This window comes from Paenibacillus harenae DSM 16969 (assembly GCF_000422465.1).
GTDB lineage: Bacteria > Bacillota > Bacilli > Paenibacillales > Paenibacillaceae > Pristimantibacillus > Pristimantibacillus harenae.
In genome coordinates, this window is record NZ_AULV01000023.1 from 1 (window position 1) to 45,837 (window position 45,837).

General features: G+C 49.1%; 32 protein-coding genes and 1 pseudogene. 31 read left to right on the plus strand and 2 right to left on the minus strand.

From position 1 onward, the window contains the following. Positions 1-42: 42 nt before the first annotated feature. The 31 genes and pseudogenes from H581_RS0108745 (at position 43) to H581_RS39610 (ending at position 40,971) form a co-directional block, all read left to right on the plus strand. A complete protein-coding gene (locus H581_RS0108745) occupies positions 43-570 on the plus strand; it encodes a hypothetical protein (protein ID WP_028609694.1) in 528 nt (175 codons plus the stop codon). A 435-nt stretch (positions 571-1,005) separates the two neighbouring features. Further along, the gene (locus tag H581_RS36315) at positions 1,006-1,851 is read left to right on the plus strand and encodes an imm11 family protein (RefSeq protein WP_156889531.1); all 846 of its coding nucleotides are present in this window, start codon (positions 1,006-1,008) and stop codon (positions 1,849-1,851) included. A 449-nt stretch (positions 1,852-2,300) separates the two neighbouring features. Continuing rightward, positions 2,301-2,660, plus strand: coding sequence for a DUF2750 domain-containing protein (locus H581_RS0108755; protein WP_028609695.1), 360 nt, complete (start codon positions 2,301-2,303; stop codon positions 2,658-2,660). Between the two features lie 151 nt (positions 2,661-2,811). Continuing rightward, positions 2,812-3,306, plus strand: coding sequence for a hypothetical protein (locus H581_RS0108760; RefSeq protein WP_028609696.1), 495 nt, complete (start codon positions 2,812-2,814; stop codon positions 3,304-3,306). Between the two features lie 594 nt (positions 3,307-3,900). Beyond that, the gene (locus H581_RS0108765; RefSeq protein WP_028609697.1) at positions 3,901-4,422 is read left to right on the plus strand and encodes a hypothetical protein; all 522 of its coding nucleotides are present in this window, start codon (positions 3,901-3,903) and stop codon (positions 4,420-4,422) included. A 438-nt stretch (positions 4,423-4,860) separates the two neighbouring features. Continuing rightward, a complete protein-coding gene (locus H581_RS0108770; protein ID WP_028609698.1) occupies positions 4,861-5,613 on the plus strand; it encodes a hypothetical protein in 753 nt (250 codons plus the stop codon). A 402-nt stretch (positions 5,614-6,015) separates the two neighbouring features. Further along, a complete protein-coding gene (locus tag H581_RS0108775; RefSeq protein ID WP_245599988.1) occupies positions 6,016-6,585 on the plus strand; it encodes a 3-oxoacid CoA-transferase subunit B in 570 nt (189 codons plus the stop codon). 400 nt (positions 6,586-6,985) lie between these two features. Continuing rightward, on the plus strand, positions 6,986-9,013 hold the full coding sequence (locus H581_RS0108780; protein WP_028609700.1) for a PKD domain-containing protein: 2,028 nt from the start codon (positions 6,986-6,988) through the stop codon (positions 9,011-9,013). 175 nt (positions 9,014-9,188) lie between these two features. Continuing rightward, positions 9,189-10,910, plus strand: coding sequence for a sensor histidine kinase (locus H581_RS0108785; RefSeq protein ID WP_028609701.1), 1,722 nt, complete (start codon positions 9,189-9,191; stop codon positions 10,908-10,910). A gap of 5 nt (positions 10,911-10,915) precedes the next feature. Further along, positions 10,916-12,526, plus strand: a complete 1,611-nt coding sequence (locus tag H581_RS0108790; protein ID WP_028609702.1) for a response regulator transcription factor — start codon at positions 10,916-10,918, stop codon at positions 12,524-12,526. A 252-nt stretch (positions 12,527-12,778) separates the two neighbouring features. After that, positions 12,779-14,521 carry an extracellular solute-binding protein gene (locus H581_RS0108795; RefSeq protein WP_245599980.1) on the plus strand — a complete coding sequence of 581 codons (1,743 nt, stop codon included), beginning with the start codon at positions 12,779-12,781 and terminating at the stop codon, positions 14,519-14,521. Between the two features lie 73 nt (positions 14,522-14,594). Then, positions 14,595-15,551, plus strand: coding sequence for an ABC transporter permease (locus H581_RS0108800; RefSeq protein ID WP_084134509.1), 957 nt, complete (start codon positions 14,595-14,597; stop codon positions 15,549-15,551). 22 nt (positions 15,552-15,573) lie between these two features. After that, positions 15,574-16,458 (plus strand): carbohydrate ABC transporter permease, encoded by an 885-nt coding sequence (locus H581_RS0108805; protein ID WP_028609705.1) that lies wholly within the window; start codon positions 15,574-15,576, stop codon positions 16,456-16,458. Between the two features lie 91 nt (positions 16,459-16,549). After that, entirely contained in the window at positions 16,550-17,626 is a 1,077-nt protein-coding gene (locus H581_RS0108810; RefSeq protein ID WP_028609706.1) for a family 43 glycosylhydrolase, read from the plus strand. 35 nt (positions 17,627-17,661) lie between these two features. Continuing rightward, positions 17,662-20,118 carry a glycoside hydrolase family 3 N-terminal domain-containing protein gene (locus H581_RS0108815; RefSeq protein WP_028609707.1) on the plus strand — a complete coding sequence of 819 codons (2,457 nt, stop codon included), beginning with the start codon at positions 17,662-17,664 and terminating at the stop codon, positions 20,116-20,118. Next, positions 20,081-21,031, plus strand: a complete 951-nt coding sequence (locus H581_RS0108820) for a nucleoside hydrolase (RefSeq protein ID WP_245599985.1) — start codon at positions 20,081-20,083, stop codon at positions 21,029-21,031. Before H581_RS0108815 ends, H581_RS0108820 begins: the two co-directional genes overlap by 38 nt. 180 nt (positions 21,032-21,211) lie before the next feature. Next, positions 21,212-23,611, plus strand: coding sequence for a family 78 glycoside hydrolase catalytic domain (locus H581_RS0108825; RefSeq protein WP_028609709.1), 2,400 nt, complete (start codon positions 21,212-21,214; stop codon positions 23,609-23,611). 42 nt (positions 23,612-23,653) lie between these two features. Further along, entirely contained in the window at positions 23,654-25,384 is a 1,731-nt protein-coding gene (locus H581_RS0108830; RefSeq protein WP_028609710.1) for a DUF5605 domain-containing protein, read from the plus strand. 92 nt (positions 25,385-25,476) lie between these two features. Continuing rightward, a pseudogene (locus H581_RS36320) lies at positions 25,477-26,471 on the plus strand (glycoside hydrolase family 43 protein). Between the two features lie 460 nt (positions 26,472-26,931). Next, positions 26,932-27,228, plus strand: coding sequence for a hypothetical protein (locus H581_RS37765; protein WP_156889532.1), 297 nt, complete (start codon positions 26,932-26,934; stop codon positions 27,226-27,228). 261 nt (positions 27,229-27,489) lie between these two features. Beyond that, entirely contained in the window at positions 27,490-30,294 is a 2,805-nt protein-coding gene (gene ppc, locus H581_RS0108840) for a phosphoenolpyruvate carboxylase (RefSeq protein WP_028609711.1), read from the plus strand. A 226-nt stretch (positions 30,295-30,520) separates the two neighbouring features. Continuing rightward, complete coding sequence (locus H581_RS33435) at positions 30,521-31,645, plus strand: S1C family serine protease (RefSeq protein WP_245599986.1); 1,125 nt, start codon at positions 30,521-30,523, stop codon at positions 31,643-31,645. A 194-nt stretch (positions 31,646-31,839) separates the two neighbouring features. After that, complete coding sequence (locus tag H581_RS0108855) at positions 31,840-32,769, plus strand: EamA family transporter (RefSeq protein ID WP_028609712.1); 930 nt, start codon at positions 31,840-31,842, stop codon at positions 32,767-32,769. After that, positions 32,766-33,332, plus strand: a complete 567-nt coding sequence (gene sigW, locus H581_RS0108860) for an RNA polymerase sigma factor SigW (protein ID WP_028609713.1) — start codon at positions 32,766-32,768, stop codon at positions 33,330-33,332. Before H581_RS0108855 ends, sigW begins: the two co-directional genes overlap by 4 nt. 79 nt (positions 33,333-33,411) lie before the next feature. Beyond that, positions 33,412-34,083, plus strand: a complete 672-nt coding sequence (locus H581_RS0108865; protein ID WP_245599987.1) for a zf-HC2 domain-containing protein — start codon at positions 33,412-33,414, stop codon at positions 34,081-34,083. A 142-nt stretch (positions 34,084-34,225) separates the two neighbouring features. Further along, positions 34,226-35,068: a diadenylate cyclase CdaA gene (gene cdaA, locus H581_RS0108870; protein WP_028609715.1), complete on the plus strand. Its 843-nt coding sequence runs from the start codon at positions 34,226-34,228 to the stop codon at positions 35,066-35,068. After that, positions 35,061-36,446: a CdaR family protein gene (locus H581_RS0108875; protein WP_028609716.1), complete on the plus strand. Its 1,386-nt coding sequence runs from the start codon at positions 35,061-35,063 to the stop codon at positions 36,444-36,446. The genes cdaA and H581_RS0108875 overlap by 8 nt, the downstream gene beginning before the upstream one ends. 68 nt (positions 36,447-36,514) lie before the next feature. After that, a complete protein-coding gene (gene glmM, locus H581_RS0108880; RefSeq protein WP_028609717.1) occupies positions 36,515-37,855 on the plus strand; it encodes a phosphoglucosamine mutase in 1,341 nt (446 codons plus the stop codon). Positions 37,856-38,425: 570 nt separating this feature from the next. Continuing rightward, positions 38,426-40,258 (plus strand): glutamine--fructose-6-phosphate transaminase (isomerizing), encoded by a 1,833-nt coding sequence (glmS, locus tag H581_RS0108885; RefSeq protein WP_028609718.1) that lies wholly within the window; start codon positions 38,426-38,428, stop codon positions 40,256-40,258. Positions 40,259-40,461: 203 nt separating this feature from the next. Continuing rightward, positions 40,462-40,674, plus strand: coding sequence for a helix-turn-helix domain-containing protein (locus H581_RS39605; RefSeq protein ID WP_051250584.1), 213 nt, complete (start codon positions 40,462-40,464; stop codon positions 40,672-40,674). A 201-nt stretch (positions 40,675-40,875) separates the two neighbouring features. Beyond that, positions 40,876-40,971 (plus strand): helix-turn-helix domain-containing protein, encoded by a 96-nt coding sequence (locus tag H581_RS39610; RefSeq protein WP_156889533.1) that lies wholly within the window; start codon positions 40,876-40,878, stop codon positions 40,969-40,971. Positions 40,972-42,025: 1,054 nt separating this feature from the next. On the opposite strand, the gene H581_RS0108900 is transcribed toward H581_RS39610, so the two are convergent. Both H581_RS0108900 and H581_RS0108905 read right to left on the minus strand, forming a co-directional pair. Then, the gene (locus H581_RS0108900) at positions 42,026-43,672 is read right to left on the minus strand and encodes an RNA polymerase sigma factor (RefSeq protein ID WP_028609719.1); all 1,647 of its coding nucleotides are present in this window, start codon (positions 43,670-43,672) and stop codon (positions 42,026-42,028) included. Between the two features lie 778 nt (positions 43,673-44,450). Further along, complete coding sequence (locus tag H581_RS0108905) at positions 44,451-45,722, minus strand: IS110 family RNA-guided transposase (protein ID WP_028609720.1); 1,272 nt, start codon at positions 45,720-45,722, stop codon at positions 44,451-44,453. Positions 45,723-45,837: the final 115 nt, after the last annotated feature.

The following is a 45,837-nucleotide window of genomic DNA, read 5'->3' on the forward strand; positions in this document are numbered from 1 at the left end:
GATAATAGATTTACGGTTGCACATGAAAGGAGGATCAGAACGATGATACCAATGGCATTCTTTCTTTGGAATGAGCACCATTTTTCAAGAGCTCAGGATGAGATATCAAGGGAGCAAAGGTGCGCTAATAAATATGCGCGATTTAATTTAGCGCCGGTTTGGTTTGAAGAGAAAATCGGAAACGGTGCAGCTGCAGTAGATATCATGATGAATGGTTTTACAACGATGTTTGCAGCCAATGGGTTTAACCGGTCTGCTAAAGCTTTTATTAAATATGAAATTCCTAAAGCGGGACAAAATTTTACTGTAAAAGCTACAAATGGGTCCAATCCGGAGACTGATTCGTTAACAGTGACAATCAATCCAAAAAGTCTCGATCGAACCGATCTATCCAACACTGCCCTAACAGGAGCGCTTTGGCATGCCTGGATGCACCGTTTGGGATATCGGCACCCTGCAGGTTTGTATACCAGTTATTTTATTGGAGAATTTCCTATGTGTCTCATGCGGGGGTTTCGAGATAAGGTAGCCGGTGAAAAAGACAGTAGGCTTTTCCAGTTTTTAAGTTAATGTGAACAAATCAAATAAGGATAGATCCACCAGTATTGAAGGATTTGTATACGAATTGCAAGCTGCAACTGTGTTCCAGAACGAATTTCTGTATACACGGTAAGTTGGTGTCGAAATTTTTTAGGGGCGGCGTGGAGAAAGCGTGCAGTAAATGGAATTATTTAGGGTAGCTGTGCTCTCCCTCTATTCCCGTGCGCCTTCATGTTGCCGAAGTCTAACACGGAGTTCCCCTTCTTGTCTTTCATCCTTTACCAACCGGGCGAAATCCTGCGAATAAGCGAGCATTCGTGAGAAAAACATATCGTACCGAGGGAGTTGAATAAAACAGCGACAGTTTAGGATATTGTTTCCCCATCCATAGCTGCCGCTGTCTCTATAATTGTTGTCAGTCTATTACTTGTTTTACGAAGTCTGACGGTTTTTCGAAAAAGTCGCGTGGCTTTGGTGATTCCGAAAGGGGGAAGTGTAAGTGAAAATTTGGATACTTTAGCTGGTAACAATAACATGTCAGTGGACCCTATCAATTATGATAGCTTTGATTATGTATTTGGTTTTAATGGTAGGCCAACAACTGATTGGAAGCCGGCACAACTCAAAGTAATAAAAAAAGGTAAATTTCAAGACTTTGCTTACTTACACGGAGGTATCCCTATATTTAATAGAAATAGTTTGGATGTACTAAATGATTTATTGTTTGAATTCGTTGAATTATTGGATGTTGAAGTTACTAATAATATTGTTGAACTAAAAATGGTGAATGTAGTTAACCTTATTGATGCAGTAGATTATTCTCGGTCAGTTCCAGAGAGAACGTTAAGAGGTAAAGTTAATGGATTCAAAAAGATGCACTTTTTAGATGATAAAGTAGCTATGCAAACAATTTTCAAAACACCAGAATTTCCTTATACAAGAGTGTATGTCTCGGACAAATTTAGGGATGTAGTTTTAGCTTCTAAACTTAAGGGCTTCGAATTTATCGAAGCCTGGGATTCCGAACGAACGGATGAAATAGAAAAAGATGAGCAACAACGTTTTGAAGCTATTCTAGCAGAAATAGAGAAGAATAAAGGGACTGAATTTAGTTGGTCGGATGCTGTTGGGATGGTGAAGCAAGGAACAGCCGTTGCTAGTGGTTCGTGGAAGTTACAGAATGATAAGGATGGAAATATGCAAATTTCCAGACTTAGCTTAGATTGTAAGTATAGTTGGATTAATTCGGATATTGTACCGCCAATTCTTATTGGGTTAAAATGGCACGAAGTTGAAAAGTCGGACATGTAACTTTGACGACGGCCGCAGCCCGGGCCAATCCAGAGGCCGACTTCTCCATCTAGGTGATCCCGTATAGCTGCGCGTGACGGTAGAGTTGCTGTAATCCCAGGGCGAACAAGGTCGTCCTCTACGACAGCGGCATGTTCTTAGTGCCCAATAGCATCACGCGACAGGGTCCCCATCTCAGGCTGCAGTCAGGATGAGGGGCAGCCGCTTGACAGCGTAAGCGTGGATGAGGCCGTTGGCGACACCTTCCAGACATATGAGAAAAAGTGTGAGACTGAAAAATAGAGTTGAAGACTGAGAGAAACTAACGATTCGTCATTAAGCTAACGGGTACGATAGTTGAATGCCAAAGGGGCTGCCGTGCGGTAGTCCCTTCGCTCAGCTAACGGGCAGGATACTTTAATAAGAACGCAGAAAAATATAACCCAAAATGGAAATTTAATGAGGTGTACATGAGCCAATCATCAGCACAATCTCATGCATTTGTGGAAGAGATATTAGAGAATAAAAAAGTATGGGCAATAAAGGATGAACAAGGCTTTCCCAGTTCAACCAATATAAACGGTGAAACAGCAATCCCTTTCTGGTCATTGAAATCAAGAGCAGAGAAAGTAATTAAAAATGTTCCCGCATATATTACGTTTCAACCATACGAGATCAAACTAGAAGATTTTCTAACCAAATGGTTACCTGGTCTTGAAAAAGATAGCTTATATGTTGGTGTTAATTGGAGTGGGAACAGAGCAACGGGCTATGACTTAAAACCTAATGAGGTTTTAGAACGAATAAAACATGAGTGGAGGAAGAATTGAAGTCGCTCAACTAACGGGTACGATAGTTCAATGCTGAAGGGCTGCCGTGAGCAGCCCTTCGCTCATGGGACTAATGTTTGGCCAAGTAGATGTATAGAGTACGCAACCTTTAAAAGAATTGGACGTCCAAAATGTAAAGGAGGTTTCAATTATGAAATGGATAGCTGGAATTATGCTTTCATTGCTCATAGTGACTGGGTGTTCAAATGCAGAGGGGGTTGAACAAGGAAACAAACGTAACGAATTATCGAAGATGAAGACTGACTCTCGTAGCTATCTTGAGAATAAAGGGTACCAGATTGTTTCCTATGATGGACGTGCTGAGAGTTACGAACTGACAAAGCAGAAAATCATATCGCTGCCATATATGATGTATTGGGGATTGCAGTTAGTTGACCCTTCCAAATATTTTGGCAAGACAATCAACGTTGAAAAGTTCATTGTTAAAAATCATCCGCTTGCCAAAGGGAAAGTTGATATTTATTTATATGAAGTTGATGGTCAACCCATAGGGGGAACTTCATACCCGCATGGTGATACTTCAGATGGTGGATACTGGTCCATAGACGGCAAAACGATAGAAGAGCTTCAACCTAAGTCTTATCAGGACTGGAGTATGGAATGGGTTAATAAATATTCTGATTAAAAGGAGCTATTCAGCTAACGGGTACGATAGCACAGTTCTTGTTTGTTTTTTCTTCGTAGGAGCAACCCGGTATGCAGTGTGATTTGTCCTGCGTCGCCGGCGTGCTCCGAGACTTTTGCCTGGATCTTTCCGGAAGCAGCTGCGTGATTCCCTAGGCGATAGCGATGCTGGCTGCAGTAACTGCCCTGAGACTACCGCCTGCAGGTTATCATGATACATTTCCTTTAACCTTGTTTTCTTGGTTGGCTTGCCCGTATTGATTATGTAACCTTATTCATATTGACTGATCTTTAGTAAATAATTATGGTTAAAGCAATAATTTTAAAAGGGGCGGTAACGGTATGCGTGGAGGTAAAAAGGAAGTTGCTGGACGTTAGGTAATCGCTCAAATGGCATCGTCTACCTCCGTCAGTCTTAGCTGTTCTTCCAGCTGTTTTAATGTACGTATCTAGGGGGAGATTCTTTCCAGAGCGGTTCGTTTCCTATTGTGGTAATATGGGTTGGGGATTGAAAAAAACGGTTAATATACGAGGGGTTAAATGTCCCAATTAAGAAAGCAGTTATAGAGATTTATTTGCTAAAAGGAGGAATAAGATGATAAAAGGATACATTTTAATAGTAATAATGAGCATTTTACTATTGTGTGGTTGTTCTGAAGAAAGTATAAAGGAGAACACCATCGCACGGGAGAATTTAGATAATACTGCTGTTGACAGTGCAATAAAAACAAATAAGAAAGAAAGTTATAAATTACCTTTTAAAATAAAAACAATTGAGAGTAAAATAATTGACCTTAATGATCCTGCGATTGACCCACCACTTAAAGGAGTAAGGTATGAAGTATCATTATTCTCAAACGAAAAAATATCGCCTGAAAATTATTCATCTTATGAATTAGAAATTGCAGCTAATTCCACTTTAAAAGAATCTTTAGGGCCTATCCAATCTTTAATAAACTTAACCAAAACCTTAAGTGATGGGTATTTGTATAGCATTGCATTTGAAACTATTTACAGGAATTACTCACAAGAAGAACTTGAAAATTTAAAAAATGATCGCGACTTTCGAGTATTCTTGAACTATGAAGAGGTACGATATCCTGTTGAATTTCAATAAATCCCTGTTATACTTTGCGGTCAGTATCAGCTTCGCTGGTACTGGGCCCGGTTATGAAAACCGGATTCCTTTATAAAATAAAGGGTCCGGTTTTTTCATGTAATGAATTGCTTAGCGTACGATTTTTTCCGTTTCGTGAAGTGACCCCTTATTTGGCGCCGGCATCCATGTTGCCCAAGCCTGGCCAATCACAATTGGAGCCCAGTCAACATTATAACGAAAATGTACACTAAAGACTTTCCCGTCTCTTTTGTAAAAAGAAGTATGATTTCCCAATAACTACCGAATTCGTGTTTCGGAGAGGGAAGGCATATTCGAAAAATAGCTCTTTTTTATTTAGGCGAAATATTTTTAGAAAAAAAGAGGATATTTCCAAAAGAGGTGGAATTAGTTACATATATAGATCAATAAACTACTAAAATTGGAATGGAGAGGAAAATGAAGAAAAAGCTTTACACTGTTACTATGGCTGCGATGCTATCCTTTGCAGCGATTACGACTTCCGCATTTGCGGAACAGGCATCATCTGTTAAAGTTCCATCTGCTTTAAGCGCTGCTTTCGGTAATGAGGAGGGAGAAATTTCTAACTATAAGGAGTATGACACTGGCGTTAATCTAAATGCGCAAGTAACTGTTGTAGAACCAGCACTTGTGGCGAAGAGTAATTCTATGAATAATTCTAAGAATAATTCTCTTATACAGCCACTTGCTGAGGAGCGTCGAGTTTACTCACATACAACATATTCAATCGGGACACTACAAATTGCAGGTTATAGTGTGGGTCCAATTAACAATCAAAAATTTATTGTAAGTGTGGCAAAAGGTCATACGAATACTGCATCTTCTAGTCTTACTGTTACCGGAACTTTACAGGTATCGGGAAGTTTTAATAATAATGTTTTAGGACTTGTTAAATCTTCTCTAAATCTTTCTGCAACTGGTACGGTTTCAAAGTTCTATAATACAACTGATGTTTGGACTGGACCATCCGAAACTAGCCCATATAATACACGTGATTATTATGGGGCGATTGACTATGATAAATATAATATTAATGTAGTTCAACGTGATTACTATAACCATTATCTTGGAACAACATATATAGGCCAAGGATACGACACTTTTAACATTAGTGTGAATAATACGCTGAAACCGAAAAACATTGAATACAGTAGAGACCGAAATGTTTAACCCCCCAGATGTTTGCACTTCATGATAGCTACGCTGGTACTAGTGCTTTCCGCTACATAGCTGTAAATCAGCTGATAATGGAAAAGAGCTGCTCCTTCGGGGGTAGCTCTTTTTCCGTCACGCACTCAAAGCCATGCTCTCCATCACTTCCGTCAGTACGGCGACTGCACGTAAGCTGCCTACGCCTCGTCAATGGTCTTGAACGGTATGCAGCGGAATGAACCGCCATTTATAAGGATCGATGCGCACGACAACCCCTATCTCCTCCCTCTTCTTAGCCAAAATGGATTCCACTGATTAACTTTTCAATCTTATTGTATAAGAACGTATGTTCTGGTTATAATGTTAATAAGAAAGTATACAGGAGGTTGATTTGTCTGCATGAATCGAGAAAAAGTGATTATGTTGGCAGATTGCCAATCGTTTTATGCATCGGTGGAGAAGTTGCAGTCCGAGAACGGCCTGCTCGGTATCGGCCCCTACCCGGCGCCGGACCGCGTCGATCCCGACTTGATTAATGCCGGCAAAGAAACCGTCACCGCCATTACGGGCGCAGCTTATTTCAGCAGTGCCGATTCCTTCGCCATGATACGAGGCGGACATATCAATCTGGCGATTCTGGGCGGCATGGAAGTGTCCGCAACCGGAGATCTGGCCAATTGGACGATTCCCGGCAAGATGGTCAAGGGCATGGGAGGAGCCATGGACTTGGTGCACGGCGCGAAGAGGATCGTAGTCATTATGGACCACGTCAACAAGGCGGGCCAGCCCAAGATCGTTAACAATTGCAGCCTTCCCATGACCGGTAAGCAAGTTGTGAATCGGATCATTACCGACCGGGCGGTTATCGATGTTACGCCAGAAGGCCTGCATCTAGTTGAGGTCGCCGAAGGCTTCACGATCGAGGATATCCGTGGCGCAACGGAGCCGCCGCTTCTGCTGTCCGATACGCTGCAGTTGAATGCCTATTAGTGAGCTGGCTTAGCTACTTCCAGAGAGGAGCTGAGGACCATTTACACGAATCTCTTTGTTATCGTCACCGGCGCGATTTGTAGCAACCGCTCAAAAGAACAGGGGCTCCCGTACGCGGGCTGCCTCTTTTTGAAATACAAGAATTAATAAGTTTCACTCGTATAAATCACCTTGTATTTCTCCGGGTATCACCTTGTACATTGAAAACGAAATAAGCGGAAATTTAACGGTGAGTTACAGCCTGAACTCACAAATGAAAGATCAGAATCCAAACAAAGTCTAATATGCCTTTGAATCTCCCTCTTATATACTAGTCACGAGAGATCTCTTATGCGTTAAAGAATGTCACGGAATGAATTTGATTTAGAAAGCGCATTCATCTGATAGGGGGTAGAGTGACATGATTTCTTCGAGAAAATTAATACGCAAGGCTGCGACCGGGGCGCTGGCTATGGTTATGCTCAGTTCCATGTTAGTGCCAATCACTTCTGCAGCAGAAAGCAGCACGGCGTCTTTAAATGTAAGCGCCTCCACGTTAATTACGCCGGAAAGCGTAGATCCGTTGTACAACCGTCCCGTCATCGACAGCGAAACGGATCTGACCACCCCGGTGCCGCATCGTAAGGTATCCGGCCACTTCGAAGGTACGGACAAAAAGTTCACCTTCTACTTCCCGGCGAAGAATAAGTTTACCGGACGCTTCTTCCAAAACGTGTATCCGCTTCAGGATGAGAATGCCACCGATGTGAATGTCAACTTTGGTGCGGACAGCGGAGCATATACCGTGCAGACGAACGGTGGGGGCGGTTATCGGGTCGATGCCGCAGCGGCCAAGTTCTCCAGAACGGTAGCGGCGAAGTATTATGGCTGGTCCGGTCGCATCTACGGTTATATCTACGGTGGCAGCGGGGGCTCTTTTCAGACCATCGGCTCGTTAGAGGGCACTGAGGGTGTATGGGATGGTGCCGTGCCTTACATAACAGGCGTTCCAACCTCGATCCCCAATAATTTCTTCATTCGGGCTTTCGCGCGTTTCGTCTTAGAGAAGAAGGCGGAGCAGATCGCGGACGCGATGAGCCCGGGAGGCAGTGGAGATCCGTATGCCGGGCTTAACGATATGGAGAAGGCGGTACTGCAGGAGGTTACGAAACTAGGCGTTCCACTGCGGGCTTGGGAAGACTATAACTACTTACTTGGTCTGCATGATGCTGATGGGTTGCTCGGTTTTTTGACTGCCCTTTGCGGAATAGATCCTACTTATGTGGAGGACTTTTGGAATAAACCAGGATATTTGGGCACGGAGCAATCGGCTCTGGGCGAGCTGTTTCGTTCTTCCAAGGTCGACACCGCCTCCACCGTAACGCAAGTTACGCACGATGGACAGAATGTCGTGAAGAGCCTGACCCTCGATCGGGTACCGGATGTTACGACGCCGATGTATTGGCTTGATTACACCTTGCTTTCGGCCGACGGCACGACAACGGTTGGGAAGCTCTCAGGTTCATTCGATCCGGTAACGAAGGTATTCACCCTGGGGAAAGGAAATGCTGAGAACGTATTATCTGCCATCCATACCGGCTCAAAGTTGAAGATAGACAATCGCTGGTATCTGGCTGCGCTCTCTTATCACCGGCATCAAGTGCCGAAGGCGCTTAGCTTCACGGCTTGGGATCAGTTCAGAGCAGCTGACGGTACGCCAATATATCCACAGCGCGCCATGGAGATTGGACCGTTGATTGGCGGAAGCGTGTCCGGAGGCGCTGCGTACAGCGGCAATATCCACGCCAAAGTCATTATGGTCGTCAACCTGCTCGACATGGATGCTTATCCATGGAATGCCGATTGGTATAGCTCGAGGGTAAAGGAGTCGCTCGGCAATCGTTATGATGACAACTTCCGGGTCTGGTATAACGACAATGCGGATCACATCAGCCCAGCCCGTACCCGGCGGCTCGTGCAGTACGACGGTCTGCTCCAGCAAGCACTGCGGGATGTGAGTGCATGGGTAGAGAAGGGCGTGGCGCCAGCCCGTTCGACCAAGTATGAAGTCGCAGACGGTCAGGTTACAGTGCCGGAGAAAGCAACGCAACGTCAAGGCATTCAACCAGTCGTGGATTTGACCGTGGGCGGCGCAGCGAGGATCGATATCGCTGCCGGCCAGACGGCCACATTCACTGCTAAGATTCAGGTGCCTCCTGGAAGCGGGAAGATTGTACGAACCGAATGGGATTTTGCGGGTACGGGTGATTTCAAGGCGTGGGAATTCGGGGTACCTCGGCCGACGGTAAACATCTCGATGAAATTCAAGTATACCAAGCCAGGGACTTACTACCCGGCGATTCGAATCACTTCCCAGCGTGAAGGAGATGTGAACACGCCTTTCGCACAGGTTCAAAATCTCGGCCGCGTTCGAGTCGTCGTCCACTAAGAACGCTATACACCAATAGAGCGAGTAGCAGGAAGAAAACGAACGTTGAGGTGTTGAATAGCAAAGATCAAGGGGAGAGCCGATTTGCGGCTTTCCCTTTTCCGCATAATATCGCTATGATAATGAAAGACGCTCCCTGTGCGAGCTCATCTTTTTATTCAGGGGAAGGTTAAAGATGCAGATATTCAAGAAAATAGGCTCACTTCCAATACTGCCTAAGATTGCGCTCACCTTTCTGATGGTGCTTACGCCGCTTTTCTATTTAGGGCTGCAGATGAACGAAGCCGGCGCGGATATCGTCCGACAAGAGATCGCGGGTTCGTTGTCTTCGCGCGTAGAATTGTATATGGACATCCTGGACGGCGATTTTGATCGAACGATGCGGCTGCTGCGGGAGTACGTCAATGACGAGGACCTCATGAAACTGAGCACAACCTCGGAGATTATGCCGGTCATCGAACGAACCCGATCGGTGCTTCGACTGAAGCAGCAGATGGATATATTGAGCCGCTCGAGTGCGTTTATCAAGAATGCGATGGTCTTCATTCCCATGATGAACAGGATTGTGGCCTCTAACTCCAATTCGATTGTCGATTTCAATGATGACATGTTCCGGGCCTTATCTGAACCCACGCAACCGCTTGAGTCGCCTTTTCATATTTGGGATCAACGTGTCTTTATCACGATGCCGTATGGGTTTGTCAACGATAGGCCGCTGTTTCTGATTGCCGTTGAGATCTCGAACCAGGAAATAACAGCGCAGCTCAAGCAGTTTGCCGTGGAAGATAGTATTGCTGTTCTCTCGAGCAGCAGTATGGTCTGGTCCTCTCTTGGTGCAAGTGCTCCTGCGTTAGATCATGCAACAAAGACGATGTTATATGCAGCGGAAGAAGGCAACCGAAGAGTATCGATTGACAACAAAGATTATTTGCAATCCGTCAAAAATTCAGAAATCCTACATACAAAACTGATGATGATGGTACCTTCCGAAAAAGTGGAGAAACCGCTCGACCGGTACCGGAACTGGGTGTTTGTCCTTTATGGCGTCGCCGTGTTGGTTATCATTGCCTTCTCGCTCAGCATGTACCGTATTATTCACCGGCCGCTCATGCAGCTTGTACGCTCGTTCAGCAAAATCGAGCAGGGAAAATTCGACGTGTCCGTTGAATATCCGTTCCAGGACGAGTTCGGTTATTTATACAAACAGTTGAATGCGATGGTCCGGGAGCTGAAGCGACTAATCCAAGAAGTCTATGAACAGCAGTACCGAACTCGTCTAGCCGAGCTAAAGCATCTTCAGTCTCAGATCAATCCTCATTTTCTGTATAACACGTTCTTTATCCTATACCGGATGGCGAAGCAGGATGGGAATGACCGAATTATGGGATTGACGAAGCACCTTGGCGAATACTTCCAGTTTATTACCCGGGACGATATTGAAGAGGTCACCTTGGCCAGCGAAGCGGCTCACTCGAAATCCTATACGGAGATTCAATCGATCCGATTCTCCAACCGCATCACGGTTCGTTTCGCCGAAGTGCCGAAGGAGGCGGAGCACCTCCTCGTCCCGCGTCTCATTCTTCAGCCGATCATCGAGAATGCTTTCGTGCATTCATTGGAGAAAAAAGCAAAAGGCGGCATACTCGAAGTCGATTTCCGCATGACGGAAAGCGAGCTGCTCATCCGCGTGGAAGATAGCGGAGGGATCGAAGACGAGAAAATCGCGCGTCTCCAAGCGCTGCTGAACGGACAGCAGGACGTTACGGTCACGACGGGTATGATCAACGTGCACAGGCGTTTGCAAATCAAGTTTGGCGGCTCGGCAGGTCTGCACTTGAGCAATGGCGATTTCGGCGGACTTAAGATCATTGTCGTCATCCCCCTGAAGGAGGTTTAAACCGAATGTTTAGATTACTGATCGTTGATGACGAACCGTTCACCGTCGATGGACTTTACGAGATGCTACAGGATGAACCAGACCTGGATCTGGATATATACCGGGCCTATTCCGCTGAAGAAGCGATCGGCTGGTTGTCCCGCACAAAGATGGATATCGTGCTGAGCGATATTCGCATGCCGGAGATGAACGGGTTGGAGCTGCAGCAATGGATTCAGTCTCGCTGGCCGCGTTGCAAAGTCATTTTTCTGACAGGGGTCAACGATATTCAATATGCGCAGCAAGCGCAGCGCGGCGGCGGCGTCGACTATATCCTCAAAACCGAAGGTGACGAAGCGATCGTCAAAAGCATACGGCGCGCGTCGAGCGCGATTCAGGAAGATTATCGTAACGAGGACCTTCTCATTCGTGCCAAAGGCCAGTTGAAGGAGCTGCTGCCGATGCTGCGCCGCGAATGGTTTACGGTCTTATTGGAGCAGGGGGACTTGGCAACTGCAAACCTCCCCGATCGCCTGCGAGAGCTGGACACGATACTTCGTGCCGATGATCATGTCATGCTCGTCTGCGGGCGCGTCGATCACTGGGATGAACACTATAGTATGTCCGATCAATCGTTGCTCTTGTATGCGGTGCAAAATATTGCCGAGGAATACATGGATCGAGTCGTTATGCTCCCCGTCATGCTCGGCGGCGCTTATTTTGCTTGGCTTATTCAACCGAAGAATGCTAGCGCTACGAATTGGAACGAATTGCCTGCCTATACCCAAGGAACGCTGGAGAGCATTCAGCAAACGTGCACGGCATTACTCCATATTCCGGTGTCTTTTATTAGCCATGAAAAGCCCATCGGCTGGCGTGATATTGCAAAGAATTATCAGCTATTAAAACAAAGCCTTATCTTAGGTCTTGGCAACGGTCGGGAAATGATTCTCCTCCACCGAGGAGAGGCCGCTTCAGATGAGGCTCAGGCAGTACCCGAATCGCTTCTAACCCGAATCGAAAGCGCAATCGAGATGGGTCAGAAATCGTTATTTTTGGAGCTGTTGGACGAGCTGTTCCATGGCCAAGGGAATCGATTCACCGTGTATGCACAGACCTATTATGCCGTCGCCGTCATTTTGCTCCAACAATGGAATAAAACAGACCGATTGGACAACGCTGCCGAGGCGGATTCCGAGCTGAAGATCCATAGACTGCTTGACATAAACGCGCACAAGACCAAGGAGCAAGCGGTACAGTTCTTAAGCGAGTTGGGCTGCAATCTAATACGTCACGGCAAGCGGGAGTTGGACGAGAGGACGGAACGCATTATCCAGAAGCTGAACCGGTATATCGTCGAGCATCTGGATAACGATCTTTCGTTGGCAATCCTTGCAGAGGCCGTCTATCTGAATCCTTCCTATTTGTCGAATTTGTATAAGACCTCTACTGGACGCAATATTTCCGACTACATCACCGAGCTTAGAGTCGATAAGGCGAAGGCTTTGCTTGCCGAATCTCAGGCAAAGGTTCAAGATGTGGCAGTGGCGGTCGGCTTTGATACAGCGGGGTACTTTACCCGATTTTTCAAGAAGCATGTCGGCGTAACGCCGCAGGAGTTTCGCAGCAGACTGTAATCTCCAATTGAATAATGGGCACCTGTCACGCGCCATTAGTCGAAATTGAATAGCTATATTTTAGGGGAAGCCTATATCCGGGCTTTCCTTTTTCGTTTTGTCATGGGAACAAGATCCGGTCGAGCGAAAACTCGTAAACGAAAGTACAGAATACAAACAGAGTGCAATATACGGTGAAGGGGCCTTCTAATTATACTTAATACATGAGATCTCTCAATAATCTCTGAAAACATAAACCAGGGGGAACAAAGCATGAAGAAACGTCGAGGATTGTTGGCAGTATCCAGTCTGTTGGTCCTTAGCTTGACTGTAAGCGCATGCAGTTCTAATAATGATGCGGTGAATGACACGAGCAAAGAAGGAAACGGTAACGCTGAAACAACTCCTGTAACCGAGTCCGCGAACCCTGAGGATCTTTATCTCGGGAAGTACGAGGAGCCTATCGAAGTATCGACGGTACGTATTCTGAGTCCTTCAGTTAAGTTTACGGGCAGTGAAACAATTGATAACAACGTGTGGTATACGGAATATGCAAACAAGCTTGGCATTAAGCTGACAAACGAATGGTCTGTGGTTGGCGACGAACCTGGCGGCCAAGGCGAACAAAAGATGAACGTCTCGATCGCATCCGGAGACTTACCGGATATCGTTCCGCTGAACGCCTCGCAGCTGCGTCAATTGGCGGATGCGGGCAAGCTCGCGGACTTGACGGAACTCTATGAAAAATATGCGAGTCCAAAAACGAAAGAAGTTATGACATCGTCAGGTCCTGAAGCGCTCGCATCCGCCACTTTCGATGGCAAATTGCTTGCTATTCCGTCCCCGACATCCAAAATTGACCAAGCGCAGATGATTTGGATCCGCACCGATTGGATGAAGAAGCTGGGCCTTGAAGCACCTAAGACCATGGATGATATCTTTAAGATCATGGATGCTTTCGTAAATCAGGATCCTGATGGCAATGGCAAAAAAGATACGTACGGCATGGCGATGGACAAAGATTTGTACGGTTTCTTCGACGGGCTAGAAGGCTTCTTCAATAGCTATCATGCGTACCCGCGCCAACAAGGAAAAGCGAATTGGGTTCAAGCTGAAGACGGCAGCTTAGAATTCGGCAGCATCCAGCCTGAAGTCAAGACGGCGCTAGGCAAACTGCAGGAACTGTATAAGAAAGGCTACATCGACCCGGAATTCGGCGTGAAAGATTGGAACAAAGAAAAAGAGCTGGTTGTCTCTGGAAAGATTGGTCTTTGGTTCGGCAGTATGTCGGCCCCGCTCGTATTGCAAGATCTTAAGAACGCCGATCCAAATGCGGATTTGATGCCATTCCCGCTCGTGTCCATTGATGGGCAAGCTGCAAAAGCACAAATACCTGGTATTAATCTTAAAACGCCACAATATCTTGCGGTGACAAAAGGTGCGAAGAATCCGGAAGCGCTGCTTAAAATGATTAATCTCTTTTTCGAAGTCACCTACGGTAAAACGTACACGCAAGAACAAGTCGACAAACTGTCAACAAGCCCAGTTGATGGAATCGAGCGTTGGATGTACTCCATTTATACGGCCGAACCGGAAAAGAACCTGACTACACATCGCTTGATGAAGCAAATTTTCACGACCAAAGAGAAGACAGAAGCGGACGTTTCAGTCGAACAGATGGGCGCTTATCGAAGTGTCAAGAAAGCCGTGAATGCTGAGAAGATGGAGACGATCGACTGGGCCTTGAACCGCGTTTTCAGCCCAGCGGATTCATCCTTCAACATCATCGATAACTATGACAAGGACGGTTTGCTGCTGCCTAGCGCTTTCAGCCAAGTCATGACGGAAACGATGACCAAGCGGGATTCCACGCTGCTTAAACAAGAACTCCAGACCTTTACTAACATTATTCTTGGTGAACCGCTCGATAGCTTTGACAAATTCGTTGAGAACTGGAAGAAACTTGGCGGCGATGAGATGACGAAGGAAGTCAATGAATTAATGAGTTCCAAATAAATAGAAGCCCGTTCGAATTCTGTCCTCTTCCGGGACAGAATTCGGCCATAAGGGCAAGAAAGGAAGATCCGCCGTGTTGAATAAAGTGACAGAAGATCGGATAGCCATCGTGGAATCGGCGGCCAAGCCGGCGAAAAAGCGGGCTTGGAAATTTCAACTGCCCTTGCATCTCATGATCTTGCCAGGACTGCTCTTGATTCTTGTTTACAGCTACGGTCCTATGCTCGGTGCCATCATTGCTTTCCAGGATTTTAATCCCGCTCGCGGCATATTTGATTCCGAATGGAGCGGCCTTGATAATATCCGTTACGTAATGGCATTGCCTGGATCCTTCCAGATCATCTGGAATACACTCATCATTGCAGTAATGAAGATAGTAGTCGGCTTGATTGTACCGATCGTAGTTGCTTTGATGCTTAACGAAGTTCGCAAAGAGTTATTCAAACGAACGGTTCAGACGTTAGTTTATTTGCCGCACTTCTTGTCTTGGATTATTCTCGGTGGGGTTTTAATCGATATTTTGTCCCCTTCATACGGAATCGTTAACCAAATGTTGAATTGGTTCGGGATTGATTCGATCTATTTCTTGGGCAGCAACGATTGGTTCCGCCCCGTTCTGGTCACATCGGACGTGTGGAAGGAATTTGGGTTTAATACCATAGTATATTTAGCTGCGCTAACAGGCATCAACCCAACGTTGTACGAAGCAGCTGTTATTGACGGAGCGAATCGGTGGAAACAGACCCTATACGTGACTTTGCCAGGTATGGCACCGATCATTATTTTGACAGCAACGCTGGCTTTGGGCCAAGTTCTCAACGCCGGCTTCGACCAAGTATACAATTTGTATAGTCCTCAAGTTTATGAAACAGGCGACATTATCGATACATTCGTTTACCGGATTGGCATCGTTGATGCACAGTACGGAGTAGCGACAGCCGTTGGTCTCTTCAAGTCGGTCGTTTCTCTGATTCTGCTTTCGACGTCTTACTTCCTTGCCTACCGATTCGCTAATTACAGGATATTCTAAGAGGGAGAGGGGACGAACAATCATGGTGGAACGCTTAACGATCAGCCGTAGGCTGTTTATCGGGTTCAATTACATTTTCCTGGCGCTCTTGTCGATTCTGTGCATATTACCGCTCGTTCACGTCCTTGCGGTATCGTTCAGCTCCAGTTCCGCAGCTGCCGCAGGTTACGTTAAGCTGTGGCCGGTCGAATTCACGTTGGAATCGTATAAATACGTCCTTGGGAAAGAAGAGTTTTTTGAATCCATCCTGATGACGATCAAACGCGTCGCCGTCGGCCTGACCGTCAATATGGTGCTGACGATACTTGTCGCGTATCCGCTGTCGAAAGAGGTAAACAAATTCCGGGGGCGGACGATCTACGCTTGGGTGTTTGTGTTTACAATGCTATTCAACGGCGGACTAATTCCGCTATATATGATGGTGAAATACACCGGAATTCTCGATTCCGTATGGGCGCTTGTCCTGCCGCAAGCGGTACCAATTTTTAATATGATTTTATTGCTCAATTTCTTCCGTGGCTTGCCGAAGGAATTGGAAGAGGCAGCCTTTATGGACGGTGCCGGCCATTGGACAACACTCTGGAAAGTGTATGTGCCGTTATCCGCACCAGCTTTGGCTACCATTACGCTGTTTACCATGGTATTTCATTGGAATTCCTGGTTTGACGGTCTGATTTTCATGAATTCACCGCATAATTACCCATTACAAAGTTATCTGCAAACCGTGGTTATTCAGCAGAATTTCACTTCAGCCAGCCTTGAAACGATTGCGGAGCTGTCGAAAATCAGCGACCGAACCTTTAAATCGGCACAGATCTTCCTTGGTTCACTGCCGATACTACTCGTGTATCCGTTCCTGCAGAGGTTCTTCATGAAAGGGATCGTGCTCGGCAGCGTGAAGGAGTAGCAAGGCAAGGCTTGAATTGTTAGTGAGAGATTGCTCATTCAGAAATTAGGAAAGTCGGACGTCATACGAATAAAGATTAGGGGAGATTCAATTGGCATACACATCGATTAAGCCTGGCCAGGTCTGGCTCGACACCGAAGGAAAGCGAATTCAGGCTCACGGCGGATCTATTATTACCGTAGGCGATACGTTCTATTGGTACGGGGAGAACAAAGAAATGACGAAGGCCGGCAGCGGAATTTGGCACTGGGGAGTAAGATGCTACGCCTCGAAAGACTTGTACAACTGGGAAGACCAAGGCGTTATCATCCCTCCGGATGTTGACGACATCGATTCCCCGCTGCATCCTGCTCAGCATATGGACAGGCCGCATATTGTCTTTAACGAGAAAACGCAGAAATATGTATGTTGGATGAAGATTATGAGGACAGATGGGCAAAAATCTACGATCTTGACAGCGGACCATATCCTTGGTCCTTACACGGTCGTAAGAAAAGATCTCCGCCCTTTGAATATGGGCGCCGGCGATTTCGATTTGGTCATCGCTCCGGACGGCAAGGCCTATTATTACTTTGAAAGAGTCCATTCCGAACTCATCTGCGCCGATCTCACGGACGATTATACGGACGTAACCGGTTACTATTCTACGCATTTCCCTAACGTCCAGCCTCCTTTCGTGCGGGAAGCGCCTGCTTATTTTAATCGAAAAGGGCTTCACTATTTATTTACATCGGGAACGACCGGCTATCATCCAAACCCGTCGGAAGTCGCTTGCGCGAAAACCTTCCATGGACCGTGGGAGGTTCTGGGGGATCCGCATCCGGACGACCAGACGCGAACGTCTTATAATTCGCAAATTACGTCCGTCTTTAAGCACCCATTCAAGAAAGATCTGTATATCGCGCTCGCAGATCGATGGATACCGAATCTTCCGGACCTTGTCGGGGAACGTTTTGCGGATGGCACGCAATCTCGTATCGCGGCCGACATTTATAAATCGGTCTTTGACCCGGAGATTGATTATGAGTTGAAAGAAGAAGACAAACTCCCCGTATCGCTTGACTTTGATACCTGCCATTCCGATTATGTATGGCTGCCAGTCCGGTTCGATGGCAACATGGCGTACCTGGATTGGAAGGAAGAATGGAGAATTGAGGATTACGAGTAGTCATGCTACGGCTAGAACGAGAGTGGAGGAAACGCATGGACACAAAAACGCACATCTATTTGGATGCTTCCCTTTCTGCTCAAGAGCGTGCGGATGATTTGTTGCAACGCATGAGTATCGAAGAAAAAATGGGTCAGATCGTCGGCTATATGCCGGACAAAGGGTCGATTGAAAAGCTGGAGCAGGACTATCCCCAAGGCGCGGGCGAAGTTGTCATGTTATTCGCGGGCGAACTTGCGAACAAGGAATCCGTTGTGGAGAAGGTAACCCGCATCCAGAATAAAATCATGGAATTAAGCGAGCACAATATTCCCGCCATTTTCCATCTCGAAACGATAGCGGGCGCGCTGCTCCCGGAAGCGACAAGCTTCCCGACTGGAATCGGCCAAGCCTCCACCTGGAATCCCGCGCTCCAGAAAGAATTGGCTAGAATCATAAGCAATCAGGCCCGGGCCGTCGGCGTCTCGCATGCATTCGCCCCGGTGCTCGATATTGCCCGCGATCCTCGCTTCGGTCGTCTTGGCGAGACATATGGGGAAGACCCTGCGCTAGCGGCAGCGATGGGAACGGCCTACGTTTCGGGCTTGCAAAATGACGGGAACCTCCAAGAAGGGGTACTGGCCTGCGCCAAACATTTTCTCGGCTACCACATGACCCAGGGAGGCATTCATGCCGCCGCAACGCCGATTCCTCCGCGAATGCTGCGCGAGGTCTATGCGAAGCCATTCCAAGCCGCCATGACCCTTGCCAACATGAGATCGATCATGAATACGTACAGTTCTATCGATGGCGAACCCGTCGTTGGTTCCCGTAAGTATCTCACCGAATTTCTGCGCGATGAAATGGGCTTTGACGGCTTAGTCGTATCCGACTACACCTCCATCTCAGAGCTTCATACGAGGCATATGGTATCGGAGACGAGAACGGATGCCGGTGAATTGTCCTTGAAGGCAGGCATGGACGTGGAACTGCCTTCGAAAGACTGTTATAACGACGAATTAATGCAGCGGATTCGCGACGGCAAAGTCTCAATAGAACTTCTCGATCAAGCCGTCCACCGCGTATTGGTCGCGAAGTTTGAACTGGGATTGTTTGAGAATCCTTACCCGATGTCGAGCGATGCCGTGGAACAGATTTATACAGACCCTAACAATAAAGAAATCAGCTTGGAAGCGGCGCGTCAATCGATCGTGCTGCTGAAAAATAATGGCGTATTGCCGTTGCAAAGGGCCGCGAAAAAGAAAATCGCCGTCATCGGCCACCATGCGGCGTCCACGAGATCGTTATTCGGCGGCTATTCGTATACGAGCTTGTTCGATGCGATGCTGAATGTCGGGAACACGATGGCCGGCGTAGACTTCGAGAAAATTTCAAACCTGGGCGCAAGCGAGTTCGGCGTGGACAAGAATCATTATACGTACCCTGGAAGTATCGTTCAGGTCGAAAGTCCGAAAACGGAAGAGCTTGTGAGAAATCACTATCCGACGAGCAATAATCTACTCGAGCAGATTATTCTGGAATGTCCGAATGCCGAAGTAACTTACGCTTACGGTTACGCTTATGCGGGGAACGATACGTCCATGCACGATGAGGCATTGGCAGCAGCGGCTGAAGCGGATGTGGTCCTTCTTACTTTAGGCGGGAAGCATGGCTGGGGCATGTTCTGCACAACTGGCGAAGGCATCGATTCGACGAATATCGGGCTTCCAGACTGCCAGGAAAGCTTCATCCGGAAATTGGCTGCTTTGAAAAAGCCGACGGTTGCGGTTCATTTTGACGGCGGACCGATATCGAGCGACATGGCCGATCAGCACATCGACGCGATTATCGAGGCTTGGAATTCAGGCCAATACGGCGCGAAAGCCGTGACGGATATTCTATTCGGCGATTATAATCCGGCGGGAAGATTGCCCTTCTCGGTTGCTTACAACGCCGGACAAGTGCCTCTCTTCTATAATCACGACCATGGGTCGAGCTACCATGTCGGCACCGCGAATGAATATACGAGTTATCTGGATTGCCCTCGTGAGCCCCGGTATTACTTTGGGCATGGCCTATCATACACATCGTTCCGATATTCGAATATGACAGTCGGCAAGGAAGCGTATGAGCCTACCGAGCAAGTTATTGTCGCGGTCGATGTCACGAATGAGGGAGCGGTATTCGGCGAGGAAGTCGTGCAGCTCTACATTCGCGACAAATTTGCGAGCGTTGTGCGTCCCGTGCAAGAACTGGCCGGTTTCGTCAGAGTCCCGCTGCAACCGAGCGAGACGAGAACGGTCCAATTTCGGATGGACTTAAGTCAAATTGCTTTCCTGGATACTTGCATGAAATGGAAAATCGAGGCAGGCGAGATCGAGGTTATGATTGGGGCTTCATCCCATGATGTCCGGGCGAAAGGTGCTTTCCGGATTAGCTCCGATCTGTTCATTGACGGAAGAACGAGAGGGTTTTATGCAGATGCAACGATTCAATCGGCAGAAAGAGAGTAGGATTGGCATGCATTTTCATGTGCCAGACCCGAAGCGGGTCAGAGTGCTTATGAATACGGACGCGAAGAATGAGGCGGACGACCAGTACGCTATCGTACATGCTTTGCTCACGCCGATGTTTATGAACAAGGGAATTATCGCGGCACATTTCGGTACCGGGCGGACAACCGATTCAATGGAAGAAAGCTATGCCGAAGTGAAGCATGTTCTAAATCTGATGGGGGATGCCGGAGAGGTGCCGGTCTACAAAGGGGCAGCTCACGCGCTGCAGGATGAGCAAACGCCTGTTGTTTCAGAAGGCGCGGACGCGATTATCCGCGAGGCGCTCTCGGATGATCCTCACCGGCTTTTCGTCGTCTTCCTTGGGCCCTTGACCGACTTGGCTTCCGCCTACCAAATGGAACCTCGTATTGCAGACCGCTTGACGGCAATATGGATCGGCGGAGGTCCATACCCGAACGGCAGAAATGAATTCAACCTGAGCAACGATATTCACGCGGCTAACGTAGTAATGGGTTCCCGTATTCCACTCTGGCAGGTACCGCAAAACGTGTATAGCACGATGCGGGTCAGTCTGGCGGAATTGGAAGCCCGGGTGAGTCCGCACGGCGAAATCGGGAAGTACCTGTTCGAGCAGCTCATTCAATTTAATGACGACAATGCGCACGGTTGGCCAAGAGGCGAGTGCTGGGGCTTGGGCGATTCCCCGGTTGTTAGTCTCATTCTCGACGATCTGGAGTTCTCAGACGGTTTCGTTACGGTACCCGCGCCGCGAATCACGCCCGAGATGCATTATGTCCATCATCAAACGGAACGGATGATCCGGGTTTACCGGAATGTTGACGTCCGATTTACATTGGAAGACATGTACGCCAAACTGGAGTTGTTCGCCAAGAAACAGGCTGCAAAATAAAGGAGAACAGTAAGTAATCCGCTTCAATTGCGGATTACTTACTGTTCTTTTATCAGACTTCCTGGAACGAACCGATTATACACCCAATACAAAGATCATAAAGAATCATAGACGATAATAGTGATTAACGTTATTTATGGCAGAAAGGCCGTCACGCAGACGGGTTGAGGAGGAAGTTACATGGAGGAGAATCGTAAATGGAATGCCAGATGGATCTGGCATCAAAGTTATCCGTGGACATCGGACCCAGGAGCGCACGAAATGGTGTATTTCCGCCGTGAGTTTGACGTCGCTGATCCGCATCTTGCGCGGCTTGTCGTCGACGTATCCGCAGATAGCCGCTATCGACTGTTTCTAAACGGCGAATCGGTTTCGGTCGGACCATGCAAGGGCGATCGGTCGACGCATTATTACGAGACGGTGGATCTGAGCGATCGCCTAATCGCAGGAACGAATGTGCTGGCGGTTCAGGTGCTGCACTTCGCCCCTTCCGGTCCTCATTTGCTGGGCGTCAGCGGACCGGTGTCGATTCATCGGGCCGTCAGCGGCGCCATGTTACTAGAAGGCGTGCTGATTGAAGGGAGCGGTCACTCCGAGCCGCTGCATTCCGACGAGAAATGGTCGTGCAAGAAAATGCCGGGCTTTAAGCTTATGCCAAGTCCGATCATCTTCTTCCTCGGCGGGTTCGAAGATACTGATGGAAGAGGGCTTGCCCATGGCTGGGAGCTGCCCGGATTCGACGCTCAAGGCTGGGCGAATGCAGTTATCGTCTGTGAGACGAGCGATAAATTCGGTCAACTGACACCATGGCAATTGGCGCCGCGTCCGATTCCGCCGATGCGCGAAGAACCAGCTTCGTTCCGAGGCATTACGAAAGCCGACGATCGTGCCGCCATCCCTGGCTATGAGGCCATATTGAGGGACGGAGGGACAAAAACCGTAAGAGTGGAAGCGGGCAAATCCATCTGGCTCGAGCTGGATGCCGGCGAATTGGTGACCGGATACGTGACGTTGAAGCTGAGAGGGGGCAGTGAGAGCCGGATTAAGCTCCTTTATGCGGAAAGTTATGAGGAAGCTTCATCGACTGTCCACCACCGAATCAAGGGGATCCGGGATGATGCGGAACATGGGATCCTTATCGGGGAAGTGGATTATTATACGGTTGCGGGCGTAGGGACCGGGGAACATGCGGAGCGTTACGAGCCATTCGACTTCCGCACCTTCAGGTATATCAGACTTGAAGCTGCGGCGAATGACGAACCGCTAGAGATCGTGCTGCTAACCTACCGAGACACGGGTTACCCCTTGAACGTTCAAGCTACCTTCACTTGTTCCGATCCGGATTACGTTGCGCTATGGGAATTGTCGTTGAATACGCTTAGTCGCTGCATGCATGAAACGTACGAGGATTGCCCGTACTACGAGCAGCTGCAATACACGATGGACACGCGTCTGCAGATGATGTTCACTTATGCGGTCAGCGCCGACGATCGGCTGGCTCAACGCTCGCTGTTCGATTACCATAGCTCCGCGCTGCCTTCGGGCATGCTGCAGAACCGCTATCCATCCGAGTATAGGCAGGTCATTCCCTCCTTCTCGTTATATTGGATTCATATGCTCGATGAGCACTATTTGCATTTTGGAGACCGCGCGCTGCTCCGCCGATATGTACCGACGATGACCGGCGTACTGGATTGGTTCCGGAGAATGCTGACGTCGGAAGGGCTTGTCGGCCCGACGCCGCAAGCGTACTGGCCGTATTTTGACTGGTGCAAAGATTGGGAGATTGGAACGCCTCCGGCACATGCCAAAGGTCCGCTCACGCTCCTGAGTCAGATGTTCGCGGCAGCGCTTCAAACCGCTTCCCGAATCTATGAAGCGGTTGGTTGGCAGGATGCCGCACGCGAAGCGAAGGCGGACGCGAAAGCCTTGAATGAAGCGCTGATTCGACTTTGCTGGAGACCGGAACGCGGATTGTTCGCGGATGGACCAGAGGTGGAAGATTATAGCCAACACGCTCAGGTGTGGGGAGTCGTCTGCGGCGCAGTTCAAGGAGAAGAGGCCGTTCGTTTGTTGGAGCGTACAATCGAACCGCAGGAGGGACACATGTCGCAGCTATCGGTGCCGGCTTCTTATGAGCTGTTTCGAATGTTATCGCGTCACGGGTTGTACGGCAAGGCCTCCAGCGTGATGGCTCGCTGGAAAGCTTTTCTGCATTTGCATTTAACGACGCTGCCGGAGGTAACGGATGACAATCATCCTCGCAGCGATTGTCATGCCTGGAGCGCGCTACCGCTGTCGGAGTTCACAGGCGAGATTCTAGGGGTTCGACCAGGCGCTCCGGGGTATTCGGAGATTATGGTTGCGCCCAATCTACTGGAGCTGAGCTGGGCGAAAGGAAGCGTAGCTACCCGCCACGGGTCTGTTCAAGTCGAGTGGACGCTGGATGAGGAAGCGGTATTCCGAATGTCTGGCATCGCTCCGGATGGCATTCCGCTCACAGTCGTACTGCCTAATGGTAAGCAGATTGAATATCGGGATGGAGGGCCATTCGAAGCATCAGCCAGCCTCAGAACCTGATCTTCGAGCAGTGCTGACCAATTAGAATTGGAGGATGCAACGATGAAAATAACACAAGATACGAAGATCGGAAATATTTGGTCCAATGAAAAGGGACGCTCCATCATTCGCAAATATGCGCCGGAGATTGAAAAAGAACCCCTTTTCATTATTATCCAAGCGAGCACATTGGCGGAGTTCGCAACCACTAAACTAGAACATCCGGAGCCCGCTGAATGGCTCCTAGCTATCCTTAAGGAATTAAAAGATGTTGATCTTTCGAGGAAGTGGGAGCAGGAAGCTCCGCCTGCCGATTATGAAGACTCATCCGCAGTGATTGATAGTGCGGCAATACATGCAGCTGACTCTGCTGAGAAATGGTCGGTCTACGAAATCGAGCTTCACGGCCCAAATCACGGTAATCCATATGTAGACGTTGAACTCAGAGCTCAATTCAAATGCGGCGGACAATCCGTTGACGCACGAGGCTTCTATGATGGCAATGGTAGCTATCGGATTCGATTTATGCCGCAGGCGGAGGGCGAGTGGGTCTACCGCACAACGAGCAACTGCCGAACCTTGAACGGTATTGAGGGGCGGTTTACGTGTACAGCCCCCCAGGCGGGAAATCATGGGCCAGTCCGAGTTGCCGATACGTTTCATTTCGCCTACGAAGACGGTACCCGCTATTTGCCGATCGGTACCACCTGTTATGTATGGACGCATCAAACGGAGGAATTGGAAGAGCAGACATTGTCGACGCTTGCCAAATCGGCCTTCAATAAAATCCGAATGTGCGTCTTCCCAAAGTCCTTCATTTTTAACGAGAATGAGCCGCTTCGCTATCCCTTTATGGGTTCGATTGAAGAAGGCTGGGACTTCATCAGGTTTAATCCCGAATATTTTCATCATCTCGAACGCCGGATCGCTGATTTGGGCCGGCTCGGAATCGAGGCGGATTTGATTTTGTTCCATCCCTATGACCGGTGGGGCTTTTCCACTATGGCACCATCCGTCGATCGGCGTTATCTCCAATATATTACGGCCAGATTATCCGCTTTCCGGAATGTCTGGTGGTCGCTGGCCAATGAGCATGAACTGCTATGGGACAAGCCGGATGAAGACTGGGAGCGTTTCGGTCAAATCGTAACCGAGAATGACCCCTATGGGCATCTGATCTCCATTCATAATTTTGTAAACGTCTTTGATTATTCCCGGCCTTGGATAACGCATTGCAGCCTTCAAAAATCGGAAACGGATCGTTCCGCGCAATGGCGAAAACAATGGGGCAAGCCCATCGTCATCGATGAGTGTGCTTACGAAGGTAACATCAGTCCATTCTGGGGAAATATTACCGGCGAGGATATGGTACGCAGATTCTGGGAAGGTGCCATGCGCGGGGGATATGCAGGACATGGGGAGACTTATCTGGATCCCGAGGATATCTTGTGGTGGTCGAAAGGCGGCCAATTGCAAGGCACAAGTCCCGATCGGATCCGATTTTTAAGGCAGGTTATTGAGCAAGCCCCTTCAGGCATACTTAACCCGCTCTGGACCGAATTTGAATTTATAGCCGGAATTAAGGATGCGTTCTATCTCTATTATTTCAGCACCAGACAACAGTGTTACTACGATTTTATGATGAAACCCGGTATTTCCTATAAAGCCGAAATTCTAGATACATGGAATATGACGGTCGAGGAAGTTGAAGGAAGCTTCGAAGGGAATTTCCAAATCAAGCTGCCGGGCAGACCATATATCGCAGTACGGCTGACGCAGACAACGGGAGCATAAAGCAATAACGGCTGTAACCATAAACTCTCGAATATGATTGTGATTGCCATCATTATATTCGTTAGCTTGCAAAGAAAGGGGATAAAACCCAAATGTCCACCACTGCTGGGACGTACGCTAACCCGGTTATACCGGGCTTCTATCCAGATCCGAGCCTATGCAAAGTAGGAGCCGATTTTTATCTGGTCACCAGTTCGTTTCAATATTCGCCCGGTGTTCCGATTTTTCATAGTCGTGATCTTGTTCATTGGGAACAGATCGGGCACTGCCTGACTCGGCAGAGTCAGCTTGATCTTAAGGGATGCGGAAGCTCGATGGGGATTTACGCACCGACCCTTCGCTTTCATCAAGGGCGATTCTATATGATTACGACAAATATGAATGATTATCGGAATTTTTATGTCTGGTCCGAAAAGCCGGAGGGACCTTGGTCCGACCCGTTTGGCTGGACTGGCCGGGTATTGACCCCTCCTTGTTTTTCGATGAGGATGGCCGTGTCTATCTATCCGGGACGAACAGTTTTCAGAAAGAGGAGATCCCAGGTATTTACCAAGCCGAGATCGACATCGCAACCGGAAACCTCTTGACTGAACGACGGTTAATCTGGGAGGGAACCGGCGCTCAAGCGCCTGAGGGGCCTCACATGTACCGCGTACAAGGGAAGTATTACCTGCTGATTGCCGAAGGTGGGACTGAATACGGGCATATGGTGACCATTGCACGCGCCGACTCGGCGTACGGACCGTTCGAAAGCAACCCAAACAACCCGATACTGAGCCATCGGAGTTCGCATGAATCGATCCAAGCGACTGGCCACGCCGACCTCGTCGAGCTGGAGGATGGCAGCTGGTGGGCGGTATTCTTAGGCATTCGCCCGGTATCGGTTCCCTTTGTCGGGCGGCATCACCACTTGGGCAGAGAGACATTCCTGGCTCCGGTTACCTGGTCTTCACAAGGGTGGCCCGTAATAGGAGAGAACGGAAAGGTAACGGAAAAGATGCCGGTCGGAACGCTCCGTGTGGAACACAAGCAGCCGCTGAACGTTATCGATGGGTTCGACGGCAAAGCCAAATTATCAGAAAATTAGTCACTAAAAAGTGTAATTCTGAACAATCCTCTCAAAATATATTTGAGTTAAGGATTAGATAGAAACTCTATGGTCAAGGCTATTGAAGTGGCTAGACGCTTATAAATGACGTATTCTCAAAAGTTGACGGGGAAAGAAAGCTTAGTTAATTTTATGGAAGTAACATCGGCGAAATCTCCCAACGGAGTGTCTTCCCCTGTATGTGGCGTCCTCATACATTCCTCATGATGTTAAAACATATTGATACAGTTATACATACAGAACTTTGTTGTTGTATATTCTTCAAGCATTAAAACACAGAGATACAGTCATACATATGTACAGGTAAAATGTAAGTTTTCAATAAAATTCGAACCAATCCAGTAAAGTATGCCGCTATCGCATTCATTTTTTAAATCTTGTCATTTCGAATAGTATTGGGGCGAAATTGGGGCAAGAGTATATTTTAAAGTGGCATTCATTGAACGTTACTGATAGACAGGTTAAAGAAAAATGCAGTGAAATCAACGTATTAATAGGAAGAGACACTTTAGAAATAGGGTATTTCTCAGCCTTCCAAGCTAATAGCGTGGGTTCGATTCCCATCACCCGCTCCAACTACACAAACGGTAAGTCCTTGAGTCATCAGGGGCTTTTTTTTGTATTCTCTTTTCGAGCGGCGAACGCTTTCTTAGTATGGTCGTGCTTGCCGAAACCTAAACGGTTTTTTCTGTACGATTCTTCTGCTGCGCTTTTGGCAACGATTGCAGGAAAATGAAACTTTAGGATGAGTGAGATTTCGCACAGGGCTTCAACCCTGTAGGAATTTGTAGTATGATGGTGGAAGTCAAAAAAACGTAAAAGAGGTACGTGCAGGCTTGCTCTGTAAGCTTGCATTCGGAAAAGAAAAGTTTGCTTAAATACAGTTTTGCATTCGCAAAACAAAGAAAATGCTTACGAAGACAGTTTTGCATTCGCAAAACAAAGAAAATGCTTACGAAGACAGTTTTGCATTCGCAAAACTTTAAGGAGGAACAAAATGTCGGATCAACCTGCATCTACATTGACGACCAGCCGACCGCAGGCTAACAATTTGCTGCGACGCGATGTCCGCTTTCTGGGCAACATTCTAGGCGAAGTGCTTGTTCATCAGGGCGGGCGCGAGCTTCTTGATATCGTTGAGCGCATACGTGAGCAAAGTAAGGCGCTGCGCGCTGAATTTGTGCCTGAGCTTTTCGAACAATTCAAAGAAACCGTCTCGTCTTTAAGTCCTGAGATTAGACACCAAGTTATCAGAGCGTTTGCTATTTATTTTCAGCTTGTCAACATTGCCGAGCAAAATCACCGGATTAGACGGAAACGGGATTACGAGGTGTCCGCGGGCGAATCCGTGCAGCGCGGCTCGATCGAGAGCGCCGTTCAGGATTTGAAGGAACGCGGCATCGCGATCGATGACGTGCAGGAGATTATGAGCAGCATTTCCTTGGAGCTTGTCATGACTGCGCATCCGACGGAGGCAACGCGCCGGGCGGTGCTTGATATTCATAAGCGGATTGCCATCGACGTCATGGAGCTGGATAACCCGACCTTGACGTACCGCGAACGCGAGAAGCTGCGCGAGAAGCTCATGAATGAGGTTCTTATTTTGTGGCAGACGGATGAGCTGCGTGACCGTAAACCAACCGTTATCGACGAAGTGCGCAACGGACTGTACTATTTTGACGAGACGCTGTTCGAGGTGCTTCCAAGCGTATATGAGGAACTTGAACGCTGTCTGAGCAAATATTATCCGGACGAGCACTGGCATGTGCCGGACTATCTGCGCTTCGGCTCCTGGATCGGCGGAGACCGCGACGGCAATCCGTCCGTAACCGCTAAGGTGACGTGGGAGACGCTTTCCCTCCACCGCCAGCTGGCGATCCGGAAGTACGAGGAGAAGCTCGGCGAGCTTATGGATCTGCTAAGCTTCAGCACGAATCTGGTTGAGGTAACCGATGAGCTTGTGGAATCGATCCGTTCGGACCGGGAGCATGTCGAGCTCAAATGCGTAGAACTATGGAGAAATGCCAAGGAGCCGTACCGGATCAAGCTTGGCTTCATGCTGGAGAAGCTGGCGAATACGCGCAACGAGTCGCTGAAGGGCTCTGCTATGCGCTACAATCACCCGAACGAGCTGCGCGACGACTTGATGATTATCGACCGCAGTCTGCGTCATCATTACGCGGATTATGTGGCGAATACCGACCTGGCGAAGCTTGTTCGTCAAGTCGAGCTGTTTGGCTTCCATCTGATGGCTCTTGACGTTCGTCAGCACAGCCAAGAGCATGAGAACGCGATGACCGAGATTTTAGCCAAAATGAATATCGCGGCGGATTACGCTTCCCTTTCCGAAGAGGAGAAGACAGACCTGCTTCACCGTCTGCTGAACGATCCCCGCCCGCTTACTTCCGGGCATCTGGATTATTCGGAATCGACGCGTGAATGCTTGAACGTCTACCATACGATCTATAGGGCGCAACAGGAGTTCGGCGAGAACTGTATTACCAGCTACCTGATCAGTATGACGCAGGCTGCGAGCGACATGCTCGAGGTTATGGTATTCGCGAAGGAAGTCGGCCTATTCCGGAAGGAATCTGACGGAACCGTTCGCTGTACGCTGCAGTCGGTGCCGTTATTCGAGACGATCGACGATCTCCATGCGGCGCCCGCGATTATGAAAGAGCTGCTTGAACTGCCGATTTACCGTCAAGCGGTTGAGGCAAGAGGCAATCTGCATGAAATTATGCTGGGGTATTCCGACAGCAATAAGGACGGCGGAGTCGTTACCGCGAACTGGGAGCTGCGCGTTGCGCTGAACGAAATTACGGCTGCCGGCAAAGAATGTAATGTAAAGCTGAAGTTTTTCCATGGCCGCGGAGGAGCGCTCGGCCGCGGCGGCATGCCGCTGAACCGCAGCATTCTCGCACAGCCGCCTCATACAATCGGCGGAGGCATTAAGATTACCGAGCAGGGCGAGGTGCTTTCCTCACGTTATTCCATGCAAGGGATCGCTTACCGGAGCTTGGAGCAGGCGACGTGGGCGCTGATCACGGCAGCCCGGCTGGCGAAGTATCCGGAGCAGGCGCCGCAGGCGGAAGCCGAGTGGGATGAGATTGCGCGTTCGATTTCCGAGACGGCGCTGAAGAAGTACCAGGATCTTATCTTCCGTGATCCGGATTTCTTGACGTACTTTAAAGAATCGACGCCGCTGCCGGAGGTTGGCGAGCTGAACATCGGCTCCCGTCCGTCGAAGCGGAAGAACAGCGATCGCTTCGAGGATCTTCGCGCGATTCCTTGGGTATTCGCATGGACGCAAAGCCGTTACCTGCTTCCGGCATGGTATGCGGCAGGCACGGCGTTCAAGCAGTATGCAGGCGATGATGAGAGCAAGCTGGAGACGCTCCGTACCATGTATGAGCAGTTCCCGTTCTTCCGTTCCCTGGTCGATAACCTGCAGATGGCACTGGCCAAGGCCGATCTGCTGATCGCAAAGGAATACGCGGACATGATTACGGATAAGACGATCCGTGACCGTATTTTCGAGCAGATTGAACAGGAGTATAAGCTGACGTCCGAGTTTATTCTGAGCATTACGGGCCAAACGGAGATTTTGGACAACGTGCCCGTTATTCAAGAATCGATTCGGCTGCGCAATCCGTACGTCGATCCGCTCAGCTACATGCAGGTACAGCTCTTATCCGAGCTTCGTGCCCTGCGAGACAAGGACGAGGACGATCCGATGCTGCTCCGCGAGGTGCTTCTCACAATCAACGGTATTGCCGCAGGACTGCGGAATACGGGCTAATGAATAGCGAGCGGCTGCTGAAGCGGCCGCATCCTTATAAGCCGGTCATGGTGAATACGCCGTGGCCGGCTTTTTTTTGCCCGCCATAAGCATAAGCGCTCATCCTTGAAGAAAGTGAATTGCAGTTATTTCTTATGTTCCATTTAAATCCGCTTAAGATTCGTTTAAGGAACATCCTTCATGATAGATACATAGGCAGCCACCTACAATCGAAAGGATGATAGACATGGACGATAATAATAAATACCAAGCGGACAAAGGAACTCCGGCAGCTTCACCGTCTTCGGCTACGTCTCCGGTTACTTATACTTATGATTCTAGCAAATCGGCAAATGATTTGAGGTCTTCCTATGAGAGAGAGCTGGGCATGCATATGGATGTAATCAAGCCGTCAATGGGCGGCGGCAAACGTCCGAAGCGGAGCGGGAACTCGGCACGAACGATGCTTGCCTCCTTCCTTATCGGGGCGGTCGTGATCGGCGGATTTTCTTATATGGCGGATAAAAACAATCTTTTCAGCGGCGGCGAGACCGGTACGGCAGGCAACGGGACAAACGCGGCAAACAAGTCTCCGCAGCAGGGCGCAGGCGTATCGACGGCTTCGTTAAACACAAGCGACGAGATCGCGTCGGTGTATGAAGCGGCCAGCCCTGCCGTTGTCAAAATCGAAACCTACGCGGAGCCGGCCCGTTCCGCCTCTATGTTCGATGACCCGGCTTTCCGCCAGTTCTTCGGAGGCGATTACGGTATGGGTGGACGTTCGCAGCAGCAGGAGCAGCCGCAGCAAGAGGGAAGTACGGAGCTTCAGCTGACAGGCTCAGGAACGGGATTTTTCTACGATAGCGACGGTTATATTCTGACGAATGAACATGTCATTGCGGATGCGAAGGAAGTGAAGGTGACCGTTCAGGGTTATGATGAACCATTGACCGCGAAGGTGATGGGCTCGAGCTATAAGCTGGATCTCGCGGTACTGAAGGTTGAAAGTCCGGATGGCGGCAGTTTCCCTTCGCTAAAGCTTGGCAGCTCGGACGATACGCAAATCGGCGATTGGGTGATTGCGATCGGCAACCCGTACGGCTTTGATCAGACGTTGACAATGGGCGTCCTGAGCGCGAAGGAGCGTCCGATCACGATTGCGGATGAACAGGGCGAGCATCAGTACGAGCATTTGCTGCAGACGGACGCTTCGATCAACCCGGGCAACTCGGGCGGTCCGCTTCTGAACGAGCAGGGCGAAGTGATCGGCATCAATACGGCCGTCAATGCCGAGGCGCAGGGCATCGGCTTCGCTATCCCGACCTCGACGATTATGGAGGTTCTGGATCAATTGAAGACGAATACGCTGTAAAGCGGCCAGAGGTATTATTGATGTGAACATTGGGTCTGAAAGCTGGAAAGCTTTCAGGCCTTGTTTTATTGCGCGTGTGAATTCATAACTTCTGGTCTCCGGTCTTATACCCGCCTAGCCTGAAGTCGATTGCTCAGAGCGAGTCAAACGTATATAATAGGCAGAATGGTTTGTTTTTTGGGAGGGCGGCGGCAATGAAACATTCATCGGCTTATTGGATGTCGGTGTTGCTCGTATTGCTCGGCGCGGCAAGCTATGGGATCATGTCGCCGATTATCAAGCTTGCGTATGCAGCGGGGTTCAGCTTCGAGCAAATTACGGTTCATCAGGTCGGGATCAGCGTGGCGCTGTTATGGCTCCTTGTGCTCCTGCGGCCAAGGCTGTGGCGCAATCCTTTTCAACGGGGAAAGTGGCTGCCGCTCGCAGTGATAGGAATATTCGGCTTATGTCTGACGACGGTATTTTATAATTTGGCCTTACAGCGATTGGAAGCTTCTTTTGCTATTGTCTTGCTTTTTCAGTTCATGTGGATTACGATTTTTCTAGAATGTTTATGGTTTAGGCGCAAGCCGGGGCGTCAGCAAATCTTGGCGATTATTGTCGTTATGGCGGGAACGCTGCTGGCAGTCGGGTTATTTGAGCAAAATAGCTTTGTTAAGATCGATATGGCAGGAGTTGGCTTCGGCTTGGCATCCGCGGTTACATATAGCTTGTTCTTATTTTTGACGGGCAGACTGCAGACAGATTATGATCCGGTGATAAAGTCCGCCATGATGATGACGTTCGGCTTCATCGTCATTTCGCTGCTGTACGGGTCTAAGGCTTGGGGAAGCAATGGCGAATGGGCGCTTCTCGGATGGGGAACCGCGCTCGCCCTGCTCGGCTGCGTCATTCCGGCGATTTGCTTCAATAAGGGCATTCCGAAGATCGGAAGCGGGCTCGCTTCCTTGCTTGGTGCGATGGAACTGCCGGTAGCTGCCATCAGCGCCTGGTTAATTATAGGGGAGCTGCTCAGCGCGGGCATATGGCTCGGAATTCTGCTCATTCTCGCCGGAATCGTTATCGCGGAGAATGAGGCAAGGCGAATGGAAGAACGAACGGAAGGTTTGGAGGAGTCAAGGTGAATGTATTGGAACCGCGCCTTGCGAAGCTAGCGCTCAAAGGCGATCAGCAGGCGTTTGCAGAGCTTGTCGACCTGTATCAGGATAAGCTCTTTCATATGGCATACAGAATGTTGAACAGCCGCCAGGAGGCGGAGGATGTCGTTCAGGACACCTTCCTTCGCGTATACAAAAACCTGGACAGGTATGACGATACATTAAAATTTTCGACATGGATCTACCGTATTGCAACCAATTTATGCATCGATCGATTGCGCAAGCGCAGGCCGACTTACTCGCTCGATGCCGAATCAAACGATCATGAAGGGCTGGACGGCTATTCGATGATTCCAGGCGATAACCGCACCCCGGAGTCGGAGATGCTTCTGTCGGATACGCAGCGGATCATTCATGCGGCGATTGCGTCGCTGCCGCCGAAGTACAAGACGGTGATGACGCTTAGGTACATGCAGGATTTATCGCTGCAGGAGATCGGCGACGTGCTGGAAATGCCCGTTACGACGATTAAGACCCGCGTGCACAGAGGCAGGGAGTTTCTGCGCAAGAAGCTTGAACACAAGTTATAAATTGGCAATCACGCTTGGCAAAAAAAAAGTGAAACATCCTCCTCGCATGCAACGTATCCTAATAGCGAGAATAGAACTAATGCGCGAGCAACGGAAGAAAGGACTGGCTGCTATGAATTGCAACGTCGCCATCGTATGGATGCATGACTATTTGGACGGCGAGCTGCCGCGTGAAGACATCGCTGCGTTAAAATCTCATTTGGCCTCATGTCCGGCTTGCCGCAGTCGGTTTGAACTGCTCCAGAAGACGGACGCCGCGGCGTTCCAGACTTTAGAAGCGATTAAGCCTGCCGCGGGTTATGACAAGAAGGCATCTGAGCAACTGACACAGCGTATCATGCAGCAGCTTCCGAAGCAGCAAAGCAAAGAGCGGAACAGATTCGTTCGTTTTATCTACCGGTACCCGGGCGTCACCGCGGCAGCTGTATTTGCCCTCGTGATGCTGGGAAGCTTCTTCACCATGTGGGAAGAGGATAACAAGCTGATCGTAGCGGGCGAAGATCTTCAGCAGGTCGTTATAGAAGGAAACACCGTAATTGTGCCCGAAGGGGCGCATTTAACAGGCAACCTGACGGTTGAGAATGGAACGGCCGACGTTCAAGGCAAGGTGGACGGCAACGTAACCGTTATTGACGGAGAGCTGAATCTGGCCTCTACGGGCTATATAGCCGGACAAAGCAGAACCATTGATCAGGCGCTTGATTGGTTCTGGTATAAGGTAACGCAAACTTTTGGCGGCAGCGCTCGATAATGCAGGCGGCCTCCCTTCGTATAGGGGAGGCGTTTTTTTTATTTTTTTTATAAAAAGAGGGTTTCCCGGACCATATCTAGAAAATAATAAAGTTGAAATCCGATAATAGTTTTAAGGCAAACGGGTTGTTGGGGGTTGACATATGAGTTATTTCTCGGAATTAACCTGGCATGAATATATAAAGGACATTATCGATGTCGGCATCGTCAGCTTTATAATTTATAAAATGATTTTGCTCGTTCGCGGAACGCGAGCCGTCCAGCTCCTTAAGGGGATATTTCTGCTTGTCGCGGTGTGGGCGCTCAGCACCTGGTTCAATTTGTACACGCTGAAATGGCTGATGAATCAGCTGTTTACGCTCGGGATTTTCACCGTGCTCATTATTTTTCAGCCGGAGCTGAGAAGGGTGCTCGAGCAGCTTGGGCGAGGCAAGCTTTTTGCGCGTTCCTACGCGCAGGAGCGCAATGTCGTGAGCGAGCAGATCGACGGCGTCATCAAAGCGGTTCGTTTCATGGCGGAGAGGAAGATCGGGGCGCTTATCGTATTTGAACGCAGCACCGGATTAAGCGAGCTGGTTGAATCGGGCATTCAGATGGAATCGAAGATCACATCGGAGCTGTTAATTAATATTTTTACTCCGAATACGCCGCTGCACGATGGAGCGGTCATTATTCGGGGCAATCAAATTATGGCCGCGGGCTGCTACTTGCCGCTGTCGGAAAATCCTTTTATAAGCAAAGAGCTGGGTACGCGTCATCGCGCGGCGATTGGCGTAAGCGAGGTTACGGATGCCATATCCGTAACGGTGTCGGAGGAAACCGGTCAAATATCGCTTTCGCTCGGAGGCATGATCGTGCGGGACATTAACGAGGAGTCGTTAATCTCGAAGCTGTTCGATGAGCTGACGCCAAATACGAACGGGCCTAATAAAGAGCGCATGACCGTAACTTCGTTCTTTAAGCGGAAAGGAGGCCGTGATGGATAAATGGCTGAGTCACCCGACTGCGCTCAAAATTATTTCGGTTATTCTTGGATTATTGCTGTGGGCGGTCGTACATATTGATCCCGAATTGCCGCCGCAGACGGTTACGACAAGTATAGATACGAAAATTATAGAAGCGGCTAAAATCATTCCTGTGGGATATGACGAAGAAAAGTTCGCATTAACGGCGATGGAGCCAACCGTCGTGCGAATCGTCGTAGAGGGTAAAATCTCCGATCTGCTGGCCGCTGCATCGATCGAAGATTATCCCGTGACGGTGGACCTGAAAGACGTGAAGCCCGGCTTACAGGAATTGCCTTTGATCTTGGACTTGCCTAAAGGGATTCAGTTGGTGGAGATGTCACCGCGTACCGTGACCGTTCAGCTTGAAGAAATATTGACGAAGCCTTACGAGCTTCAAATTGCGGTGAACGGAAAGCCAGCGGACGGGTTTATTGCGGGCACGCCGACGCTGATTGCGCCGATAGGGGAGGTTCAAGTCACGCTTCCAAAGGATGATATGAGCCGTATCGGGCTTGTAGCGACCGAGCTCACCGTAGAAGGCGCGGACAAAACAGTTGTAAACAAGAAAGCGAAGGTCGTTGTTTATGATACGGAAGGCGTCGAAATGACGAATGCCATCGTATCGCCGGAAACGGTACATGCCGAGGTGAGAGTGACGCCTCCGTTCAAGTCAGTGCCGCTGCAGGTCCGTTATACGGGCGCTCTGCCCGAAGGACTGAGCCTGGTTTCGGTTAAGCCTGCCGTGAATGAAGTGACGGTTTACGGCGATCAGAAGTCGTTAGACGGGCTGCAGGTATACGATGGCGCTGTGCTTGATTTATCTAAAATGAAGGAATCAGGGACCGTTCAGGTAAAGACGCAGCTGGTCGACGGCATAAGGATCATTGAGCCTGCTGAGATAGACGTTGATGTCGTTCTTGCACCTATCGTGACACGGAACTTTACGGGAATACCGGTAATCGTTGAAGGGGAGGCGGCCGGTCAATCGGCAAAATTCCGCTCTCCGGCAGACGGCAAGTTCAGCTTGACCGTCAGCGGGGCGGAATCGGTTATCTCGAAGCTGACCTCAAATGAGATCCGAATTGTGGCGAGCGTCGCCGGGTTGAAGCCGGGCGTGCACGACGTGCCGCTTCAGGTTGATGTTCCCGCTTATGTTCAGATCGTTCTTGGCAATGCCGATTCGCTTAACGTATCCATTGAGATCGTAGATAACGTCCCAGCGGATGCAGGCCAGGAAGAGCAAGATGAGCCGGTACAGGGCACTCCTTCCGAGCCGCCGGATCCTGCTCCGAATCCCGGAGATACGTTCGGCGAAGACGTGGAAGGTGCGGGAGGGTCCAACGCAAACGGGGTTTGAAAATGATGAAGCGGGCAGAGAGAGAAAAAATATGAATTGCAGCATATGACAAAAGGAGCATAATGATTATGGGGAAATATTTCGGAACAGACGGCGTACGGGGAGTAGCTAATCGGGAGTTAACACCGGAGCTTGCCTATAAAATCGGCCGCTGCGGCGGTTATGTGTTAACGCGCAAGGCGAATAAGCCTAAGGTAGTCATCGGCCTGGATACGAGGATATCGGGACCGATGCTGGAGTCGGCTCTAATCGCCGGTTTATTGTCGATTGGCGCCAGCGTTGTTCGTCTGGGCGTCGTATCGACTCCTGCCGTCGCGTATCTTACGCGCGAGCTGAACGCGGATGCGGGCGTTATGATCTCGGCGTCGCATAACCCGGTAGAAGATAACGGCATTAAATATTTTGCCGGCGACGGCTTTAAATTGTCCGATGAGACGGAGCTTGAGATCGAGCGGCTGATCGACGCGGAGAAAGATGAGCTGCCTCGTCCGGAGGGCGGAGATATCGGCGTAGTGACGAGTGACGAGGGCGCGAAGCACCGTTACCTCGATTATTTGAAAACGACGATTAAAGGGGAGTTCAGCGGTCTCAAAATCGTGCTCGACTGCGCGAACGGCGCCGCTTACGAGCTAGCGCCGGCTGTATTTCGCGAGCTTGGCGCGGACATTATAACGGTAGGGGCGGAGCCGGACGGCCTGAACATTAATGCGGGCGTCGGTTCGACGCACCCTGAATATTTGCGCGAGCAGGTAGTGAAGCACGGCGCGGATCTCGGCCTTTCTTTCGACGGGGACGCGGATCGGTTGATTGCGATCGACGAGAACGGGGAAGAGGTCGACGGCGACTTTATTCTGTGTATGATCGGCGATGCAATGAAGCGGGCTGGCAAGCTGAACCATGATACGATCGTAACGACGGTTATGGCAAATATCGGATTCTTCAAGGGCGCACAGCGGATTGGCTTGAAGACGGCGCAGACCGCGGTGGGCGACCGATACGTGATGGAAGAAATGCGCCGCGGAGGATACAATCTTGGCGGCGAGCAGTCCGGACATGTTATTTTCCTCGATCATATTACGACGGGCGACGGTATTCTGACTGCGCTGCAGCTGGTGGATACGTTGGCGGCATCGGGCAAGAAGCTGAGCGAGCTTAAAGGCCTCATGCGCAAATATCCGCAGAAGCTGGTGAATGTTCGCGTTGCAGACAAGAGCTTATACCAAGGCAATCAAGCCATTGAGAATGCCGTTCAGCGCGTAGAAGCGGAACTGGGTGACAACGGCCGCGTCCTGGTTCGTCCTTCGGGAACGGAATCTTTGATTCGCGTTATGGCCGAAGGTCCGGATAAGGACCAAGTTGAGGCTTACGTCGCAGAAATTGCGGCAGTCGTCAAAAAGGAACTAGGTTAAGCCTGCTTTATTCGTGTAAAAGGCCTGTCGGTTTTTGGAGCCGGCCGGCCTTTTCTGTCGAATAAGGCTGGGACAAACATGTATTTTTAAGCAATAGGTTGCATAGCGGGATGAAAATGAATATGATAGGAAGTATGATTCTAGAAGGAAAGCGAGGATCGGGGTTATTTAAGCAGGTTAAGCGCCAGAGCTTGCGTGATGAATAATCGGCTTCCTAGCTGAGCAAGATGAGCTGGAAGCGGGTATTCATACGGGAAGCTGACGAGGTGAAGGTGTTCGAAATTATTCGGCGGGGACCTTCCGGTATTTTGCAAGCCAACCGAAAGCCGTAACGCAAAACGGCCGGGCGACCGGTCCTACAAACGTGCGGCAGGCTGCTAGAGGATTAATGATTAAATAATCAATTGCTCCCGTATGTCCAAGATGCCGCCTGAGAGGTGGGCACGGGCAGAAGGGTTACATTTTCCGCATCGAATGGTAATTTGTGACAACTTCATATTAGCCCTTGCCACACATTGGCAGGCATCCGGTCTGGACGGGAAATATACCATATCGGAGGCTTATTAAATTATGTGTGGAATAGTAGGATATATTGGTAATCGCGGTTCGCAGGACATTTTGCTCGAGGGATTGAAGAAGCTGGAGTATCGGGGTTATGACTCCGCCGGTATCGCTGTCTTCACGAAGAACGGGCTGGAAATTACGAAGTCCAAAGGACGTTTGGCGAATCTGGAAGGATTGCTGCGCGAAGAGCCGCTTGAAGGCTCTGTCGGAATCGGTCATACGCGCTGGGCAACGCACGGCAAGCCATCCGACCTGAACTCGCATCCGCATACCGACAACTCTGCGAAGTTTTCTGTCGTGCACAACGGCATTGTCGAAAATTATTTGAACCTGAAGGAAGAACTGATCGCGAAAGGTCATGTATTCGTATCGGAGACGGATACAGAGGTTATATCCCACCTCGTCGCGGATGAGTATAACGGCAACATCGTTGAAGCCGTTCAACGCGCTGTGAAGCGTATGCGCGGAGCGTTCGCGCTGGGCGTGCTGACGGAGCATGAACCGGACCGTCTTGTTGCGGTGAGGTATGCAAGCCCGCTCGTTATCGGCGTAGGCGAAGGCGAGAACTTCATCGGTTCGGATATTCCGGCGATTTTGGAGCATACGCGTAACGTGTATATTTTGAACGACGGCGAAATGGCTGTCTTGACACGCAATGCTGTCGAACTGATGACGACTGAAGGCGAAATTATTTCCAAGGAAATATTTCATGTCGATTGGGATCTGGTGACTGCAGAGAAAGCCGGATTTGATCACTTCATGCTGAAGGAAATTCACGAACAGCCGAAGGCATACCGCGACACGATGATCGGCCGCGTCTCGGAAGACAACAAGTCCGTTGATCTGAATGAGCTGGGGATGACGGCTGATTATATTAAATCGATCACCAAAGTGCATATTGTAGCATGCGGCACCGCTTTCCATGCTGGACTTGTCGGAAAAACGGTCATTGAATCGCTTGCCCGCATACCGGTAGAGACGGACGTAGCTTCCGAGTATCGTTACCGCTCGCCGATCATTACCCGGGATACGCTCGTCATCGTTGTAAGCCAATCCGGTGAAACGGCCGATACGCTGGCGGCACTTCGCGAGGCGCAGCGCAACGGCGCCCGCGTGCTGGCCATTACGAACGTTGTCGGAAGCTCAGTCGCCCGCGAAGCGGATCATGTCCTGATCACCTGGGCAGGACTGGAAATTGCGGTTGCCTCGACAAAAGCTTACACGTCGCAGCTTATCGCGTTTTATCTGCTTGGCCTTCACTTGGCAAGTACTTTAGGAACGAAGGATGCATCTTATGTCGCAGAAGTGATTGCCGCTATGCAGCTGCTGCCGGGTCAGGTTGAAAGCATTCTTGAGCAGGCCGCCATACTGAAGCAAGTGGCGGAATCCATCTCGCATCATAAGCATCTGTTCTTCATTGGCCGCGGCATTGATTACGCCGTCGCTCAGGAAGGTTCGCTGAAGCTGAAGGAAATCTCATATATCCATTCCGAGGCTTATGCGGCAGGTGAATTGAAGCACGGAACGCTCGCTCTGATCGAGGAAGGCATTCCTGTAATCGCTCTTGTTACACAAGAGGATCTGTACGAGAAAACACTTAGCAACATTAAAGAAGTGAAGGCGCGCGGCGCGCATGTTCTAGGTATCGCTAACGCAGGCTCCGAGGAAGAGGTAAGCAAGTCCGTGGATGAGCTGTTCGCTATTCCGAAGACGCTGCCGATCCTGTCGCCGGCCCTGTCGGTCGTACCGCTGCAGCTAATCTCCTACTACGCATCGCTGGCATTGGAGCATGACGTGGATAAGCCGAGAAATTTGGCGAAGAGCGTTACGGTGGAGTAGATAAGGGGATTAATTGAATTTGTTTGTACAATGACATTAAAGTTGGTGTATAGACAATAATGTTGGTGTATAGACATTAATGTTGGTGTCTGAAGGAATGACGACATCTTCAATAAAGTTGCTGCAGTTCAAATATCACCTAGAGTGGCCCACGATGATCAATATAATCGGGGCCACTTTTTATAAGGCGAAGGGAATGGACTATGCATTCTATAGGTGAGAGGATAAAACATATTAGAAAAACACATGACTTCAATCAAGTTGTATTTTCTCAGATGATTGGAATTTCACAAGGGACTTTAAGTGATTTGGAGAAAAATAAGTTTAATCCATCAGTTGAAACAATGCTACAACTTCATAAGAAGTTTAATGTGGATATGAATTGGTTGATACTTGGACATAAGTTAAATTCATGATTTGCAAGTGAATGTTGACTTATTACAATAAAGTGTTGTTCTTATGTGAAAGTTAACAATAAAGTATTGTTCTTATAATCAACAAGAAATTTAGAACAACTAGAAAAAGACCCGATGATGTTTTATTAGATCATCGGGTCCTTTTGTGAAGGAGCCAATGTCGGAGAGAATCGTTACTCGTGTTAAAAGGATACGTAAACAATGACTCAAGTTGAATTCTCGTCATTTTTAGGAATCTCACAAGGACGACTAAGTGAAATTGAGAAAGATATAACAAAGCCATCAGCCGAACATTAATTGCCCTAAGGAAAAGTTTTGGAATCGATTTAAACGAGCTTTTAGGTTATCTAGATTAATTCTTGTTCAGATACACTGTTAGTAAGTTATCATCTGGTAGGAGGTATTCGATATGAATAGACGCCGAGGCAATTCGTGCCCCGCCGGCTCTAAACGTAGATGGAAATACAATGGCGGTAGGGTTTCTGTTACAGCTGCCCCGCAAGCATATAGATCCGCTAATGGAAAGCAAGCTCGCGTTTCAATTAAAATAGACGAAAATCCGATGGTGTATGTTGGTCCAACGGTGGAAGGTCCGGATGCAGAGTACATTAAAATTGTCAGCGGTAAGGTTGACGTTCGGAAACCATCCTTTGTTTAATATATCTTGGTGTGAGTAACGGTTATAGATTAGACAGTTTACAAGATAAAAATTGACAATTTACAGGATAAAACAAGACAGTTTTACAAGATAAATAAGTCAAAGACAAATGTACGATACGTACTGAGATTACTGTAAATTTCCATTTCTTTAGAAAAAAGAATAGAACTAATGAAAAACGAGTCTCTAGAATTGTTTCTAGGGCCCGTTTTTCGTTCAGGAATTATTATTTGTTCTTAATCTTCATATTGGTGGTTTTCAAAAAAGGTACTTTTGCTCTCCATGTTGGATCATTTCTTAATGTTCAAAGAAAATTAAGGATTAGTAGACTGAAAAAAAGTTAGAATCTGAAATAAAGATGTAGACTAGACCACCGGAACTTCGTTAAGCTAACGGGCAGTTTAGCTGAATAGATCTGCTGAGTATGTGGAGCATCAGGCCTCTCACGGTTGGTTGCGGACAAGAAAGATTAAAAATCGTAAGGTAAAGGAGAAATCCGGCAGATACGATTGAGATCAAAAACTACCCATGACGCACATGCGTCATGGGTAGTTTTTAATCATTTTCATACGTTCAGGAGGGGGCCGTGGTGAAATAGCGATGTCCTAATCACTTCGTTGGACAGACAGAGTTTTGTGTAAAAATGGCCACCGCCCGGGAACGGCCATTCTTCGTATACATTTCCGAACCGACTTACTTGACCGGCCCCATCCATGTTGAAATCGTCTTCTGCTGGTGCGGCAACGGCGGTTTCAACTTCCCGTTATCGATCAAATGCTTCAAAATATAAGCGACAAGCCGGCCTCCGCCGGTGTTGCCTCTCACCATGTAAGCAAGCTGCGGCTCCAAATGCTTCGGCTGATTTTGCAGGAACAGCTTGAGCATTTTATCGTAGAGCTTGCCGACAGCAGGCGCATACAGAGCGGACAAATCCGGCATTGCCTTGTTCAACCGATCCAACGTTTGCGGAGAGTCGATCCAAACCGCATTGAACTTGTACCCCTCCTCCGTCTTGCGGATGTACCCCTTCTCCAGCAGGAGCGAATATTGCTCGCTGTTCTCTTCGTTGTCGGGCAGTTCCCCTTGTTGGAACGCATGACAAATCTCGACATTCCGGTATTCCAGGAAACGCCAATCCACCTGGCGGTCGCTCCAGTATGTATTGAATTGCCACAAGTATAAGGGAGTGTCTTCGACGTAGCGGAGCGATGGACCGAAGGTGACGTAACTACTCAAATCAAAACCCGGATCGGCATTGCGGCTCCGGTTCAACGCCGCATAGGCAATATACTGACCTCCGTCCTTTCGCATTGGTGCGACCGCATCGAAGTTGTCGCCCGCCGGCATGCTCCGCCAAGATTGCTCCTCGACGTTCTTGGGCAGCAAGGTCCAGAGCAGGAAGTTATAGTCGCCGTCCGGAACGTACACTCCGCTATCCTCGACTTGCCGGCGAACTTCCATTAACGCGTCGAAATGAACATCGGCCACTTCGGCGGCGCAATCTTGCCAGAATTGATGACCGGCTACGACCAACTCGAAGAGGTCCCAGACGATGGTATTGCTTTGATATTTGCCGGGAGAGGTTTGGATGAGAAAATTGTAATCGGCCAGGTGCCGGACTTCGCCTTCCAGCAAAGACGGCGGCATTCCGAGCTCCTCCGCGATTTGATGTACGGTACGCGCCTTGTGATAAGCCGCGTAAACGATATTTTGCGCCAAGGCGCGTCCAAGAAAATCGTTGGTTTCGCCCAGTCTGCCGGCCGAACCGGAATGGCCCATTTCCCCCATGCTGACCGGATTGACACTTAAAGTTCCTGTTGCACGCATACGTTTCATCCCTTTCCGTAACTCCTTTTTGGCCTCGCTCAAATGCCACTTCACCGTGTTGACAGGAATGTTCAGAGCAATCGCGATATCGCCGATTTTAAGCTCGTCGTAGTAATGCATGACCACGATCCGGCGATGGATGTCGGACAGAAACGCGACTTCTCGGCGCAGCTCGCGGTAAGCTTCGGTTACCAGCAGCCGGTCAAGCGGCTCCCAGGAAGGGGCGGCCGACAGTTCGGACATGCCGTTGATTTCGATCGCTTGGGGAGCGTGCGCACGCTTTTTCAACCAATTCACCCAAGTGTATCGGGCAACCGTCCAGACGTAAGCATCAAGGCATCTAATGTCCCGCACCCCGGAGAAGGATTTCAACAACTGCAGCATAATCTCCTGAGCTAGATCCTCCGCCTCCGCCCGCTGCTTGACCCGGTTTAACGCAAAACCGAAAATCGGTTTGACATAGCTCCGAATCGCTTCCGCCGCTTCTTTTCCGTTCTTCCCAATTGAATCCATCTTTTGCCTCCGTAGTTGCATCTGTAATTCCTGACAATTAAATAGTGTGCCAGGCGAAATAAAGGTTGGGATATTTTCAAAAAAATTTGGACGTCCTACCGGATCACTCATACATGTATAATTACAAACATCATGAGTAGGTCATTTGAATGGTTAAAGAGACGTTATGAACTTCTTGTTAAGTATATTGGAAAAGAATTAAACAAGTTGAAGATTACTTTAGATGTAAAGGTCTCACTTTTAGTATATAAAGATACTTTTTTTCGTTCAACTAAGGGAGGATACAAACTAGGAGCACGAGCCGAAGTTCTTCTTCGGGTACTTGGGGTACTCCTTCGTTCCGTAGTTAACCAGGAGTGGTCTCGATTAATTATTCAAATGCATAATAGAGGTTCATTAAACTCCCTCGGTACGATACAGTTTTCTCACGAATGCTCGCTTATTCGCAGGATTTCACCAGAGGATGAATCGTAATCCGGATTGAATGGGACGAGAGCCGTCAAAATGAGCAACCGACGCGCATGCGGGAACAGAAGGGGCGAGTTTTCGCTCCTTTTTTGTTGATCTGCTGCACGCTGCTCCACGTACCTCCGGAGGCTTTCACTCCCATTTCTCGACGGGTCTATGCCCTTTCATTCCTTCGTTACGCCTATCCAGAGGGTGGAGGCCGGTATTCCTAACGGTACGGGTCTATGCCCTTTTGTTTAATGCAATCCGGTACTCCGTGCAATCTTGAAATCCTGCGAATAAGTCAGTTTTCGTGCTGATCGTGAAGCGATTAAGCAACCTGTTTCATAGGAAGAGCTCGATCCGGTTCGTAAGCTTCACCGCTGCGTGCTATGGCAACCAGAATACGAGCTAGCTTGCCGCAAAGTTTCATCACTGAGCGCATTGGCTTCATGCTTTTCGTCTTTACATTTACTTCGTGCTGTCGTTTAAACGTTTCATCGTTCATAATGAGGGCCATGGTTGCCATGAACAGGGCATGCCGAAGTCTTGGTCGGCCACGTTTGCTGATGGACATCTGGCCCTTCCACTTGCCTGAGCTTGCTTCAGCTAGGTTGAGACCGGCATGCCGCAACAACGCATTGCCATGTGCATAACCGCTGAGATCGCCAGCTTCACCCAGAATGCCGGCGACAGACAAGATGCTCATCCCCTTCATTGCGAGCAGCGGTTTGGCCAGCGGAATCCGGGCCAGGGCAGTCGCTACTTCATCCTCGATTACCTGCAGCTGCTCCATAGCCAGATCATACTCGGCCAGCAGCTGTTGTATATGAAGCTTATAGGCTTTCTCGGTATGCTTTGCGCCGACCGAGCGAGCTGCCAGCGCCAGCAGCTCACAAGCTCTTCGTTCACCGCTGTGTCGTTTCATGACTGTTTTCCAGCCGTCGATTACCTGGCGAACGGTGAGCTTTTGAAGATCAGCAGGCGTTGGAAAGAGACGCAGTGTAGCGAGCGACCCGGAGCCAATGAGGTGCTTGTATACCTGCCTCAGCTCTGGAAACACAATGTCGACCCAGCGATGGATCTGATTCTTGACGCTGACAAGACGATGGACGATTGTCTCCCGGTTCGCCATGAGCACTCGCAGTTCTATGAACACTTCACTGGTTTCTTTAATGACAGTGTAGTAGCCGTTTTTCACCATGTCGGCGATAACCAAGGCATCCTTGATGTCGCTTTTGGAGGGAGTATTATCGCGGTTTTCCTTGTTCTTTTTGACGAGATGAGGGTTTACCAACACGACCTCGAGGTTCCTGTCTTTGAGCCAGGCAGCAAGGCTGAGCCAGTAGTGGCCAGTTGGTTCCATACCGATGATGGTGTCGTTTAGTTGGTGCGTTTCCTGCATATCTTTCATCCACTGCAGCAGTTGGCTGAAGCCGGCATCGTTGTTGGAGAAGTGAAGCGGAGTGCCGAGCGTGATTCCACGGAAGTTGACAGCGCGAGCAACATGGGACTGCTGGGCGATGTCGATGCCGACGACAAGGTGCTGGGTTGAAATGCGTTCGAGCAGTTGATTTTGTTTGGCTTGAGCTTTAAAATTCAAGATAGAGCGACCTCCTTAAGATGGCTAAAGGGCTATGACCCGTGACTACCCCATCGTACCGGAGTCGCTCGTTTTTATGCAAAGTGCAAAATTAACGCTCTACAGGAATCCTAAC

What these genes read in the sequence shown, in the direction of transcription:
- H581_RS0108745 (WP_028609694.1), top strand. Translation starts at nt 43, where the DNA reads ATGATACCAATGGCATTCTTTCTTTGGAATGAGCACCATTTTTCAAGA.
- H581_RS0108755 (WP_028609695.1), top strand. Translation starts at nt 2,301, where the DNA reads ATGAGCCAATCATCAGCACAATCTCATGCATTTGTGGAAGAGATATTA.
- H581_RS0108760 (WP_028609696.1), top strand. Translation starts at nt 2,812, where the DNA reads ATGAAATGGATAGCTGGAATTATGCTTTCATTGCTCATAGTGACTGGG.
- H581_RS0108765 (WP_028609697.1), top strand. Translation starts at nt 3,901, where the DNA reads ATGATAAAAGGATACATTTTAATAGTAATAATGAGCATTTTACTATTG.
- H581_RS0108770 (WP_028609698.1), top strand. Translation starts at nt 4,861, where the DNA reads ATGAAGAAAAAGCTTTACACTGTTACTATGGCTGCGATGCTATCCTTT.
- H581_RS0108775 (WP_245599988.1), top strand. Translation starts at nt 6,016, where the DNA reads ATGTTGGCAGATTGCCAATCGTTTTATGCATCGGTGGAGAAGTTGCAG.
- H581_RS0108780 (WP_028609700.1), top strand. Translation starts at nt 6,986, where the DNA reads ATGATTTCTTCGAGAAAATTAATACGCAAGGCTGCGACCGGGGCGCTG.
- H581_RS0108785 (WP_028609701.1), top strand. Translation starts at nt 9,189, where the DNA reads ATGCAGATATTCAAGAAAATAGGCTCACTTCCAATACTGCCTAAGATT.
- H581_RS0108790 (WP_028609702.1), top strand. Translation starts at nt 10,916, where the DNA reads ATGTTTAGATTACTGATCGTTGATGACGAACCGTTCACCGTCGATGGA.
- H581_RS0108795 (WP_245599980.1), top strand. Translation starts at nt 12,779, where the DNA reads ATGAAGAAACGTCGAGGATTGTTGGCAGTATCCAGTCTGTTGGTCCTT.
- H581_RS0108805 (WP_028609705.1), top strand. Translation starts at nt 15,574, where the DNA reads ATGGTGGAACGCTTAACGATCAGCCGTAGGCTGTTTATCGGGTTCAAT.
- H581_RS0108815 (WP_028609707.1), top strand. Translation starts at nt 17,662, where the DNA reads ATGGACACAAAAACGCACATCTATTTGGATGCTTCCCTTTCTGCTCAA.
- H581_RS0108820 (WP_245599985.1), top strand. Translation starts at nt 20,081, where the DNA reads ATGCAGATGCAACGATTCAATCGGCAGAAAGAGAGTAGGATTGGCATG.
- H581_RS0108825 (WP_028609709.1), top strand. Translation starts at nt 21,212, where the DNA reads ATGGAGGAGAATCGTAAATGGAATGCCAGATGGATCTGGCATCAAAGT.
- H581_RS0108830 (WP_028609710.1), top strand. Translation starts at nt 23,654, where the DNA reads ATGAAAATAACACAAGATACGAAGATCGGAAATATTTGGTCCAATGAA.
- ppc (WP_028609711.1), top strand. Translation starts at nt 27,490, where the DNA reads ATGTCGGATCAACCTGCATCTACATTGACGACCAGCCGACCGCAGGCT.
- H581_RS33435 (WP_245599986.1), top strand. Translation starts at nt 30,521, where the DNA reads ATGGACGATAATAATAAATACCAAGCGGACAAAGGAACTCCGGCAGCT.
- H581_RS0108855 (WP_028609712.1), top strand. Translation starts at nt 31,840, where the DNA reads ATGAAACATTCATCGGCTTATTGGATGTCGGTGTTGCTCGTATTGCTC.
- H581_RS0108865 (WP_245599987.1), top strand. Translation starts at nt 33,412, where the DNA reads ATGCGCGAGCAACGGAAGAAAGGACTGGCTGCTATGAATTGCAACGTC.
- cdaA (WP_028609715.1), top strand. Translation starts at nt 34,226, where the DNA reads ATGAGTTATTTCTCGGAATTAACCTGGCATGAATATATAAAGGACATT.
- H581_RS0108875 (WP_028609716.1), top strand. Translation starts at nt 35,061, where the DNA reads ATGGATAAATGGCTGAGTCACCCGACTGCGCTCAAAATTATTTCGGTT.
- glmM (WP_028609717.1), top strand. Translation starts at nt 36,515, where the DNA reads ATGGGGAAATATTTCGGAACAGACGGCGTACGGGGAGTAGCTAATCGG.
- glmS (WP_028609718.1), top strand. Translation starts at nt 38,426, where the DNA reads ATGTGTGGAATAGTAGGATATATTGGTAATCGCGGTTCGCAGGACATT.
- H581_RS39605 (WP_051250584.1), top strand. Translation starts at nt 40,462, where the DNA reads ATGCATTCTATAGGTGAGAGGATAAAACATATTAGAAAAACACATGAC.
- H581_RS39610 (WP_156889533.1), top strand. Translation starts at nt 40,876, where the DNA reads ATGACTCAAGTTGAATTCTCGTCATTTTTAGGAATCTCACAAGGACGA.
- H581_RS0108900 (WP_028609719.1), bottom strand. Translation starts at nt 43,672, where the DNA reads ATGGATTCAATTGGGAAGAACGGAAAAGAAGCGGCGGAAGCGATTCGG.